Origin of the sequence: Pseudoalteromonas sp. BMB, assembly GCF_001709235.1 — a bacterium.
Lineage (GTDB): Bacteria > Pseudomonadota > Gammaproteobacteria > Enterobacterales > Alteromonadaceae > Pseudoalteromonas > Pseudoalteromonas maricaloris.
Genome location: NZ_MBQA01000187.1, coordinates 1 through 50,094, shown reverse-complemented (window position 1 = coordinate 50,094; position 50,094 = coordinate 1). Strand labels below are relative to the sequence as shown.

Annotated in this window: 46 protein-coding genes and 1 rRNA gene; 20 read left to right on the top strand and 27 right to left on the bottom strand. The window is 43.6% G+C overall.

Translation table 11 applies throughout. The features are described 5' to 3' along the window. The first annotated feature begins 412 nt into the window (after positions 1-412). On the top strand, positions 413-2,044 hold the full coding sequence (locus BB427_RS17345) for a response regulator (RefSeq protein ID WP_039491432.1): 1,632 nt from the start codon (positions 413-415) through the stop codon (positions 2,042-2,044). 22 nt (positions 2,045-2,066) lie between these two features. Here the strand turns inward: BB427_RS17345 and msrB are convergent, their stop codons facing one another. From msrB to BB427_RS17315, 6 genes are all read right to left on the bottom strand, one after another. Continuing rightward, complete coding sequence (gene msrB, locus BB427_RS17340; RefSeq protein WP_069022188.1) at positions 2,067-2,507, bottom strand: peptide-methionine (R)-S-oxide reductase MsrB; 441 nt, start codon at positions 2,505-2,507, stop codon at positions 2,067-2,069. A gap of 1 nt (position 2,508) precedes the next feature. Further along, a complete protein-coding gene (locus BB427_RS17335) occupies positions 2,509-3,021 on the bottom strand; it encodes a DUF2919 domain-containing protein (RefSeq protein ID WP_045990300.1) in 513 nt (170 codons plus the stop codon). Positions 3,022-3,025: 4 nt separating this feature from the next. Beyond that, positions 3,026-5,044 (bottom strand): NAD-dependent DNA ligase LigA, encoded by a 2,019-nt coding sequence (ligA, locus tag BB427_RS17330; protein WP_069022186.1) that lies wholly within the window; start codon positions 5,042-5,044, stop codon positions 3,026-3,028. A gap of 66 nt (positions 5,045-5,110) precedes the next feature. After that, a complete protein-coding gene (gene zipA, locus BB427_RS17325; protein ID WP_069022184.1) occupies positions 5,111-5,836 on the bottom strand; it encodes a cell division protein ZipA in 726 nt (241 codons plus the stop codon). Between the two features lie 18 nt (positions 5,837-5,854). Beyond that, entirely contained in the window at positions 5,855-9,244 is a 3,390-nt protein-coding gene (locus BB427_RS17320) for an AAA family ATPase (protein WP_069022182.1), read from the bottom strand. Between the two features lie 64 nt (positions 9,245-9,308). Beyond that, on the bottom strand, positions 9,309-10,043 hold the full coding sequence (locus BB427_RS17315) for a TrmH family RNA methyltransferase (RefSeq protein WP_069022192.1): 735 nt from the start codon (positions 10,041-10,043) through the stop codon (positions 9,309-9,311). 127 nt (positions 10,044-10,170) lie between these two features. Here BB427_RS17315 and BB427_RS17310 point away from each other — a divergent pair, with 127 nt between their 5' ends. Further along, positions 10,171-10,467, top strand: coding sequence for a hypothetical protein (locus BB427_RS17310; RefSeq protein WP_045990304.1), 297 nt, complete (start codon positions 10,171-10,173; stop codon positions 10,465-10,467). Positions 10,468-10,521: 54 nt separating this feature from the next. On the opposite strand, the gene BB427_RS17305 is transcribed toward BB427_RS17310, so the two are convergent. From BB427_RS17305 to BB427_RS17285, 5 genes are all read right to left on the bottom strand, one after another. After that, a complete protein-coding gene (locus BB427_RS17305) occupies positions 10,522-10,959 on the bottom strand; it encodes an energy transducer TonB (protein WP_045990305.1) in 438 nt (145 codons plus the stop codon). Between the two features lie 96 nt (positions 10,960-11,055). Next, on the bottom strand, positions 11,056-12,063 hold the full coding sequence (gene gpsA / locus BB427_RS17300; RefSeq protein ID WP_010607583.1) for an NAD(P)H-dependent glycerol-3-phosphate dehydrogenase: 1,008 nt from the start codon (positions 12,061-12,063) through the stop codon (positions 11,056-11,058). A gap of 3 nt (positions 12,064-12,066) precedes the next feature. Further along, positions 12,067-12,555 carry a protein-export chaperone SecB gene (secB, locus tag BB427_RS17295; protein ID WP_010607582.1) on the bottom strand — a complete coding sequence of 163 codons (489 nt, stop codon included), beginning with the start codon at positions 12,553-12,555 and terminating at the stop codon, positions 12,067-12,069. Between the two features lie 84 nt (positions 12,556-12,639). Further along, the gene (grxC, locus tag BB427_RS17290) at positions 12,640-12,897 is read right to left on the bottom strand and encodes a glutaredoxin 3 (RefSeq protein ID WP_069022190.1); all 258 of its coding nucleotides are present in this window, start codon (positions 12,895-12,897) and stop codon (positions 12,640-12,642) included. A 12-nt stretch (positions 12,898-12,909) separates the two neighbouring features. Continuing rightward, positions 12,910-13,341 (bottom strand): rhodanese-like domain-containing protein, encoded by a 432-nt coding sequence (locus BB427_RS17285; RefSeq protein WP_069022180.1) that lies wholly within the window; start codon positions 13,339-13,341, stop codon positions 12,910-12,912. A 277-nt stretch (positions 13,342-13,618) separates the two neighbouring features. Here BB427_RS17285 and gpmM point away from each other — a divergent pair, with 277 nt between their 5' ends. From gpmM to BB427_RS17260, 5 genes are all read left to right on the top strand, one after another. Then, positions 13,619-15,160: a 2,3-bisphosphoglycerate-independent phosphoglycerate mutase gene (gene gpmM, locus BB427_RS17280; RefSeq protein ID WP_010607579.1), complete on the top strand. Its 1,542-nt coding sequence runs from the start codon at positions 13,619-13,621 to the stop codon at positions 15,158-15,160. 12 nt (positions 15,161-15,172) lie between these two features. Beyond that, positions 15,173-16,318: a murein hydrolase activator EnvC family protein gene (locus tag BB427_RS17275; RefSeq protein ID WP_069022178.1), complete on the top strand. Its 1,146-nt coding sequence runs from the start codon at positions 15,173-15,175 to the stop codon at positions 16,316-16,318. A 38-nt stretch (positions 16,319-16,356) separates the two neighbouring features. Next, a complete protein-coding gene (locus BB427_RS17270; protein ID WP_069022176.1) occupies positions 16,357-17,568 on the top strand; it encodes a S41 family peptidase in 1,212 nt (403 codons plus the stop codon). Positions 17,569-17,649: 81 nt separating this feature from the next. After that, entirely contained in the window at positions 17,650-18,393 is a 744-nt protein-coding gene (locus BB427_RS17265) for a divergent polysaccharide deacetylase family protein (RefSeq protein WP_069022174.1), read from the top strand. 9 nt (positions 18,394-18,402) lie between these two features. Beyond that, positions 18,403-18,876, top strand: coding sequence for a GNAT family N-acetyltransferase (locus BB427_RS17260; protein ID WP_069022172.1), 474 nt, complete (start codon positions 18,403-18,405; stop codon positions 18,874-18,876). 21 nt (positions 18,877-18,897) lie between these two features. Here the strand turns inward: BB427_RS17260 and BB427_RS17255 are convergent, their stop codons facing one another. Continuing rightward, positions 18,898-19,551 (bottom strand): DUF2987 domain-containing protein, encoded by a 654-nt coding sequence (locus BB427_RS17255; protein ID WP_069022170.1) that lies wholly within the window; start codon positions 19,549-19,551, stop codon positions 18,898-18,900. Between the two features lie 137 nt (positions 19,552-19,688). On the opposite strand from BB427_RS17255, the gene BB427_RS17250 reads away from it, so the two are divergent. Further along, a complete protein-coding gene (locus BB427_RS17250) occupies positions 19,689-20,108 on the top strand; it encodes a CBS domain-containing protein (protein WP_010378791.1) in 420 nt (139 codons plus the stop codon). A 53-nt stretch (positions 20,109-20,161) separates the two neighbouring features. Here the strand turns inward: BB427_RS17250 and pepB are convergent, their stop codons facing one another. Continuing rightward, positions 20,162-21,457 carry an aminopeptidase PepB gene (gene pepB / locus BB427_RS17245; RefSeq protein WP_010378789.1) on the bottom strand — a complete coding sequence of 432 codons (1,296 nt, stop codon included), beginning with the start codon at positions 21,455-21,457 and terminating at the stop codon, positions 20,162-20,164. Between the two features lie 76 nt (positions 21,458-21,533). Here pepB and sfsA point away from each other — a divergent pair, with 76 nt between their 5' ends. The 10 genes from sfsA to BB427_RS17195 all read left to right on the top strand — a co-directional run bounded on the left by sfsA (position 21,534) and on the right by BB427_RS17195 (position 29,734). Further along, positions 21,534-22,253, top strand: a complete 720-nt coding sequence (sfsA, locus tag BB427_RS17240; protein ID WP_039491458.1) for a DNA/RNA nuclease SfsA — start codon at positions 21,534-21,536, stop codon at positions 22,251-22,253. A gap of 174 nt (positions 22,254-22,427) precedes the next feature. Then, a complete protein-coding gene (dksA, locus tag BB427_RS17235; protein WP_039491461.1) occupies positions 22,428-22,871 on the top strand; it encodes an RNA polymerase-binding protein DksA in 444 nt (147 codons plus the stop codon). Positions 22,872-22,881: 10 nt separating this feature from the next. After that, positions 22,882-23,829, top strand: coding sequence for a tRNA glutamyl-Q(34) synthetase GluQRS (gluQRS, locus tag BB427_RS17230; RefSeq protein WP_069022168.1), 948 nt, complete (start codon positions 22,882-22,884; stop codon positions 23,827-23,829). Positions 23,830-24,002: 173 nt separating this feature from the next. Next, positions 24,003-25,319, top strand: coding sequence for a polynucleotide adenylyltransferase PcnB (gene pcnB, locus BB427_RS17225; protein WP_069022166.1), 1,317 nt, complete (start codon positions 24,003-24,005; stop codon positions 25,317-25,319). Beyond that, positions 25,320-25,802 (top strand): 2-amino-4-hydroxy-6-hydroxymethyldihydropteridine diphosphokinase, encoded by a 483-nt coding sequence (folK, locus tag BB427_RS17220; protein WP_069022164.1) that lies wholly within the window; start codon positions 25,320-25,322, stop codon positions 25,800-25,802. Between the two features lie 20 nt (positions 25,803-25,822). Beyond that, a complete protein-coding gene (gene panB, locus BB427_RS17215; RefSeq protein ID WP_069022163.1) occupies positions 25,823-26,617 on the top strand; it encodes a 3-methyl-2-oxobutanoate hydroxymethyltransferase in 795 nt (264 codons plus the stop codon). A gap of 85 nt (positions 26,618-26,702) precedes the next feature. Further along, a complete protein-coding gene (gene panC, locus BB427_RS17210; RefSeq protein ID WP_069022161.1) occupies positions 26,703-27,551 on the top strand; it encodes a pantoate--beta-alanine ligase in 849 nt (282 codons plus the stop codon). Positions 27,552-27,560: 9 nt separating this feature from the next. Further along, the gene (locus BB427_RS17205) at positions 27,561-27,791 is read left to right on the top strand and encodes a hypothetical protein (protein ID WP_039491465.1); all 231 of its coding nucleotides are present in this window, start codon (positions 27,561-27,563) and stop codon (positions 27,789-27,791) included. A 330-nt stretch (positions 27,792-28,121) separates the two neighbouring features. After that, positions 28,122-29,315 carry a porin gene (locus tag BB427_RS17200; RefSeq protein ID WP_069022159.1) on the top strand — a complete coding sequence of 398 codons (1,194 nt, stop codon included), beginning with the start codon at positions 28,122-28,124 and terminating at the stop codon, positions 29,313-29,315. 11 nt (positions 29,316-29,326) lie between these two features. Next, positions 29,327-29,734, top strand: coding sequence for a phosphate ABC transporter substrate-binding protein (locus BB427_RS17195; protein ID WP_069022158.1), 408 nt, complete (start codon positions 29,327-29,329; stop codon positions 29,732-29,734). On the opposite strand, the gene BB427_RS24910 is transcribed toward BB427_RS17195, so the two are convergent. The 13 genes from BB427_RS24910 to BB427_RS17135 form a co-directional block, all read right to left on the bottom strand. Continuing rightward, positions 29,624-29,884 (bottom strand): hypothetical protein, encoded by a 261-nt coding sequence (locus BB427_RS24910; RefSeq protein ID WP_083229906.1) that lies wholly within the window; start codon positions 29,882-29,884, stop codon positions 29,624-29,626. The genes BB427_RS17195 and BB427_RS24910 overlap by 111 nt on opposite strands. 184 nt (positions 29,885-30,068) lie before the next feature. After that, positions 30,069-31,691: a methyl-accepting chemotaxis protein gene (locus BB427_RS17190; protein ID WP_010378764.1), complete on the bottom strand. Its 1,623-nt coding sequence runs from the start codon at positions 31,689-31,691 to the stop codon at positions 30,069-30,071. Between the two features lie 209 nt (positions 31,692-31,900). Continuing rightward, positions 31,901-32,869: a PstS family phosphate ABC transporter substrate-binding protein gene (locus BB427_RS17185; protein WP_017216573.1), complete on the bottom strand. Its 969-nt coding sequence runs from the start codon at positions 32,867-32,869 to the stop codon at positions 31,901-31,903. Positions 32,870-32,946: 77 nt separating this feature from the next. Beyond that, positions 32,947-34,275: a phosphate regulon sensor histidine kinase PhoR gene (gene phoR, locus BB427_RS17180; protein WP_069022157.1), complete on the bottom strand. Its 1,329-nt coding sequence runs from the start codon at positions 34,273-34,275 to the stop codon at positions 32,947-32,949. Between the two features lie 51 nt (positions 34,276-34,326). Continuing rightward, positions 34,327-35,016 carry a phosphate regulon transcriptional regulator PhoB gene (gene phoB, locus BB427_RS17175; protein WP_010378755.1) on the bottom strand — a complete coding sequence of 230 codons (690 nt, stop codon included), beginning with the start codon at positions 35,014-35,016 and terminating at the stop codon, positions 34,327-34,329. 301 nt (positions 35,017-35,317) lie between these two features. Beyond that, the gene (locus tag BB427_RS17170) at positions 35,318-36,271 is read right to left on the bottom strand and encodes a porin (protein ID WP_069022156.1); all 954 of its coding nucleotides are present in this window, start codon (positions 36,269-36,271) and stop codon (positions 35,318-35,320) included. A 528-nt stretch (positions 36,272-36,799) separates the two neighbouring features. Beyond that, positions 36,800-37,864, bottom strand: a complete 1,065-nt coding sequence (gene fba, locus BB427_RS17165; protein WP_010378749.1) for a class II fructose-bisphosphate aldolase — start codon at positions 37,862-37,864, stop codon at positions 36,800-36,802. A 198-nt stretch (positions 37,865-38,062) separates the two neighbouring features. Then, positions 38,063-39,241, bottom strand: a complete 1,179-nt coding sequence (locus BB427_RS17160; protein WP_069022155.1) for a phosphoglycerate kinase — start codon at positions 39,239-39,241, stop codon at positions 38,063-38,065. 127 nt (positions 39,242-39,368) lie between these two features. Beyond that, complete coding sequence (gene epd, locus BB427_RS17155) at positions 39,369-40,379, bottom strand: erythrose-4-phosphate dehydrogenase (protein ID WP_069022153.1); 1,011 nt, start codon at positions 40,377-40,379, stop codon at positions 39,369-39,371. Positions 40,380-40,488: 109 nt separating this feature from the next. Continuing rightward, positions 40,489-41,106 carry a 3'-5' exonuclease gene (locus BB427_RS17150; RefSeq protein WP_039491478.1) on the bottom strand — a complete coding sequence of 206 codons (618 nt, stop codon included), beginning with the start codon at positions 41,104-41,106 and terminating at the stop codon, positions 40,489-40,491. 3 nt (positions 41,107-41,109) lie between these two features. Beyond that, the gene (locus BB427_RS17145; protein ID WP_069022152.1) at positions 41,110-42,948 is read right to left on the bottom strand and encodes a DUF294 nucleotidyltransferase-like domain-containing protein; all 1,839 of its coding nucleotides are present in this window, start codon (positions 42,946-42,948) and stop codon (positions 41,110-41,112) included. 90 nt (positions 42,949-43,038) lie between these two features. Beyond that, entirely contained in the window at positions 43,039-44,763 is a 1,725-nt protein-coding gene (locus BB427_RS17140; protein WP_045989751.1) for a sodium:solute symporter family protein, read from the bottom strand. Positions 44,764-44,774: 11 nt separating this feature from the next. Then, complete coding sequence (locus BB427_RS17135; protein ID WP_010378736.1) at positions 44,775-45,038, bottom strand: DUF4212 domain-containing protein; 264 nt, start codon at positions 45,036-45,038, stop codon at positions 44,775-44,777. Positions 45,039-45,448: 410 nt separating this feature from the next. Between BB427_RS17135 and BB427_RS17130 the strand changes: the two genes are divergently transcribed. Together BB427_RS17130 and purU are read left to right on the top strand one after the other, a co-directional pair. Further along, positions 45,449-48,874 (top strand): PAS domain-containing hybrid sensor histidine kinase/response regulator, encoded by a 3,426-nt coding sequence (locus BB427_RS17130; RefSeq protein WP_069022151.1) that lies wholly within the window; start codon positions 45,449-45,451, stop codon positions 48,872-48,874. Between the two features lie 106 nt (positions 48,875-48,980). Continuing rightward, positions 48,981-49,811: a formyltetrahydrofolate deformylase gene (purU, locus tag BB427_RS17125; protein WP_045989754.1), complete on the top strand. Its 831-nt coding sequence runs from the start codon at positions 48,981-48,983 to the stop codon at positions 49,809-49,811. Positions 49,812-49,985: 174 nt separating this feature from the next. Here purU and rrf read toward each other — a convergent pair. Beyond that, positions 49,986-50,094, bottom strand: a 5S ribosomal RNA gene (rrf, locus tag BB427_RS17120); the annotation flags it as partial.

Below are 50,094 nucleotides of genomic sequence, written 5' to 3'. Positions count from 1 at the left end.
GTCCAGTACAACCCACCACTTTATTTTCTAGATAGAGTGGCCGATACAAAACATCACGCTAAGTCTAAGCAAGGCTAAAACCATAACTTTAAATCTAGTACAAGACACTTTTTCACTTTATTTATAGTCATTGTTACTTGTCACATACTCAAACAGCACATCAAACTGAATAAATTTAAACCTGCCATAAAGCCCATAGAAACAACCTCGTTTTTCTCATTTATTAACTAATTAGTTACTCTTCTTAGCCTCCCAAATTTTAGTTATATCCTTAACAATTTTGCCACTAACCTCAGTAAATAGTTGGGATAAGCTAAATAGACTAACCTACTAAAAATGAGTTAATTTTTGTTTTCAAAACTACACCTAAGTACTAGACTAGAAGCAAAGCCATTGTCTAAAAATTGTTTCTATGTCAGCTCCATCTATTCAAAATGCCAAAATGTTAATCGTTGAAGATCAACCATTAGCATTGAGCTATATGAAACAATCTTTAGAACAGTTAGATTTCAGAAATTTAAAATTTGCAGAAAGTGCAGACAGTGCAAAAGAGCTTTGCACTATCAATAAGTTTGATCTCATCGTATGCTCTTTTGGTTTAGCAAAAAAGCAAAATGGCTATCAATTTTATGAAGAGTTACGGTCCAAACAGTTAATTCGCTCAAGTACCGCTTTTATTTTTATTTCTTCTGAAACTAGCCCCGAGTTAGTCCATAGTATTATCGAACTACAACCCGATGACTTTTTAGTTAAGCCCTTTTCAATAAAAGAACTACAAAACCGTATAGAACGAGTTTTAAAGCGTAAACAGGCTTTAAGGCATATAAACTTGCTTGTAGACGATAAGAACTATTCAAAGGCCTTAAAAGCGCTAGATCTAGAACTAGACAACAAAGATCATAACTACACTTCCCTACTCCTAAAGCTAAAAGGAGAACTTCTACTCAGACTTAATCAACTAGAAGAAGCTAAGTCTTTTTACAAGTCGGTTTTGGCTCTGCAAAAGTTTACATGGGCAAAGCTAGGCTTGGTCGAGGCGCTCATTACCAACAATGAAGATGTTATTGCTCAAAAGATGTTAAAAACCTTAATCGAGCGACCGGAAACTCGTCTTCCTGCGCTCGATTTATTGAGCAAACTCGAAATAAAGCTCAACCAATATGAGAATGCCCAACAATTGTTAGAGCAAGCAATTGAGATGGCACCCAGAAACATAAATAGGCAACAGTCACTTGGTCGAGTTGCGCAAATTAATCACGACTATGAAGCCAGCTATAAAGCGCATAAAGATATCGCAAGTTTCGCGCGCTACTCGATCCATGACAAACCCGAAGTGTATTTGAATGCAGCACGAGCTGGAATAGACTTTGCCCTGAGTACCGATCAATCAGACCAAGTTACTCGTCTCACAAGGCAGACACAACAATACCTGAGTGATTTAAAGCACCAATTTCCAAACGCACAAACCCAAGCGCAAATCGATGTCCTCAACGCCCGCGTCCATTATCTAAAAGATGAGCATAAAAAAGCGAAACAACTGCTAGAACAGTTAGAAGATGAACCCGTTATTCGCTCGGTAGATTCCACTTTAGACAAAGCAAAAGCACTACATGAGGTGGGATTAAACCACAAAGCTCAGGAGCTATTTAGTCAAGTTATTGCACACTGTGAGCGCCACAACTCAAGCGCAGATCCCATCACAATGCACTATCTATATCAGCAGCAGCAAGAGAAAAAAGAGATCACCATGGGCCCAAGAGAGCTCAATAACCATGCGGTCACACAGTTTAACAAAGGACAATATGAAACCGCTTTGGAGGCATTCACTCAAGCATTTAGAATTATGCCTAAAAACTCGGGAATAGCGCTGAATTTACTGCAATGTATGAGTGATAGTTGCGCTAAGTCAGGAAGTACATTTAATTCCAATTTAGCAAAGCGTTGTACTACCTTGCTAAATCAGTCTGAGTTGGATAGTGAACAGCAGATCCGCTACGGTAAACTCAAAGCTAAACTAAATGAAATGAAACTCGACTTTGAGTAATCACTTGTTTATCGCAATCGAGCTATTTCTTTTCCATCGCAAGGGCATTAACACAATAACGCAGTCCACTTGGCTCAGGGCCGTCGGGGAATACGTGACCTAAGTGGCTATCACACACGTTACAAGTGATTTCGACGCGCGTCATTCCATGACTCTTATCGCCATGATACGCAACCGCTTCCACTGCTGCAGGCTGTGTAAACGAGGGCCAGCCAGAGCCACTATCAAACTTTTCTTCGGCATCGAATAACAACTCGCCACAGCATACACAGTAGTATTTACCAGATTCAAAAAGCTGACAACTTTGTGAGCTAAACGGGCGTTCAGTCCCCTTTTTCCTGGTGATCATGTAAATTTCTGGTGCAAGCTCTGATTGCCATTGCTGGTCCGATTTTTCAACTCGGCGAGGAGCAACAGGATTACCATTTCTGGCAAAGTTTAGTATATCTAACCACTTTAACATCTCAATTCTCTCTCTTGTTTACTTCTGTCTTTTGCTCTTCAACAGGAAGTGGCCAATCGCCAAAAAAGCAACTTAGATAGCGGCTTTTAATTAAATATAAAAGTACCCAACTCACCAACACAATTTGTACGGCAATATAAGGAGAAAAACTATAATGGGTTTTCCCAGCTTGCAGGATCAACCACGCTAAATCGAGTACCGCTGTTAATATAAGTGGCAAACGCATATAACGCCAGACGGCTGCCAGCTTTGGAGAGCTTGTTGGTCGCCTAAGAGAAAACACAACGGTTGGTATGAGCGCGATACAAGCGATCCCTGTCGCGACAAAAAAGTGAAACTTAGACTCAAAGAATAACGACATCAAATCCAAGTCTGGGCGTCTCGCAAGTGCAGAAAACACCCAAATAAGCAACGGGCGGAGCAACACAACCAGCGCTAAATTAAAAGCGATTGGCGTACGATAAACGCCATATTTATCCCAGTATTCAGGGCCGTATCGTGTTACTGATTTCATTTTACTACTCGTATTTGTTTAACAGTGCGATCAGCGCCTCTTCATCGAACACCTCAACACCTAGTTCTTGTGCCTTAGTGAGCTTAGAGCCTGCTTTTTCGCCGGCATAAACTGCATCCGTATTTTTCGACACACTACCCGCGACCTTAGCGCCAAGCGCTTGCAATCTCGCTTTAGCATCGTTGCGGTTCAATTGGCTCAAGGTTCCAGTCAATACATAAGTTAGCCCTGCTAAAGGTTGTGTATCCTCTGACGGTGCTGCAACATCTTGCCAAGTTACACCCACTTCGATCAATGCAGTTACCACTTCTTGATTATGCTGCTCGGCAAAAAAGCTATGAATGTGTTGTGCAACAACAACACCAACATCACTTACTTGCTGTAGAGTATCAATGGAGGCGGCCATCACTTTTTCAAGCGTCAGGAAGTGATTTGCCAAGTTTTGTGCTGTCGCTTCACCGACTTCTCTGATCCCAAGCGAATACAAAAATTTGGCTAACGTTGTTTGCTTTGCTTCTTCAAGCGCCGCAACCAAGTTTTTAGCAGACTTTGGCCCCATACGTTCAAGAGACTCAAAATGGCCCTGCTTTAAGATAAACAAATCAGCAGGCGTCTTGATAAGCTCTCGCTCAACTAACTGCTCAACTATTTTGTCGCCAAGGCCATCTATGTCGAGGGCCTTTCTCGATGCAAAGTGCTTAATTGCTTCTTTACGTTGTGCACGGCACACTAAACCGCCAGTACAACGCGCAACCGCTTCTCCTTCAACACGTTCAACATGAGAATCACACACCGGACAAGTATCTGGGAACTCAATCTCTTTGGCATCATCAGGACGCCTATCTAAAACGACCTGAGTTACCTGAGGGATCACATCCCCAGCTCGGCGTACAATAACGGTATCACCAATCTTTACACCTAACCGCGCAATTTCATCACCATTATGAAGCGTGGCATTCGATACCGTAACACCACCAACAAAAACAGGCTCTAAACGTGCAACGGGCGTGATAGCACCAGTACGGCCGACCTGAAATTCAACATCAAGCAGCTGAGTGATCTCTTCTTGTGCAGGGAACTTAAATGCAATCGCCCAGCGCGGCGCGCGAGCAACAAAACCAAGCTGCTCTTGCTGCGCTTTATCATTCACTTTGATCACAACGCCATCAATTTCATAGGGAAGCTCAGCACGGCGTGTCATGATATCTTGATAATAAGCCAAAGCTTGCTGTGCATTATCGACAAGCTTTGTCTCTGGGCTCATTGGCAAGCCCCAACCTTGTAATTGCTGTAGTTGCGCATAATGCTCGTTGGCCAGCTCACCGCCTTCAACTAAGCCCATAGAATAAGCATAAAACATCAACGGACGCTTAGCGGTGATTTTTGAGTCTAACTGACGCAGACTTCCTGCTGCCGCATTTCTTGGGTTTGCAAAGGTCTTATCACCTTTCGCTTGCGCCGTTTCATTTAGTTTAATGAAACCCGCAGTATCCATAAAAACTTCACCACGCACTTCTACTTCATGCGGAATATGTTCTCCACGCAGTTTCAGCGGAATATTGCGAATGGTTTTGACGTTCTCAGTGATGTTTTCCCCAACTTGACCGTCTCCCCTTGTCGCCGCTTGAACGAGCACACCATCACGATACAAAATAGACACCGCCAAGCCATCGAGCTTTGGTTCACAGCAAAAAGTAACATCTTTACTTGTCAGTAGGCGCTCTTTTAAACGGCGATTAAATGCCGTAAATTCACTCTCGTCGAAGGCATTATCAAGCGACAACATAGGTACTCTGTGTGTTACTTGCTCAAACTTGCTAAGCGCTTCACCACCCACTTTCTGCGATGGGGAATCAGGACTTTGTAACTCAGGATGCTGCTGCTCAAGCGCCATCAACTGGCGCATCACACGATCATATTCCGCATCAGGCACACTTGGGTTATCTAAAACATAATATTGGTAATTGTAATCTTCGAGTTGCTGCCTCAGGGCTGCAACTTGGCTTTCAATGTTGTCTGACATTTAAACCTCTAAACGTAAAAAGCCACCAGCGGATGCCAGTGGCTTAAAAATGATTCTAAGTAGCGATTAAGCGGCGAATTCACGCACTTTTTCAACATAACCGCGCACGGCTTCAACCGTTAACGGTTCGCGGTCTTTATCAAGTACGGTTGCGCCAAACTCTTCAGCTAGTTTTTTCGATGCACTGTGAAGCATATTAAATGCAGCCAAGTTATCGCCTTCACAAGGTAAGGTCATAAATAGGCTAATGCCAGCGGTGCTAAATTGCTCCATGTTATCGATATCAAACGTACCTGGGTTGTACATGTTTACCAATCTAAATAACACAGGACCGTTTCCAGACGGTTCTAAATGGCGATTGAAGAAGCCCTCATCAGAATATTTAAACCCAAGGCTTAACACGGTTGGTAACAACCTTGAACCTGCCATTTTCAGGCCTTCAGGCATATGAACGTGAAGAATAATAAAGTCTTGTGGCTCTATTGCACTCTCTTCAGACTCAGCCTCTTCAGATCCACTGCTCTCGATTTGCACCTCAGTTTCAGGCTCTTCCGTCGCTATAATGCCCTCTGTCGCAGGCTCGTCATCCACCGCACTAAAGGTCATCTCTCCAATTTCAGGTTCGTCAGGCTCTTTATCGTGATTCGACGTTTGCTCTTTGAGTTCATTGGGCTCCTTTTTAGACACTTTATCGCTGCTCTTCTTACGAACAGACCAAAGTCCATGTATGAGTAACCCGCCTATGACCAACGCACTGATCACGATTAATGCCCATCTTAACTCTGTGGCCATTGCTCACCTTTTTTGTTGTTATGCCTGTGCCATTTGCACCGCTTGTTCTATATCTACGGCAACCATGCGCGACACCCCTGGTTCTGCCATGGTTACCCCCGTCAGTCTACCCGCCATTTCCATAGCGACCTTGTTATGACTGATATAAATAAATTGCACCGTTTGCGACATCTCTTCAACCAAACGGCAGAATCGTCCTACGTTTGCGTCATCAAGCGGTGCATCTACTTCATCCAGCATACAGAATGGGGCTGGATTAAGCCTGAATATTGAAAACACCAATGATAATGCGGTCAGCGCTTTTTCTCCACCACTTAACAGATGAATTGTCGAGTTTTTCTTACCAGGCGGCCTTGCCATGATAGAAACACCACTTTCAAGCAGGTCATCGCTAGTCAATTCTAAATATGCATTCCCCCCACCAAACACTTTAGGAAACAACTCGGCTAAATCTTCATTCACTTGATTAAAGGTGGCACTAAAGCGGGTTTTGGTCTCTTTATCAATTTTTCTGATCACCGCCTCTAACGTTTCTAACGCATTTGTGAGATCATCCAGTTGTGTATCTAAATAGGTTTTGCGTGCCTTCGCTTCTTCAAACTCTTCAATTGCAGCTAAGTTCACAGCCCCTAACTTACCAAGATCATTACTAACTCTACTCAAATTAGCTTGATACTGCCCCAAATTTGCATCTTCAGGTAATTGCGCCAGCTCCGCTTTTAGCGTCCGACCAAGCTCCTGTAAGGGTTCAAGTGCCGCTTGCGCCTTTATCATCAAGCTTTGCTCTTCAAGTTTCACTTGTTGCAAAGACTCATTGAGTTTACTCACTTCGCCTTGTGCATCTTTTAATGCCGCTTGTTTTTGGGAGAGGTTTTCCTTGGCTTGGTTAAGCGTATCCAACATCGTTTGCTTTTGTGCCTTGGCTTCTAGATGTTGGGCGAGCAATAATTCAATGTCTTCATGCGCCTCCGCGAGCGGCTCTTCACAAAGCAAAATATCTTCTTGTGTTTGCTCGATGCGCTGGTTTATTTCATCGCGACGATGTTGTAAGTGTTCCAATTTAGAATTACTGAGCTGTAGTTCACTTTCTGCCTGCTGCGACGCAAGTTTAGTGGTATGAACTAATTGCTGCGCGTCTTGTAATGCGGCGCGTCGAGATTGACTATGTTGTTTGAACTCAGTCAACTTAGCCTCGGCCAGTTGTTGTGTTTGTTGTGCTTGCGCTAGCAGCTCATCACGTTGTAATTGCTGTTCAGTATAAAGTTCAAGTTGTTCGATGACCTCGCCTCGTTCTTGAACAATGACATCAAGCTGTTCCTGAATTTTATGTCCTTGCTCACGCCAAGCGCTCAGATTCTCATCCAGCATTTCAACTTTGGTTTTATGGCTGGCGATTGCTTGTGCTTTTTCGTGAACGCATTGCTGTATTTCTAATAAACCAGCTTGCGTGTCTTCAAGAGCAATACGCTTTTGTGCTACAACCTGTTCAGCCTCTTCAGCGAGTTGTTGCAAATGAGGAAGCTGAGTATGGCATGACTGCAATTGGGCATAGCGTTTTAACGCGCCACTCTCTTCATTGCTTTTCGCCTTGGCCTTAAAGTTATCCCCCACAATAACGCCACTGACCGTCACACCGAGAAGGAATTGTTCACACGATTTAAAGTCTGTAGATTCAGCGCATAATTTTATTTTCGTTAAAAAGCTGGGGAACAGTCCTGAGCTTATTTTTGTCGCGACGGAATCAATGGGAACTTCGAGTTCGATGGGCCATAGCGTATTCATTTCGCTTTGCTCAACGACTAAATGCGTCAACCCAAGCAGTGCCGCTTCCATGCATTCTTCATACCCAGACTCAACAACAAGTTGCGATAACATAGTCGCAGATGAAGCCTCCGACGCTTCATCTGCCCAGCATGATAACGCTTTTATTTCAGATTGCACTTCTTGTAGCGCCTGAAGCGCTTTTTGAGCATGAGTCTGTGCCAGTAAGATTTCTTCTTTATTGGTTTGCTCTTGGCCTTGCAACTTACCAGCTTGGCTTTGTAATTTAGCCATCGCTTGAACCAGCTGATGATGTGCATCCTGAGCTTCAGCCAAGTCACTTTCCAACATAGATGCGTGATGCGCGTCAGCCTGTTCCAGCAGCTCAGCCTGACGCTTATCTACGTGCAGTTTAGCTTGCTGTTGTTGCGCTAATTGGCTTGCCCCTTGTTGTACCTGAGCATGTATTTGTTGGTACTGCTTCTGTGCGCCACTATACTGCGCTTCTAACTGAGTTTGCTCTGTGTCACTTTGCTCATTTGCGAGTTGAATTTCTTCCAGTTGCAATAGCGCAATTTCAAGTCGTTCAGAAACTTCAGCGACTTTTTCAGCGCTGCTCGCCACATACTCGGCTTGCTCATCTTGCGCCTCAATCACTTCTTGCTGTTGTGATTTCAGTATTTGAGACTGCTCAATAAGCTGACGCTTTTTATCAGTTAGATTGACTTTCTGTTGCTCAAGCGTTGCCAACTGGGTTTCAATTCGGTGCACGCTATGTTGTGCTTGCTCATAGCCATCATTGAAATGCTTAATTTCATGTTCTAGCGTCGCTAAAATGCTGTCATGGCCACTGTGAGCTTCATTAAAAAATGCTAATTTTTCGTTGAGTTTGGCAATTTCTTTGGCTTTAATTGCCTGCTTTTGCTCAAGGCTTTGCCACTTTAAAATTGCTATCCACGACTTTAAGTCACGCTCTTGCGACTTTAAAGACTTATATTCGCTCGCCTGTTGTGCTTGAAGTGCCAGTTTATCTAGCTGACTCTGTAGCTCTTGCCTAACATCGAGCAAACGCTCCATGTTCTCGCGGGTACTCTTGATCCGAGTTTGGGTTTCTCGTCGACGCTCTTTATATTTTGAAATTCCGGCGGCTTCTTCTAAAAAAACTCTTAACTCTTGCGGCTTACTTTCGATCAAGCGAGAGATCATCCCTTGCTCGATAATTGCGTAACTGCGAGGACCTAAGCCAGTACCTAGAAAGATATCCGTGATATCGCGCTTACGGCACTTACTACCATTTAAAAAATAAAGAGATTGGCCGTCTCGCGTTACTAGGCGCTTAATGGCAATTTGATTACGATCTGCAAACGTGCCGGGCAACCGGCCTTGAGTATTATCAAAAATCAGTTCTACAGAAGCTTGCGAGATAGGTTTACGTTTGGTTGAACCGTTAAAAATAACGTCCGTCATGGCATCGCCACGGAGGTTTTTCGCAGAGCTTTCTCCCAGTACCCAGCGCACTGCATCAATAACATTAGACTTACCACAGCCGTTTGGCCCAACCACACATGTCATCTGGTCAGGAAACGGGATCTTGGTTGGCTCTACGAAAGATTTAAAGCCGGCTAGTTTGATGCTACTCAGTCGCATAGCTTATTATTGTTGTTCGCGGTTACTTTTGAGAATAAGGCAATTCATTAGTAAGATCTATGAGTTAGCAATGACAGCGTTTGATATTATCCAAAATGATCCCGGTAGCCATCGCCACATTCAATGATTCAGCACCACCGAACGCAGGAATAGTCACCTTTTTATTGATGTGAGCCGCTATGGTATCGCTAATACCATGAGATTCGCTGCCCATGACCAACACGGCATTACGACTAAATTGGCACTGATGCACACTCTCACCACCAAGGAATGCACCATAGCACTCGCCTTGATATTGCTTTAAAAAGGCCTCGAGATCGGTTCTCACCACATTAACACGCACAAATGAGCCCATGGTGGCACTGATCACTTTAGGGTTAAATTGATCCGCGCAGTTTTCGCTTACCACAAGCTGCGTTAATCCATACCAATCAGCAAGACGAATAATGGTACCGAGATTACCCGGATCTGAGACTCCATCTAATGCTAACACCAACCCAGCAGTATTGACTTCTTCTGCTGGCGGCATTGCAACGACCGCTATCGCCGCATTATTTGACACCAAAGTACTCACTTTACTCAGAACATCTTCTTCTGCTTCTACACAGGCAATATTAACGAGTTTGGATTTATACTTTGTCATGAACTCTTTGGTCGCGAACAATTGCTCAACGACCAACCCAGCATCAACTAACTCAATCACATTCTTTTCGCCTTGTACTAAATACAGACCATGTTGTTTGCGATATTTTTTTTGCCCTAAAGCACGAAGTAGTTTTTGTTGATTCTTGGAGATCATGTGCACCTCAAAAGTTGGATTCACCATTATACCTGTTCAGTATCAGATAAAAAGCGTTTCCACGAGGCATTAAGCTAAGAAATTATGTTATCTTGTGCCGAATGACACACAAGGCATAGAGGTAATCATGTCACCTGAGCTAACGCTTATTTTACTCAACTTTATTCTACTTTTTGTGGCCTACGTATTCGTTTACCCAAAGTTGAAAGAGAAAAGTCTCGCCAGTATCAGCAAACAAGATTTATTGGTTACTGCGGTTTCTTTAGCCGTGTCAGGAAGTTTGTACTATGGTAAGGATATCGAATTTTCGTTAGTGTTTTTTAAGAGTAATTGGGTGGTGTTTACGATTGTCGCATTTAGCGTGATTGAAATCCCATTTTTACTGTGGTTTAAGCGTCGCTATAACATTAAGTTTGGAGAGTAAGTATTACACTCCCCAAATTTACTTAATTTGAAGTTTAAGCTAACGGGTTTTTATTTATTCACAGTCCAATTTTGCTTGAGCTTCACAACGCATTTGCGCGTCAGCTAAATCGGCACCGCCCAGGCAAAAATCAATTCTCATCAACTTTTCTTCCCGCCCAAGGTGCTGTGTATCAGCAGGAGACCATTGCCAACTTTTAATAAGTTGTTTAGCGTGCTTAGCCAATTTTTTGGATGGAATGCTAGCAATTAGTTCTATATCGTCAGTTTTGCCATCAGCATCAATCATCACCTTGAATACGGTACATCCAGCAAGCTTGCGCTTTGCTAATGCTAGTGGATATTTAGGTGTGCTATTACCTTTCTTTTGCCAGATGGAGGTTTCTATAGATGGGCTTAACTGGGTTGACTTTATATCAGCATATACTGTCTTTGCTGCAGCTTCCCAACAGCTGCCTAAAATCAGCAAACCAATCAATAATTGAATTTTCATAAATACTCCTTTTTATACTTATCAAATAGAGGTTCCACTCTACTTCTTATACATTGGAAAACCAAAGCAATAGTTGCTTTGGTTTCCATAGGCAGCTCACTCAGCTCGCTTTTCGCGACCAAGCAACGCCATTGCGGCTTCTTTCACATCTTTTTGCTCATAAAGCACTTGATAGATCTGCTCAGTGATAGGCATTTCAATACCAGTGCGTTTAGCAAGTAGATAAACTTCTTTGGTATTGCGATAGCCTTCGACCACCTGACCTATACTCGACATCGCCTCATCGACCGACTTTCCCGAGCCAAGTGCAAGACCAAAACGGCGATTACGCGACTGGTTATCCGTACAAGTGAGAATGAGATCACCAAGCCCTGCCATACCCATAAAGGTTTCAGAGCGCGCGCCTAACGCACATCCTAAACGACAAAGTTCAGCGAGTCCTCGGGTGATAAGCGCCGTTCTGGCATTCGCACCAAAACCAAAGCCGTCAGACATGCCCGCGCCAATTGCGATAACGTTTTTGACCGCACCACCGAGCTGAATACCAATAAAGTCTTCGTTGCTATACACCCTAAACGAGCGACCGCAATGCAACAGCTCTGCGAGCTCTTCACGAAACTTTGCACAAATCGAAGACACTGAAATAGCAGTAGGTAATCCTGCGGCCATTTCTTTTGCAAAAGTAGGTCCACTTAGCACCGCCAGCGGCACATCATCACCTAACACATCCAATGCAACCTCTTGCAATAATCGCCCAGTATTTGGTTCAAGCCCCTTGGTTGCCCAAGCTACTTTTGCATTCTCAAGTAGCATAGGTTTAATCTTCTTCAAGGTGTCTGCAAACGCATGACTTGGCACAACCACCAAAATACGCTCGCTAGACTTAACAGCCGTTTCTAAATCGGCCTCAAGTTCAAGCGTGTTTGGAAACTGGATGTCAGGAAGATAACGTTGGTTTTTGCGCTCAGCTGCTAGCGCCTCAACGTGTTCGCTATTGCGGCCCCACAGTGTCACTTGGTGACCATTTCGGGCAAAACAAATAGCAAGGGCGGTGCCATAAGACCCCGCCCCCAATACAGTTACAGCTGATTTTGCTGTACTCATCAATTATGCGTCAGCAGTTTGCTCAGGCTGTGCTTGAGCCGCACGTTGCTGCATATACTGAGCGAATAATGCGTCAAAGTTAACTGGCGCAAGGTTTAACTGTGGGAAAGTACCACGGTTAACTAGGCTAGCTACCGCTTCACGCGCATATGGGAATAGGATGTTAGGGCAGAATGCGCCTAGCATGTGTGCCATTTGCATTTCTTCAAGATCTGCAATTGCAAAGATACCAGCTTGTTGGATTTCACATAGGAATGCAGTTTCTTCACCAATAGTTGCCGTTACCGTTAGCGCTAGAACAACTTCAAAAACGTTGTCATCAAGCTTTGCTGAACGTGTGTCCATGTCTAGCTTAACTTCTGGTGTCCACTCTTTTTGGAAGATACCTGGTGAGTTTGGCGTTTCAAACGATACATCTTTAGTATAGATACGTTGAATGTTGAACTGAGCGCCTTCTTGTTGTTGTTCTGCTGCTTGGTTTTGTTCTGCCATGATAATTTCCTAAATTCTGTTGTGATCCTGCTAATTCTTAGCAGTCATTATAAAAAAGTAAGCTGAGCCAAAGCTCAATCAATCTTATGCTTGTAATAGCTTATCGAGTTCGCCTGTCGCTTCAAGCGCCATCATATCGTCGCAACCACCAATATGGCGCTCAGCGATAAAGATTTGTGGCACAGTATAGCCACCGTTGGCTTTTTCGATCATCTCGTCACGAAGCTCAGGCTGTGCGCCAATATCATACTCAGTGTATGTGACACCTTTTGCATCTAATAGTGCTTTTGCACGATGACAAAAAGGACAATAGTCTTTGGTGTAAATTACGACTTGGCTCATCATAGACCTCAGTTATTTTCCGTTAGAGATTGGTAAACCCGCACTTTGCCATGCGCCAATACCACCTGATAATACGTACACTTGCTCGAATCCAGCTTTGTACATGTTATCAGCAACAGCAGATGCCGTCATACCTGTGTTACAGACCAATATAATGGGCTTAGATTTATGTTTTTCAAGACCTGCAAAATCTTTTTGCTTGAGTTTTTCCGCATTCACCTGCTCAGCACCTGCAATGTGACCTTGATTAAACTCTTTTGCTGCACGCATATCGAGTACCTGACCATCTTGGCGGTTAACAAGCATAGTCAACTGCTGGGGATTAATTTGTCTAATTTTAGAAAACTGACTCTTAAACCAACTACTCACTAACATCGCGGCTAACACAACCCAAATGATGCTAAGTACCGGATGGTTACCTAAAAACGCAACGTATTGTTCCATTAATTTATCAACCAAAAATTATTAAACGATAAAGTGGCAGCAAGTATACCTGCTTTATTCTCGACAAAACAGACTTGTTCAACATGAGCAAATATCAATCTCAAAGTTGATAATTCATCACTGTGGGGCTGAATATTCATACAAAAACAGGTATTCTACTTACCAGCAACCAGAGCAAGCTTATCGCAGCGCTGCAGCCCAAGTTAGTAAATCTAACCTTGTAGCGTTTGCTATAAGACATCAACATCGTGCCTAATTCAGGATTTCAGGAGCGCAAATGACAGCTAAGAAAAAGCCATTGGTATTAATGATTTTAGACGGTTGGGGCTATCGCGAAGAAAGCGAGAGCAATGCTATTTTAGCAGCCAATACCCCAGTATTAGATGAACTATGGCGCTCTGCTCCGCACACCTTGATTTCAGGTTCAGGCCTTGATGTTGGTCTACCGGATGGACAAATGGGGAATTCCGAAGTTGGCCACGTTAACCTCGGTGCAGGACGTGTGGTTTATCAAGACTTCACGCGGATCACTAAGGCGATTGACGATGGTGAGTTTGAGCACAACCCAGCTCTGGTTGAGAATATCGACAAAGCCGTGGCAAAGGGCAAAGCCGTTCACCTAATGGGATTATTGAGCCCAGGAGGCGTTCACAGCCATGAAGACCACATTGTTGCAGCAATTAAATTAGCAGCTGAGCGCGGTGCAACCGTTTATTTGCACGCATTTTTGGATGGCCGCGATACACCACCTCGTAGCGCACAAGCGTCAATTGAGAAAATGGAAGCCTTGATGCAGTCACTCAATTGTGGCCGCCTAGCGTCTATTATTGGCCGCTACTATGCTATGGACCGTGACAATCGTTGGGACCGTGTCGAGTCTGCTTATAACCTGATGGTAAGTGGCGACGCTGATTTTACTTATAGTAATGGTGTTGAAGCGCTACAAGCAGCTTACGCGCGTGATGAAAATGATGAGTTTGTTAAAGCATCTGTGATCACCGAAGCTGGGCAACCCGCTGCAACTATCAATGATGGTGATACAGTTATCTTTATGAACTTCCGTGCAGACCGAGCGCGCCAGATGACCCGTGCTTTTGTCGATGCTGACTTTAACGGCTTCGAAAAACGCAAAGCACCGGACCTAAGTGCGTTTGTTATGATGACTGAGTACGCTGCCGATATTAAAGCCCCTATCGCTTTCGCGCCTGAAGCACTTGTCAATGTGTTAGGTGAATGGCTAGCTAAGCACAACAAAACTCAGCTGCGTATTTCAGAAACGGAAAAATATGCCCATGTCACTTTCTTCTTTAGCGGCGGTCGCGAAGATCTCTTTGAAGGTGAAAAACGTGAGCTTATTCCTTCTCCACAAGTCGCCACTTACGACTTGCAGCCAGAGATGAACTCGGAAATGCTAACGGATAAGTTAGTTGAAGCCATTCATAGCGGTGAATTTGACGTCATTATCTGTAACTACCCGAATGGTGATATGGTTGGACACTCAGGTGTATTCGAAGCCGCAGTTAAAGCATGTGAAGCCGTTGATAAGTGTATCGGTCGTGTGGTTGCAGCGTTAGAAGAAACCGGTGGTGAAGCTCTGATCACAGCAGACCACGGCAATGCTGAGCAAATGCAAAACCCGAAAACGGGCCAAGCTCACACAGCACACACTAGTGAGCCTGTACCATTTATTTATGTAGGTCGTGATGCAGAGCCACAAGCAGGAAAAGCCCTAAGCGATGTTGCACCAACAATGCTGCATTTACTTGGTATGGAGCAGCCTAGCGAGATGACAGGCACTCCAATTATGCGTTTAAAATAACGGCCTGCCTGTATGCCGTTAAAAACGACATTTCACTATGCCGCACTTCTCGGTGCGGCGCTACTTATGGCAACAGCGGGCGCTGTTGCCAACGAATCTAGAACCAAACAAGACTTAAGCGAAGTTCAGCAACAGCTTAAAGCGAGCCAACAAGCATTAGAAAAGCAGCGCGGTGAAATTAACAGTCACGAAGCAAAGCTCAAAGCCTTCGAACTTGATATTGCCAAAAGTGCCAAAGCTATCTCACTCACAGAAATCGGGATCAAAGAAAACCAAACTGAGCAGGCCGAACTTAAAAAGCAAGAAATCACGCTGTTAAACGACAAGAAAAAATTTGAAAAGATCCTTGCGGCTCAACTAAAAAGTGCCTACATGACGGGCTCTCATGATTATTCTAGAATGTTACTTAATCAAGAGCATGCAACAAAGCTAGAGCGCACCATTGCCTATTATGATTACCTAAATAAAGCGCGCATTAAACAACTCGAACAGCTCAAATCTATCGGCCAAGAATTGGCACAGACTCAAGCTGAGTTAGCAAGAACACAAGCACGCTTAGAAGCGCTACAAAACCATCAGAATGAACGCTTAGAAGCGCTCAATAAGGCGCAGCAAGAACGTCAAAACCAGCTTGCAAACCTAAATAACAAACTCAGTGAAACACGCTCTGCTATCGCTTATTTAAAAGAAAATGAGCAAACCTTAATCCAAACGTTAGAAGAGCTTGCCAAAGCGCAAAGAGAAGCCGAAGTACGCTTGGATGGACTAACCAAACTAAAAGGCAAAATGAGTTTACCGACCAGAGGTCGAATTAAGTATAAATTCGGCCAAAGCAAGCATGCTGGCATGAACTGGAAGGGCGTCCTCATTGGCGCAAAAGAAGGGGCTGAAATTGCGAGTGTCGCTCCCGGTCAAGTCGTGTATGCAGATTGGTTAAATGGCTTTGGCTGGGTTATTGTGCTCGATCATGGTCATGGTTTTATGAGTCTATATGGCCACGCACAAACGCTGCTTCGCGATGTTGGCGATCAAGTTCGCAGTGGTGAAGTGATCGCATTGGTAGGACAAAGCGGCGGACAAAGAGATCCTGGTCTATACTTTGAAATACGGCATAAGGGAAGCGCTGTAGATCCGATAAAATGGTGCAGATCCAGTTAACTGAATAACCCGTGCTGCACCTTGATGAGGAGCAGCACATGAATAGACAAATCCGTTTTTACGCGCTTGCAGCGCGCTATGTTGCATTATTAAGCTTCCTGCTTTTGTTAAGTTTTAGCGCTTTTAGTCACGCGTCTACACAAAAGTTCTCGGCTCAAGAAATCGATGAAATCCTGTATCATATTCACACCTATTATGTTGAAGACTTACCTCTCAGTCGCTACAACGCAGGCAACTTGTCGAGCCTCTTTGACAATTTAGACCCCTACTCTAAATACCTCAACGAGGAAGACTTGGAATCCATCTTCAGTGCAGCAAATGGACGCTACACGGGGCTTGGTATTGAAGTCGAAGAGCAAGATAATTACGTGGTTATTTTGGATACCCTGCCCAATTCACCAGCAGCCCAAGCAGGCATAGAGAGCGGTGATAAACTCCACGCAATCAATGGCGCTAATGTCGCGGGTAAATCGATAGAAGAAGTGTCTGCCCTACTCAAAGCTGCAAATAAAAACCTCATCAATTTAGTAGTATTAAGACAAGACGAGCTGGTTGCACTTGAGCTTAAACGTCAAGAGATAGTTATTGAAAGTGTCGCTAGTAAACTCTTAAACGACGGTACCGGTTTTTTAAGCGTCAACAGTTTTAATCATCACACCTATCACGATGTTGCAAGACACATAAACCGACTACAAGTACAGTTAGGCAGTCCATTGAAAAAGCTGGTTATTGATTTACGTGACAACCCCGGCGGTACACTTAATAGCGCAGTGGCAATCTCAGATCTTTTTTTAGATAGTGGCACAATCGTCACGACCAAAGGCCGCTTCTATGACGCCAATCAGGCTTACATTGCAAAGCGGGGAGATATTTTAAATGGTGCGCCTATTTTGGTATTAATCAACAATAATTCCGCTTCAGCTGCCGAGATTTTAGCGGCCGCACTCAAGGATAATAAACGTGCCTTAGTCGTTGGCTTACGTTCCTATGGTAAAGGTTCAGTGCAATCCTTGATCCCGATTGGCAATGGTACTACAGCATTAAAGTTAACGACAGCGAGATACTACACACCAGCGGGTACATCAATTGAAGGTAAAGGCATAGAGCCAGATGTATATTTTACCAAACAAGCGCTTTCCCTGTTGGATAAAAGCGCTATAATCACTGGTGAAGAATCAATCAAAACAACAGGTATTGAACAGCTTGCCTCGCATTGGCCTAAGGCGCTAGCGTTAGTTCAATCACAGTAAATAAAAAACGGTCCTGTAGGGCTGTAAACTATAATAATAATTTGTGTGCTAAAAAAAATAATCGGGATAATACTGGCCTGCATGACCTTTGCAGTGCCGGCAAAACAATTTGCCATTGTTATAGACGACATTGGCAATCACCAACGTGACTTAGAGTTGCTGTCTTTACCGGGTGGGATCACCTTTTCGATCCTGCCCCATACCCCTTTTTCTCAACAATTTGCCTTTGCAGCCAGCCGCCAACAACGCGAGCTTTTATTACATGTGCCAATGCAGGCACAAGACACGGAAAAGGCCCTTGGCCCGGGCGCATTAACTATCGATATGGAAAAGTGGCAGTTGCAAATGACACTTGGCAATGCGCTATCGACGCTACCTCAGGTTAAAGGCGTAAATAATCACATGGGCTCAGCATTAACCGAACAAATAGAGCCAATGAAATGGACAATGGAAATACTAAAAAAGCGCGGATTATACTTTTTGGATAGCCGTACCACTAGCCACAGTCAAGCCCAATATGCTGCCAACCTTTACGGCGTAAAAAACGTCGCTCGACAGGTCTTTCTAGACAATGATGTATCCACTGAGGCGCTCAACAAGCAGTGGCAACATATGCTTAAGCTACTTGATAATCACGAGCATGTTATTATCATTGCACACCCATATAAGGAAACCGCCGCCTTTCTTGCAGCCAAGTTAGCAGAGCTTGAAAGTATTGACGCCAAACTTGTTCCCGTGTCTCAACTGGTTGAACAAAAATACGTACGACTTGCAGAAATTGCTGAGCAGCATGCTATTTCCGGGCAATTAAGACTCCAAGAATAAAGATTAACAATGATTATCATCAGACAGTTTCAAAGCGGCGAAGAAGCCGAGTTACGCAAGCTTATGTTTGACACTATACGCTCGGTAAATATACAGCATTACTCCAATAGCCAAGTTAATGCATGGGCACATAGCGACGTTGTCGATAAAGGCTGGCAAGACCGATTAAGGAGCAATCAACCCCTCGTCGCCGTGCTAAATGGTAAAATTGTTGGCTTTGCCGATATCCAAACCGACGGCCTTATTGATCACTTTTTTTGCCATGCAGAACATCAAGGCCAAGGCATAGGTAAAGCACTTATGCTCGCACTCTTAGAACACAGCAAAATAACCAACACAACGCGTTTATTTTCTCATGTTAGTAAAACGGCTAAACCTTTCTTTGAACATTTTGGCTTCCAAGTGATAAAGGAACAACAAGTGAAGGTTCGAGGCGAAGTGTTAACCAACTACCTGATGGAAAAGGATATGCCCGCCTACTAGCAGGCATACGGACTATCTTCCCTAGTCTATGGGCGCAAACTGCGTTGGTAAGGCACTAAATTGCAAGGATGGGTTTTGCTTCATCCACTTTTTCTTATTAGGGATTTGGATCTTAAACTCATCATCCGTCACAAACTTTTGGGTTTTACCTTTTGCATCCACAAACTGGATTGATGCAGGTTCGGTAAATGTAAACTCTAGTTCATCAAAGCTTGGAGCAAGCCAAGACAAGCTACCTGCCATCAACTCAACAAAAGCGTCCATATCCTCTAAAAGGATAAACAAATCGCGATACATAACCCGCAGCTTAGTCAGCGGCGCTATATCCGTATTGACCATAATCGCAACAGCATCTTTTTCTTGATTGATCACTAAATTAACTTTATCAGCACGTGACTGCGGGAGAATAGGTAGGTCAATATTGCCGTCTTTATCTATGATACCATCAGCAATGATCTTGCCATCTTGCTCCAGCCATAGCTTAATATCCTCTAGCGCGATATCAGGCTGCTTCACTTCCACTGTAAATTTAGACAAGATATATTGCGACTGCGCTTTGTTGGCGATTAAATCTAGAATTTGATTAATCTCACCATATTCAACACTTCGCTCAGCGGCGAAAACAGAGTTGCAAAGTAAGCTCGCAACAGCACCTAACATCAGTAACTTTTTCATTGGGTTATCCTTTCTTATTGTTATCTTCATAAGAGGAGTCCTTCGAGAAATAGTTCAAAACTTGATCTCAATTCCATACATGCCAAATAGATCAGGCTAAACTCAACATAAGCATATGGAGTGAAAAGGAGTAGCAGATGACCCAAACCGTAGCTGATTTAATGACCCCAGATCCGTTCGCAGTGATTGCTGAAAATACCTTGCAAGATGCGCACAATTTAATGAAAGAAAAAAATGTTCGTCACATTCCTGTGATTGACGAAGCTGGAGCCTTAGTTGGTATGCTCACGCAAAAAATTATGATCGCAAAGGTAATGGGAATAATGGCAACCTATGGCGCAAATGCGCTTGCCAGAAAAGAAAAGCAAACAAAAGTACAAGATATTATGGCGACCGATTTTGCGAGCGTGCGCCCAAGTCAATCACTACAAGATGTGGTGCGCTTTTTTGTCGATAATCGCCATGGCTGTATGCCTGTGGTAGACGAGCAAAACAAACTGGTTGGAATACTAACATCATCAGACTTTGTGCGGCTCGCTGCTGCACTTTTGTCTTAAACGTGGTAATAAACCGAGTGTATTCCGCGGAATACACCCGGCAATCAGCATGATTACGCTTTTTCTTGGAGCGTTCTCGCTACGGTTCTCATACCTAACGTCGTTGCACCCGCAGCCCATTGACCACTAGCGCTATTTTGGAAAGAAGCTGCAAGGTCGATATGCACCCAACCTTGACCTTCATTTGGCACAAAGCGAGATAGGAAACCCGCTGCATTTGATGCACCACCAAAGCCGCCACCTTTTTGTGCTCGGCTGTTAGCTGTATCCGCATAAGGCGATGGACAGTTATTTTGGTGCCACTTTTCTAGAGGTAATGGCCACGCGGCTTCAAATTCGTCACTCGCGAACTGCTGCACATCACCGACAAGTGTTTTGTCTAAACCAAATAACGCATTGTACTCTTGTCCTACAGCAACGAGCGCTGCGCCCGTTAATGTCGCGGCATCAATAATAAGCTCTGCGCCTGTTTCACCGGCAGCCATCAAGCCATCAGCAAGCACTAAGCGACCCTCTGCATCGGTATTTACGATTTCCACTGTGGTACCATTTTTGTAGGTAAGAATATCACCTAACTTATAGGCATGGCCTGAGATAAGGTTTTCAGCACAACATAGGAACAACTTAACACGACGGTCAAAACCACGTTGAATAGCCAGCGCTAAACCAGCCGTTACGGTTGCCGCACCACCCATATCACACTTCATCGTAAGCATGCCTTCGCTTGGCTTAATCGAGTACCCACCTGAGTCAAACGTGATCCCTTTACCCACAAGCGCAGCGCTAACTGGAGCGTCATCATTACCCGTCGGATTGTAGTCAAGCTCAAGCAATACTGGTGGACGCTCACTGCCGCGTCCCACTTCGTGGATACCAATCCATTGCTGCTCTAACAGCGCGTCGCCTTTAATGATTTGATAGCTAACATGCTCAGGTGCCAATGACTGAATAAACTCAGCCGCTTTTCCAGCAAGGCTTTCAGGATAAATGTCTTCGGCCGTGCCGTTGATCATCTGACGCATCCATGTTGCCGATGCTTTTAATGCATCAAGCTCTTTTAGATCTGACTGGTCGTTGTCAACAAACACCACACCATCTAACGCTTTTGGTGACACAAACCCTTGATAAAAAGCCCATTGAGATTCAGTACACCACAAGTCACCTTCTAGATGAACTTGTTTAATCCCTTGTTGTGCGATGCTACGAGCCGCTTTTTGAATATTCTTCAGCGTTTCGTCTTGTTGTAAATGGATAAAAGCACCGTCCTTTTCAAACGACAATGCAGCACCAGCAGATAAATACTCTGGTTTTGCGTCTTCACTCAGTCGTACAATAAATTTCTCTGACATTCTCTTTTCACTCTTGTGCTTGTAAGTGTGGTTAAGTGTACACTAGCCACTAAATACACCCAACCTAAAGCGACCAATGAAGTTTTCTAGGCAATTACAGCAAGCAACCTTGCTCAAACGATATAAACGCTTTCTTGTCGACTTACGCGCCCCAAGTGGTGACGAATTCACCGTACACTGCGCCAATACGGGTAGAATGACCAACTGTGCAGACCCGGGATTTACAGCCTATTATTCCACCAGCGATAACCCTAAACGAAAGTACATTCATTCGTTGGAGCTGACGCAAGATAATGATGGTCATTTTATTTGTGTAAATACAGCGGTGGCTAATAAAGTATCTGTTGAGGCCATAGAGCAAGGAAGAATAACGCAACTGCAAGGCTACAAAACACTTCAAACTGAGGTGAAATACGGGGCTGAAAATAGCCGAATTGATATTTTGTTGAGCAACCTCGAAAATGGACAATCCTCGCAATTCTGCTACGTTGAAGTAAAGTCGGTGACTTTGCTTGAGCAACAGCAAGGTTTTTTCCCTGATGCAGAAACCTTAAGAGGTCAAAAACATCTTAGAGAATTAATCCACATAAAACAGCAAGGTCATCGTGCGGTGTTACTGTTTGCCGCGCTCCATACAGGGATCAATTGTGTCAAACCAGCCAGTCATATCGATCAAAAATATGCAGCGTTAGTAAAAGAAGCAATTTCTCATGGAGTAGAAATCATTGCTTATCGAGCGCATATTGACGACAACCAAGTACAATTAATTGAAGAAATTCCTTTTGATTACGCTTGACTTTTTTCATGCTGCCCACATATAGCCGTGATAGTTTTCTCCCCCAAATAGTTAAACATTGAAAAAAGTGGCTGACATTTGCAGTAAAAAAGTGTTTGCTAAGGGGTAAAGATTTTGCTATTTATACCCGCCGGCGAAAGCTGGGGTTATGTATTAAGGATTTAGGAGAATGGTATGCCAGACCAGAAAAAACTAGGGTTATTGGCTCAAGCCGGTGTAGAACCTTATCAAGAAAAGCCAGGCGAAGAATACATGAATGAAGCACAACGTGCTCATTTCAAAGCGATATTAGAAGCATGGCGTGCCGATCTACGTAATGAAGTAGACCGTACTAAGACACACATGCAAGACGAAGCGGCAAACTTTCCTGATCCTGTGGACCGTGCAGCGCAAGAAGAAGAGTTTTCTCTTGAACTGCGTACTCGCGACCGCGAGCGTAAGCTAATCAAGAAAATTGAGAAAACACTTCAACTTATCGAAGATGATGATTTCGGCTATTGTGAGTCGTGCGGTATTGAAATCGGCATTCGCCGTTTAGAAGCGCGTCCAACAGCTGATCTTTGTGTTGATTGTAAATCTCTCGCAGAAATCAAAGAAAAACAACAAGGCAGAGGATAATCTCAGCCCTGTGTCCCCAAGCTTAAAGCAAACTGGGAGCTATCGCGGTCGATTTGCTCCCTCGCCTTCCGGACCGCTTCATTTCGGCTCTCTTGTGGCCGCCCTGATTAGCTATCTAGATGCAAAAGTCAATCAAGGTAAATGGCTCGTTCGCATCGAAGATATAGACACACCGCGTGTAGTTGCGGGTGCTGCCGACAATATATTAACCACTCTTGAAGCATATGGCCTTTACTGGGATGAAGACGTTGTCTATCAATCGCAGCGCCATGCCCTATACCAAGCCTATTTGACGACACTAAAATCAGACTCCCTTGTGTATGCGTGTCAATGTACTAGAAAGCAAATTAAAGCAATGGGTGGGTTTTATAACAATCATTGCCGAGCTTTAGCGCTAAGTTGGCAAGATAATGCTTTGCGCCTACAGCAGCGCTGTCCAGTTACTGAATTTAATGATGCAATACAAGGCATGGTTGTCATTCCCCCTGCAATTGCGCATGAAGATTACATCGTTAAACGCCGCGACGGCTTATTTGCTTATCAACTGGTGGTGGTCGTTGACGACATAGAGCAAAAGATTAGTCATATCGTGCGTGGTGCCGACCTGCTAGAACCCACAGCAAGACAAATTAGTTTATTTCAACAACTCAATCAGCCATCACCTGAGTACGCTCACGTACCACTGGCTGTCGCAGAGCCCGGATTTAAGTTATCTAAGCAGAATCATGCTCCAGCTATTGATAACCATAACCCGTTACCAACCCTTTATGCCGCGCTGCGTTATTTGCATGTGCCGGTTGATTCTCTCCATAATTATCAAGATGTTGACGCACTACTGACTCACGCTATTGATATTTTTAGTCTAGATAGCGTTCCTAAAGTACAGGAAATTCAACTAGACTCTCTAGAAAATGGCGATTTTGCTTTTCGCCCACTGTTTTCAAGTACTTCAATTTAGTCTCATTTGAGTATATGATAGCGAGCCTTAAATGCGACCTGTTTTAAGACAAAAGCAGTGGTTCACAACGACTAGAATAGAAAACTTGATTGCTCAGGAGACGAGTTATTATTTCCAAGCTTGTAAACTTTTGCCGCCAGTTTGTAACTGGAAAAGGCGATGAGACGGTGAAAATGGCCAGCCCGACACCTGCGATAATTCCTCGCAGCGAGCATGGTATATCTCGTAAACAATTTAGCCCTAACGCTATCAAAGTGCTCTATCGCTTAAAAGACGGTGGCTATGATGCCTACCTAGTTGGTGGTTGTATCCGCGATATCATGCTAGGAATAGAGCCTAAAGACTTTGATGTCGTTACCAATGCGACACCTGAACAAATCAAAAAGCTCTTCCGTAACTGTCGCTTAATAGGTCGTCGCTTCCGTCTTGCGCACATTGTTTTTGGGCGGGAAATTATTGAAGTTGCCACCATGCGTGGCCACCATCAAAGTGATGACTCTTGTGCCACGACAAGTCAGGCCAGCGAACACGGGCAGCTATTACGCGACAATGTCTACGGCAGTATTGAAGAAGACGCCGAGCGCCGCGACTTTACTATCAATGCACTATATTATTCGATTAATGACTTCACCTTACGCGACTTTGCCGGTGGTGTTGCTGACATTAAAGCGCGTAAAATTGAGCTGATTGGCGACCCTGAAACTCGCTATCGTGAAGATCCGGTACGTATGCTGAGAGCTATCCGCTTTGCAACCAAACTGGATATGGAGATTGCTACCCCGACCCGCACTCCGATTAAAGCACTAGCGCCGTTACTTGGGCATATTCCAGCTGCACGCTTGTTCGAAGAAACGCTAAAGCTATTTTTAAATGGTAAAGCGGAAGAAAACTTTCTTCAGATGCGTGAATACGGCTTGTTTGCACAATTATTCCCAGCGTTAGATAAAATCCTAGCACAGCCTGATAATGACTTTGAACGTCGCTTTATTCAGCAAATGTTTGCCAATACGGATAGCCGTATCAACGCGGATAAAAAAGTAACCCCTGCCTTTATCTATGCAGCACTTTTATGGTTCCCGATTTTAGCTAAAAGCGAAGCGCTCGCGGCCGAAGGTATGAATGAATATGATGCCTTTATGCAAGCCATTAATCACGTCCTTGCTGAAAATGCTAAACACGTTGCTGTGCCTAAACGCTTTACTTTAGGTGCCCGAGATATCTGGCATATTCAACAACGCCTAGATAAACGTTCAGGCCAGCGTGCATATCGCCTAAGCTTGCAGCCGAGATTCAAAGCCGCATATGATTTCCTATTATTGCGTGTTGAAAGTGGTGAGCAAGAGCAAGAAGAACTTGCAGCTTGGTGGACTGATTACCTCAAGAATGACGTCATCGGCCAAAAAGACATGGTTCGCAACTTAGGTAACCAAAGCAAACCTAAGCGTCGTTATAATAGACGTAAGCCAAAAAGAAAACCAAAAGAAGATTAAATGAATATTGCGTACATTGGATTGGGTGCAAACCTATCCGAACCGATGGCACAAATACAGCGAGCACTCGATGTGCTCGCCGCCCATCCAGACCTCTCGCTTGTCCAGCACTCTAGCCTGTATGGCTCAAAACCTATGGGCCCTCAAGATCAACCTGATTATGTGAATGCCGTAGCAAAACTGGCGACATCATTAACAGCAGAGTCTTTACTCGATGTGTTGCAACAAATAGAGCTTGAACATGGTCGTGTACGCAAAGCTGAGCGCTGGGGACCGCGCACGCTCGATTTAGATATTCTGCTTTTTAATACCGACACCATTAACAGTGATAGACTTACGGTGCCACATTACGGCTTGAAAGTAAGAGAATTTGTCGTCTATCCACTATTAGAGATAGCGCCAGAGCTCAAATTACCTGATGGCACTGAGCTTAGTTCTTTAACACAAAAGTTACCACTTAACGGATTAGCAATCCTCAAATAAACCAATCCAAGGGGTTTACCATGGCAAAAATTTCCGTCTCAACACTTGCCAAAATGAAGCGTGAAGGAACAAAAATAACAGCCCTCACCGCATACGATGCAAGTTTTGCAAAGTTATTTCACGACAATGGCGTAGATGTCATCTTAGTGGGTGATTCTCTGGGTATGGTTTTACAAGGTGGTGAAGACACTTTAGCCGTTACCACGGATGACATTGCCTATCACACCCGTTGTGTCAGAGCTGGTTGTAAAGAGCTATTCGTTATCGCCGATATGCCTTTTATGAGCTATTCAGATCCGCAGTCAGCCTGTCAGAATGCAGCTACCTTGATGCGCTCTGGTGCTAATATGGTTAAGCTTGAAGGTGGTGAATGGCTTTACGACAGCATTGCACTGCTTACTCAGCAAGGGATCCCAGTTTGTGGTCATTTAGGTTTAACCCCACAATCAGTGCACGTGTTTGGCGGCTTTAAAATTCAAGGTCGTGAAGAAGCACAAGCGCAAAAGATGATAGCCGATGCACAAGCGTTAGAACGTGCTGGTGCTCAAATGATTGTGATTGAATGTGTGCCTTCAGCACTGGCTAAACGTATTACCGACGCCGTGGCAATTCCGGTCATTGGTATTGGCGCTGGTAAAGAGACCGATGGCCAAATTTTGGTTATGCATGACTTGGTCGGTATTTCTGCAGGCTATATTCCTAAGTTCTCGAAGAACTTCCTGCTCGAAACTGGCAACATGCCAGATGCGGTGAAAAAGTTTTGTGCAGACGTGCAATCAGGTGACTTCCCGGGGCCTGATCACGAATTTAATTAAATTTGCGATGAGCGATGCTTATCGCTGAGTCTGATCCAAGCGTTTTGTTTGGGTTGGTATTGTTATTATTGAGTTAGAGTACAACATGCAATCAGTTACTGAGATTAAATCGTTACGAAGCCAGATTAAAGCTTGGCGCCAACAAGGGTTGAGCATAGCCTTCGTACCAACGATGGGTAACCTTCACCGTGGTCATTTTTCCTTAGTAGAAAAAGCGAAAACCCTAGCGGATAAAGTCGTTGTCAGTATCTTTGTAAACCCAATGCAATTTGGTGCGAACGAAGACCTCGACAGCTACCCACGTACGCTTGAACAAGACAAGCAAGGCCTTGCAGAACTAGAAACCGATATTGTGTTTACGCCTACCGTTGAGACCATATATCCTAACGGCCTAAATGCGCAAAGTTTTGTTGATGTGCCGGGAGTATCTGAAGGACACTGTGGTGGTACACGCCCTGGACACTTTCGTGGCGTTGCAACGGTTGTCACTAAACTGTTTAACTTAGTACAACCTGATTTTGCCTGCTTTGGTGAAAAAGACTTTCAACAGTTACAGGTCATCAAAACAATGGTGAAAGACTTGTCTATTCCTGTTGAAGTGATTGGTGTTGCGACTCAAAGAGAAGTTTCTGGACTGGCGATGAGCTCACGTAATGGTTACCTCTCTGAATCTGAAAAAGATACTGCTAAAGTACTTTTTCAAGCGCTAAAAGCAGCAGCTGACGCTATAGAGAATGGCGAAAAAGACTTTTCGAAGGTAACAAAAAATGCAACAGAAATGCTGCATAATGCGGGTTTAAAGTTGGATTATTTTAACATTTGTCAAAAAGATAGCTTGAAACCTGCTACACTCGAAGATAATCAACTCGTCATTCTTGCCGCAGCTTTTCTCGGCAAAGTCAGACTGATTGATAATATTCAAGTCACAGTCTAAGGAATAATAATGAAAATTGCGTTCGCCTTATTAGTATTTTCTACCACCCTATTGGGGTGCAGTAACTCTATCTCACCTGAGTTAAATCAGTGTGCACAGCAGAACTATCAATGCGAACGCAGCTGTGAGATGCAAAACACACCAGAGACAATGTCTTTACAGATATGCACTGATAAATGTATTGAGCAGTATAATGCCTGCAAAGTACAGGCTGAAAAAATTACCGAGAGCAAACGATAGTTTGCTCTTTTTGGCAAAAAATTCCCTTAATATTCTTTTAAATACAAGCACTTTCTAATTCCCGCAGTTATTTTTTATTCACCTTTTTAGAATATTTTGCGATACAATAAACTGGTCTGATGAGATGGACATACAACACCAACTTAACTTGGCTCAAGACTTGGTTTCTTAAACAATGCAAGCAGTGAGCACTAACTTTTCTTAATAACTTGTTATTTCTGGTTTTTATTCTAATCTCTAAGACAAAAGTAACACTATTGTTGAGCTCAGTATCAGCGCTTTTAATGAGTGTTACAGACACGACTCTTTGCAAAGAAAATGGGAATCAATATGAAAAAGTCAGCAATTGCATTAGCGATAGCGCTTGGGACAGTGAGTTTTCACAGCGCCGCTGAAATCAGAATTAATGGTTTTGCTTCCATTATTGGTGGTCAAACGCTAGATAGTGACGACACACTATATGGCTATGACAATGATTTTGATATGGAGAATCGTAGCTTATTCGCCCTACAACTTTCCGCCGATCTACAAGAAAGTCTAACTGCCACAGCACAGATCGTAGGCCGTGGTCAGAATGACTTTGATGCCGAGTTTGAATGGGCATACTTAACTTATGCGATTTCAGACTCGTCACAGATAAGCGCAGGTAAAATGCGCATACCATTCTATCGCTATTCTGACTTTTTAGATGTGGGCTATGCATACCGCTGGGTTAAACCACCTCAATCTGTATATAACCTAAGCTTTAGCACCTATAACGGATTGAGTTATATCCATAATTCGACATTAGGGGAATGGGAAAGCACTGTACAGCTAGCTTTAGGCAGCGTAGATGACGACATTGTTGCTATTACCTACTCAGATGAAGCTGAGTTGAACAACACAGTAGGTATTAACTGGACACTAAGCAGAGATTGGTTCAGTGCGCGTGCGGCCTACTTTGCTACCGAAGCGAGCATTAGTGCAGCTAATAGCCCTGAACTATCGGGGTTGTTGGCAGGGTTAACTGGCTATGGGCTAACTCAACAAGCGGATGATATTGCTGTCGATAAGGATGATGCTTACTTTGCCGCGATTGGTATTGCTATCGACTATAACGATATCTTGTTCGATGCAGAATACACTCAGTTTGAAGTGGATAACAGCATACTAGCTAAACAACAGCAGTATTACGCTTCCCTCGGTTACCGTATTGATGCATGGACAGTCCACCTAACCTACGAACACAATGAAGATAAGAATGAGAATGACGAGTTTAACTCTGTCCCACTCACCATCACCGCTCCAAATGGTGTAACCATTCCTGTCACGACCGATCCAACCAATCCAAATGCACCTTATTTAAGAACACTTGTTAATGGTGCGCTTGCAGGTGCTCGTGCAGAATCAGAAACGTGGAGTATTGGTGCACGTTATGACTTCCATCCGTCAGCAGCATTCAAGATTGAACTAAACCAATTCGATAACACATTGACAGATCAAAAAGTTGAACTGTTGAGCTTCGGTATCGATTTAGTATTCTAACGGAGGCTAATATGATTAAAAAAATAATGACCTTAGGGCTACTGTTAGCCAGCCAAGCAGCTTTAGCAGATGTTGCCATTATCGTGAACTCAGCAAATGCATCTACTGTGGATGACAGTACTATCAAAAAGTTATTCCTTGGCAAAAGCAAATCATTTGCCGATGGTAGTAGTGCGACCCCTGTGAATCAGGATGGTAATGCTGTATTTGACGAGTTTAACGACAAAGTGATTGGTAAATCTAGCTCTCAGCTAAATGCTCATTGGTCTAAATTAGTATTCACCGGTAAAGGAACACCTCCGAAGAAGCTAGATAACGATCAAGCGGTAATCGATTTTGTTTCGAGCAATGCAGACGCAATCGGTTATATTGATGTAAGTAAAGTAACCGGAGCCGTCAAAGTGATAGGTAAATACTAGGGCCTGTTGACCTTTGCTGTTTGATTTTTGTTCTTCTGAGTGGGTTTTGGTCGCGACGCTCGACTTGCCGCCTAGTGATCTAGGCAAAAGTTGAGCAACAATGATCAAAGCGCACTCAGGTGAACCCAAAGGGCAGCGCTTGATTGGCATTTCTACTGTGTTCTCGCCTGACTCACATAGAATGACTATGCTACGCAGGCTCTGCCTTGTATAAATACCAATCAAACTGCTGCAAAAAGCAAACTTGAAAGATAAACAGGCCCTAATATTCCTTATCAAATAAAAACAGCCACTTAATGTGGCTGTTTTTATTTATTGTTTAAAAATTAAAGCATTAGACTCTAAATTTTGAGGTTGCATCTTTCAAGTTATCGGACAATACATGGAGATTTTCAGCAACGTCTTGTACTTCATTCAACGCTTGCATTGTGTCTTGGAAAGACTGGTGCATAGATGTCACATTATTCACTACCATAGCTGCTACCGAGGTCTGCTCTTCCGTTGCCGCAGCAATTTGGCCATTCATGCTATTAATTGACAAGATTTGTGCTGCTATCTGCTCAATCGACTGCCCAGTTTGTGCTGCAGCTTCAGCGTTATTAATTGCCATACTGCTTGCACTTGTCATTGCTTTCACCGCTTGATTTGCTGCTTCTGTTAGCACATTTAAAAGCTCTCTTATCTCATTGGTCGACTTGGCTGTTCTTGAGGCTAATTCGCGGACTTCATCGGCAACCACCGCAAAACCTCGACCTTGCTCACCAGCACGAGCAGCTTCAATCGCAGCATTCAAGGCTAGTAAATTGGTTTGCTCTGCAATTGATGTGATCACATTTAAGATTTGCGTCACGTTCTGCGTATCATCAGCTAGCTTATTGATCGTCTCTGCTGCATGATTAATTTCTTCACTTAACGCTTGTGATTCGTTAACTGACACCTGAATTTGGCGCTTACTCTGCTCAACTTCTTGTTCGGCCAGCTGGGCAGCATCAGAGGCTTGTGACGCCGAGTGAGAGATATCACCCACACTTAACCGCATTTCTTCCATAGATTGACGTACCACTTCTGCGTCATGCGTTTGTTGATTCGTTGCCCCTTCTGCTTTTTCCATGCCCTGAACAAGACGACTTGAGTCTTTCATCAAAGGCTCGACGACACTCATCACCTCGACAACCGCCCCTTTTAGTAACGCAACAAATTCATTGAAGTTTATGGATACTTGACCAATTTCATCGTGAGAGCGCACATTGAGCGTAGTAGACAAAGAACCCTGCCCCTGCGCTAATAGTTTCAGATTTTGCGCCGCATCCTTAGCAGAGTTACCAATACCTCTTGCAATCACAACCGCTAAGAAAACCAGCACAAGTAAAGAAATAACGGCCACAATCAACATTATCGTGAGCGCGTTTGCTGAGCGCTCTTCGGTATTTTGAAGTAATTCAACAAAACGATCATTCGCGTTCGTTTTAGCCTTGGTAAAATCTGCGACTAAACCTTCGTAGATTTCAGTTTTCTTTTTGGCATCTTCTTGGATACGGGAAAAATCAGCTGTACCATCTATCATTCCCCCAGCAATTTGTTGCGCAATTTTGCCGTATTGTGCAAGTTCGTCGCTATTATCTGAAGGCATAAAGCCGCTTTGTACCGACTCAATTTTTTGCAGGTTAGCTTGGATTTGCTGTTGATATTCTTTTGCTTTATCTAGTAATTCAGCATCCCCGAAGGTTACAGCTTGAGTGAATAGCTCATCTAAATTCTGCAGCTTATTTGCGTTTTCTGTGGCGAGGTTAAGAATTTTGTATGTCTGCTCCTCTAATTCATTTAATGCCCTTTGATTAGAGCTAATAGCGTTGTAATTAACAAACACGATAACCACAAAAGCGACAACCGCAACGAGCGTAATTGCGTGGATCTTTTTGGTGATACTAAGATCAGCAAAAGCAGTACCTAGACTCATATATACACCTTTTGAAGTAAGACGAGTTCATTATCGACTGATTTATTATAAATTTTAACTAAATATAGAATATTTCCAGCTTTTTTGCCGCTTGAGGATGAAGATTTAAACAAATTATTCAATCTGGGAACATGGAAGTGTGAAAATAAAAAATGCCGCTCAATGAGCGGCATTAATAACAACAAGTAATTAGCGGGTTGAGTAATTGATTAAAGTAAACCTAACTTTTTCAATTCACGTGTCGCCATTTCGCTAGAAAGAGGAACATAACCGTCTTTCTCAACAATTTTTTGACCTTCTTTAGACAATACCATCTTCAAGAATTCAGCTTCGATAGGTGCTAATTCTTTATTAGGGTGCTTGTTTACATATAGGTATAGGAAGCGAGACAGTGGGTATTTACCCTGTGCCACATTTTCTAATGTTGCATCAACGTAGTTCGTGCCTTTTTTCGCTAGTGGTACGGTACGTACGCCTGACGTTTTATAACCGATACCAGAGTAACCAATCGCATTCACTGAAGACGAGATAGACTGTACTACAGACGCAGAACCTGGCTGCTCGTTAACATTATTGCGGAAGTCACCTTTACACAGTGCTTTTTTCTTGAAGTAACCATAAGTACCAGATACTGAGTTACGACCATAAAGCTGAATATCTTTTGCAGCCCAATCACCCGTTAGACCAACATCACTCCAGCGATTTGCCTGTGCTGCCGAACCACACTTGCGCGTTGAAGAGAAGATTGAATCAACCTGTTCAATTGTTAAGCCTTCAATTGGGTTATCTTTGTGTACAAATACCGCTAGCGCATCAATTGCTACGCGGATTTCTGTTGGCTTATAACCATAACGCTTTTCAAAAGCTTCGATTTCTTTTGACTTCATCTTACGGCTCATAGGGCCGAAGTTTGCCGTTGCTTCCGTTAGTGCTGGTGGCGCAGTAGAAGAACCAGCAGCTTGGATTTGGATATTTACGTTAGGGTAAATTCTTTTATATTCTTCTGCCCAAAACGTCATCATGTTGGCAAGCGTATCAGAACCTACAGAAGAGAAGTTTCCTGAGATACCGCTGGTTTTATTATACTCTGGTAACTTTTCGTCTAAAGCAGATACTTGAGTAGAAACTAATGTAGTAATAGCCACACCCATTGCGGCAACTAAGCTTTTAAATTTCATTGGGGTCACTCCAGTTGTTGGTCCCAGTTATTTTACGCAGCTCATTGTGCAGCGATAAAATGACAATAAAATTACTCTTAAATTACACTTTTATGACTTTCATCATTTGTCATAAAAATTCGCTTTTGTTTGGGGAAAGCAAACCAAAAACGAGAGCCTTCACCCACTTTGCTTTCAATATGTAAAGCTGAGTCATGGCGAGACAACACATGTTTAGTAATTGCTAAACCAAGGCCCGAGCCGCCTGTTTTTCGGCTTCGTGCTTTATCCACTCGGTAAAATCGTTCAGTTAGTCGGTTAATGTGTTCAGGCGCGATACCATCACCATTATCGACAACACTAAACGTCGGCAAGTCGTCTTCTAAATACCAACGTACATGAATGTGCCCACCGGGTTTGGTGTAATGAATAGCATTAAAAATTAAATTTGAGTAAGCACTGCGTAACTCATCCCCAGCCCCTTTGATATCCAAAGTCGGATCAATATCAAAAACGAGCTCATGGCCCTTTTCCTGATTAAGTGACTTCGCTTCGGTATGAATAAGATCAAGCATCGCTGGAATATTCACGGCTTTGTCATTGTCTTGCTTTCTCGCCCCTTCGATTCGAGACAAGGAAAGAAGCTGATTTACCAGACTGTCCATCCGTTTACACTGATCTATCATAGTGCCATGTGCTTTAGCCCACATCGCGGGGGGTGGCATATTATCGCTATCCATCATCTCTAGATAGCCAGCCATGACGGTTAGCGGCGTCCTTAGCTCATGAGATACGTTTGCGACAAAGTCTTTGCGCATCTGCTCTAATTGCTTTAGTCGGCTAACATCACGCGCCACCAGCATAAGCTGCTCGGCATAAGGCATGACTCGTATTTCCAACACTTGCTCATGTGCAAGCCCGGTCTCAAGCTCTAATGCTTCATCAAAGCGATGTTCATGCATGTATTTTACAAATTTAGGATCTCGGATAAGGTTATCCAATCTTTGACCATGATCTGTAGGCCATTGCAGACCTAACACTTTCAAGGCTAATTGGTTACACCACACAATACTGAGATCTTGTTGCAGTACAACGACCGCGTCAGGGATAGCTTCAGCCCCTTCACGAAAGCGTCGGATCAGTTCTGCGAGTTCATTGCGCTTTTTGCGATTACGTTGCTGAAGCTGATAGATCCCTTCAAACACTTGTTCCCAAGCGCCCTTACCTTCAGGTGGATTAAAACTACGTTGGTTGAGCAGCCAGTCGCTCAAACGATAGAGTTGTTTGTAATGCCAAACTAATAAGACGAAAGCACCGATGAAAAGAAACAGAAAAGGTGCACTGACTAAATAGCCAATTAAGGCTAGTGGTAGGAAATACAAAAACAGGCGTCTTGTTAACGCCTGTTTATCAATCACTCGATACATAGACTAAATCCATTTAGGAACCAAATAATTCAGTTCCTCTTGGAATACTAATTACAGTTTACTCGAAAAGCGGTAACCTGCACCACGTACGGTTTGCACTAAGCGATCGTGACCAAGCGGTGCGATAGCTTTACGTAAGCGACGAATATGAACGTCTACAGTGCGATCTTCAACGTACACATTAGTACCCCATACGTGATCTAACAGCTGTTCACGGCTATAAACACGTTCAGGGTGTGTCATGAAGAAATGTAATAAACGAAACTCTGTTGGCCCCATATCTAACTCAGTGCCTGCAGATGTCACTCGGTGAGAAATAGGGTCTAAACGTAATCCGTGAACTTCTATCGCTTCTTCTAGCGACGTCGGCGAAACTCGGCGCATTACCGCTTTGATACGAGCCATTAGCTCTTTGGGAGAGAAAGGCTTTGTCACATAATCGTCCGCACCAACCTCTAATCCTTTAACTTTGTCTTCCTCTTCACCTCTTGCCGTTAGCATGATGATTGGGATCTGACGGGTATATTCACTTTGCTTAAACTTTTTAGCAATTTGAATACCACTGCCTCCTGGCAGCATCCAGTCTAGTAGCACCATATCTGGATAAGGTTCTACCATAGCAGCAACCGCTGAATCATAGTCTTCCGCTTCAATTGCTTGAAAACCATTTTGCTCTAGTACGAACACCAACATTTCTCTGATAGGTGCTTCATCATCAACTACAAGTACTTTACGTGACATTCCCAATGTTCTCTCGTTACCGACGTTGTTGATGTCATTATTATGACTAACTGTGACATTTTTATGAAAGTGTAACGTGTAAACGCAAAACAAGCCAAAAAAATCTCTTTTTTGGCTACAAAGGGAATACCTTATTTATTTGTAATAATATGATTTTAAATATATTTCATACTAAAATATTGGTCTCAAAATAGTGTTTTCGAAATATGGACTACGATCTCCAAACCATACTACAAAAACTACGCTGCAATTCACCGCAAAATCAGCATGCTTTTTGTAAATAGCCTTACGCCTTTGTAAATTAAAAGTCATACCTCAATGTGACCGCCATCGTGTTGTGATCTTCGTTGTTATCCAAAGAAAATTTCGAATACCAAAGATACATACGAGCTTGTTTACTTAAACTTTTTTCCACACCCACAGAGGCTGCATTGCCAGAGTCCTTCAGCTTACCTGCTGCCCCATCCGAATCTTGATATTGAGCCAGTAAGGTATATGACTCAATTTGGTAGGCAGCACTCACCATAAAACTGTCTACTTCCTCATCACTATCTATCGCTTCATTTTGTTGATACATACCGCCGAGTTTAAAGTCCCCTAGTTTTCCTTGTACCGTCACGCGATTAATGTCTTGTCCCGCGACTTTATTATCATGGGCAACAGCAACATATACATTGGTTTTCTTGAGTTTGCTATCACCGTAACTTGCCGACAAAGATAAGCCATCTTCACCATTTTGTTTGCTGTTGTCTTCGGCAATATAACTCACCGTAAACTGCAAATGATTGATCGCTGGAGTCGTATATTGCACGGTGTCACCAAGGCGATTTTCACCAACAAAGAACGAATTAATATCACCAGAAAAGTCATTCATTAAGTCCACTTTGCCTTGCGACTTTTTCATCGGTGTATCATCACGGCCGATCAGGAGCTGACCATAGCTCCCTTTAACCCCAAGATACTGAGAGCGTGCTGTAAGGTTATCACCTGATTTACCATCTTTGTCTTGATCCGTGATCTCAACTTGGAATTCATATTTATAAAAAATCTCAAGTCCTTCTTGCAGCTTTGTAGCTCCCTTTAATCCCATGCGAGAGTTATAACTTTCAATTGAAGTATCGCTGTCACCATCTTTATCAGAATTCTGTACACCGACATGAGCTCTACCGTATAGAGATACAGCTTCGTTTGCATAACTACAAACACTCATAGAGCAAAGGCTTAGAGCAACAAATGGTAGGTATTTCATTTTCATCTTTGATCACCTTGGATAGTATTTGGGCGCAGTACAACAAGGTTTGAGATGCCGAAGCCAGACAGAGAGGACGTAGCGAACAGATCTCGTATTTTTAAAGTTAGACACTTTTAGCTGGAGATCAAGAAACTGACTCCGGGATCAGTATTTTATTAACTGCTGGGGATCATCCACTGTCAGGATCAGATTTTTACTAACAAGATCGTCCCCAAGATCATTTTCTTACTAACCTCTTACTACTTCACGCTCGATCAAGTTGGTATAAAAATGATCTAAGCGAAGCTAACTTATTGATCTGAGGTTTTGAAATATATCCACTTAGTCAAACAATGATCTTTGTTAGTAAAGATCTGATCCCTATTTACTTCGCTAGTAAAATGGCGATCCAAGTGTATTTTCACCTTGCAGCCCTATTGAACATTGGCTTCCAATCAAGGATCAGATACAAAAAAGCCTCTATTTCAGAGGCTTTTTGAAGTATCAAAGTGCGATGCACAATTTTACTTAGTCAAATTTTGATCCGGTAAGTTATTTCACTTTAGGATCTAACTCACCCGTTAGATATCTCAAGTGCATATCATCAAGTGAAATTGGCTTGATCTTAGCTGCTTGACCTGCTGTACCGAACGCTTCGTAGCGCGCAATACAGATCTCAGTCATCGCTTTCGTCGCTTCAGCTAAGAATTTGCGTGGATCGAAATTGCTTGGGTTTTGCGCAAGGTGGCGACGAATAGCACCTGTTGATGCTAAACGTAAATCGGTATCGATATTAACTTTACGAACACCGAATTTAATACCTTCAACAATTTGCTCAACCGGTACACCGTAAGTCTCAGGGATTTCACCACCAAACTCATTGATGATTGCTAACCAGTCCTGCGGAACTGAAGACGAACCATGCATTACTAAGTGAGTATCAGGAATACGAGCGTGGATTTCTTTGATGCGGTTAATTGCTAAGATATCGCCCGTTGGTGGACGAGTAAATTTATAAGCACCGTGTGATGTACCACATGCAATAGCAAGCGCATCTACATTGGTTTTCTTGACGAAGTCTGCAGCTTCTTCAGGATCTGTTAGTAGCTGATCTTCTGTTAATTTACCTTCAGCGCCAATACCGTCTTCTTCACCAGCTTCACCGGTTTCAAGAGAACCAAGTACACCTAGCTCGCCCTCAACAGACACGCCACACGCGTGCGCCATTTCAACGGTACGACGAGTAACGTCCACATTATACTCGTAGCTTGAAGGCGTTTTACCGTCTTCCATTAGAGAACCATCCATCATGACTGATGAGAAACCAAGTTGAATTGAGCGCTGACATACAGCAGGTGAAGTACCATGATCTTGGTGCATTACAACTGGAATATGAGGCCATTCTTCTACAGCTGCTAAAATCATGTGGCGGATAAATGGTGCACCAGCATATTTGCGTGCACCAGCAGAACCTTGCACGATAACCGGACTATTTGTCTTGTCCGCAGCTTCCATGATCGCACGCATTTGCTCTTGGTTATTCACGTTAAATGCCGGAACGCCATAACCATGCTCAGCTGCATGATCGAGAAGTTGACGCATACTGATTAAAGCCATATTGCTTTTCTCCAATTGTTGATAGCCACCGCTATCGGTTTGAACGGATAATATGTTTACACCAGCTTAAACTGATGAAGTTAACCACTTTATTTGTTGGCTAACCGGACGCTACGCGTCGTCAAGTAAACATCAAGTATGTGAGAGAGTGATGTTTACCTGATATTAAGAGGCAGCTTAACGCTACCTCAATCAATTTTAGTCTCTAGCTCGCTGCTCAAGCATGGCGACCGCAGGAAGCGTTTTACCCTCAAGGAATTCAAGGAAAGCACCACCACCTGTAGAAATATAAGAGATATCTTGCTCAACACCATACTTATCGATAGCAGCTAACGTATCACCACCACCAGCAATTGAGAATGCTGACGACTTAGCGATAGCATTGGCAATCGCTTCAGTACCATTACCAAATTGGTCAAATTCGAATACGCCCACAGGGCCATTCCAAACCACAGTGCCAGCATTTGCAATGATATCAGCAAGTTGAGTTGCTGTATCAGGACCGATGTCGAAGATCATGTCTTCGTCTGAAACTTCGCTTACATCTTTAATGGTAGCAACTGCAGATTCTGAAAACTCATTACCTACAACCACATCGGTCGGAACAGGAATATCACCGTCATTCGCTCTAGCAGCGGCCACTAGCTTGTTCGCTTCAGGGATCAAATCCGCTTCGTACAGCGACTTACCGACAGGGTTACCCGCTGCAGCAATGAAAGTATTTGCAATACCGCCACCAGTCACGAGTTGGTCAACAACCTTAGACAATGAATCAAGCACAGTTAGTTTGGTTGATACTTTAGAGCCGCCAACGATGGCCACCAAAGGACGAGCTGGGTTATCTAGTGCTTTGCCAAGTGCGTCTAGTTCAGCCGCAAGCAATGGACCTGCACAAGCCACCTCAGCGTATAAGCCAACACCATGTGTTGAAGCCTGTGCGCGGTGCGCAGTACCAAAGGCATCCATCACGTAGACATCACAAAGCGCTGCTAGTTTTTTCGCAAGTACTTCATCGTCTTTTTTCTCGCCAACGTTAAAACGCACGTTTTCGAATACGATAACTTCATTGTCTTGTACATCCACGCCGTCAAGATAGTCAGTCACTAAACGTACATCTTGAGATAACGCATCATTAAGATAATCCACAACCGGCTGCATAGAATATTGTGCATCATACTCTCCCTCGGTTGGACGACCAAGGTGAGACATCACCATCACTTTAGCACCTTTTTCTAGCGCTAATTTGATACTAGGTAGTGCAGCACGGATCCGCGCGTCCGACGCGACTTTGCCATCTTTAATTGGCACATTTAGGTCTTCGCGGATCAACACACGCTTGCCGTTTAAATCTAAATCCGCCATCTTAATGACTGACATTGGACATCTCCTTAAAGAACGATACATTTTGTTATCTACAAGGCAGCAATCGTTTGCTACCTCGGTTTGAATTATTGTTTTAATTTTGTGCAGACAATTTGATTATAACAGCGTCTGAAACAAATGATTAGCCACGCATCATCACGCAAGCGGTATCAAGCATACGATTAGCAAAACCCCACTCGTTATCACACCAAACTAGTAGCTTAACCAAGCGCTTGTGACTCACTCGAGTTTGCGTACCATCTATAATACAAGAATGTGGATCGTGATTAAAATCAACCGACACTAGCGGCTCTTCAGTGTAGCTCAGTACCCCTTCTAAACGACCACCAGCAGCCTGCTTTAGAACTGAGTTTACCGCATCAATTGTGACATTTTCATTGAGCGTCACACTCAGATCCATCGCCGTAACATTGATTGTTGGCACCCGTACCGCGATCGCCTCAAAACGACCTTGGAACTTAGGTAAAATACGTTCAATACCGCGAGCCAGCTTAGTATCAACAGGAATGATGGATTGGCTTGCCGCACGCGTACGACGCAAATCACTGTGATAAGCATCAATCACTTGTTGATCATGCATAGAGGCGTGAATAGTCGTAATAGCGCCAGACTCAACACCAAACTTATCGTCTAGCACTTTAATTACCGGAACAATACAGTTTGTTGTACATGAGCCGTTAGACACAATGGTGTGATCAGGTAACAGTATTTCTTCGTTGATACCGAAGATCACCGTCGCATCAACATCAGCATCCGCAGGATGTGAAAATAATACTTTCTTTGCCCCAGCCTGAATATGCGCAAGTGCGTGCTGACGAGAATGATAGACGCCAGTGCAATCGAGCACCACATCAACATCCAGCGCGCGCCAAGGCAGGTGACTTGGATCTGGCTCTGAAAATAACTGGATCTTATCCTCAGCTACTTCCAAAAAAGATTCTGTTAACGAAACTGGAAAAGCAAAACGCCCATGTGAGGTATCGTATTTTAGAAGATGCGCGATCCCTTTAGGATCCGCCAACTCATTGATGGCTACAATTTGTATTTCGTGGTGACGACCCGACTCATAGAGTGCTCTTACGATATTACGCCCTATTCGACCAAAGCCATTAATTGCAAGCTTGATTGTCATTAAATTGAAAATCCATGAAGTCGCAAGTACGAAAGTTCCCCTTCGTTTTGATGGCGCTATTGTAATCGACCTGAGTGAAATGTGTAAGGGGCTAGGGCAATTTTTTAACTCAAGTTAAATCCGCAATTTTACATTTACCGCCAGCACAAATGGCCTGAGATTGCGCCAACAGTAGTTCCGCTGTCGCTAAAGCATCGCTAAGCGCATCATGCAATTGGTGAGGAGGTAAACCATAACGCATTCTACAAGCATTTAGTGTTAATGCATCTTGCGCCAACGGATAGCCTTGCTTTAACACACGACGCTTATCTATCTGCATGGTATCTAACAACAAAGCAGGTCTTACGTTTAGCTCAAAGCGCTGAAATGCCGCCTTAAGAAACGCCCAATCCATCTGTACGTTATGACATACCAACACTTTACCGTGGAGCGCGCGCTGAAGCGCCAGCAACAAAGTTTGTAAGGACTCACCATCTGCCAATTGACTACTATCAATACCGTGAAAAACTGGACTTTGTGCAAGCGTTCGCACTTCACTGTTCAAATGATACTGTGCATCTTTCACTTGGATCCGCATATTTTTAATCGGCAACCAACCAGCCGACACAATTTCATGGCGCTTAGGATCAAGCCCGGTGAGCTCAAGGTCTAGCACCACCAACTCGGCTTGCGCAAACGGCTGATGTTTATAGCGCCACTTAGCAACAGAGTGAGAAAACCAGTTCATTGCTTATAAACTCCCTCGAGCAAACTTAAACGCACTCGCCTGCTGTGCTTGTTTGACTAAATAAAATGCTTCTTTGAGTTGATGGCGCTCAAGAGAAGAGAGGTTTTCTGGGTTAATACAATTTCCAGGTAATCCTTCACGGTTGATTTGGGTCTTTAACCGCAATTGTGTCAAGAATCGCCAACAGTCTTTTAGATTGTCGATATCCGACTTAGCAAGCAATGGGCTTTTAGTCAGTGCCTCTAGGCGCTCTAAGGTGTTAGCTCTTGCAACTCCAACCTTTAGCGCATACAACCTAACCACATCGTTGATAATAGCAACCCCACGCTTTTTCAGATCTAAATACTTATGTTTGCTCTTGTCTTTTTCCAGCTTAAATTGTTGAAAGATCCCGATCGGTACCGAGTTTGCGTTGATGTCTGTCGCCATTGCCGCATAAAACAACTCGTTTCGACTGATCTGCTCCAAAGATTGGCGCAGGGTCGCATAGAGATCGCTGGCGCCATCAATAAAACGCATATCAAAGTAGATCTTGCAATTAAGCATCGCTTTTGGCGTAGGAGACAAGATCCACTTGCTAAATTTGGCGGTCCACTGGGCAACTGTGCCACGGCAATCTGCATTACTAGCCATGATATTTCCCGGGCAAGATTGAATACCGCACTCGTTGAGTTGCTCACAAACAAACGCGCCTAAAGCAGCAAAGTAACGACGATCGTTTTCGCTGATATTGTCTGGTAGCAACAAACCATTGTCTTGATCTGAATGTAAGGTCTGCTCTTCTCGTGCCTGAGAGCCAAAACAGATCCACGCGAAGCGACATGGCGCGGCACCGTGCTGCTGTTGATATAAATAGATTAATCTTGATGTTAGCGCATCAGTGAGGCCACTTAGTAACTTGCCAATCAGTGAAATATCTTCGATATGATAGGAAAATTGACGCAATAGATCCGGGATCTCCTGAGCGCAATTTTTGATAGCCAGAAGATTTTGTGCTTTATAGATCCTCCCAATAAGTTGCACCGGATCACTTTTTTGCTGTCTCAGTAGATCGGTGCTGGTCAGCATGCCCAATGGTTTATATGCTTCATTTAACACAGGCAAGTGATGAATATTGTGCTTAAGCATTAAATGCAGGGCCGAAAACACACGGTTGTTTTCAAAAATATGTTTTGGCTTTTCCGTCATGATCTCAGCAAGTGGAGCACTGGGATCTTTGTCTTGCGCTAGAACTCGATTGCGCAGATCTCTATCCGTCACAACGCCAACCAAGCGCGCTTGCTCCGTGACCATAATTGATGAAACACGATGCTGGCTCATCAATTTGGCGGCCTCACGAATACTCGCTGTCGGCGCGATAGTAACCGCATCTTTAGTCATTAGTTCAGATATTTTCCGCTCTGACCAAGTTTCGCTTTGCTGTTTATAACGAGAAGAAAGTAGTCGGTTAGCGTGTGCTCTAACAAAGTATTGCTCAAAAGGTTTATATTCTCGGCGTAAAAAATCAAAGTTCTGCTCATTGAGAATATAAACCAAGCCATCTTTTTGAACTTCGATGCGATTTTGAATAGCATCACCGGTTAATAAAGAAGGATAACCAAAGTAGTCTCCCTCGCTCATACGACCAATGACTTCGTCTTTAGCTGAGATCAGATCAACTACACCTGAGCGCAGCAGATATAGATTTGGCTTGCCATCTTGAAGCCAATCTTGTTGATTCGTCTGGCTAAGATAAACAATTTCGATATGTTTTGAAAAGTAGCTGGCAGCCGCTTCGGGCAATTCAGAAAACGGGGCTTGTTTATAAACAAACTGAAAGACATCTTGAATTTCTGGCGTCATACCTAACTGTCCTTTTAATCGTCTACAATTTTGCACTATCAAAAACAAATTTGCCCAGCACACTGGCTGGGCAAATTCGATTAGCATTGCTTAGTGTGCGTGAGCAGCGCTAGACCCTTTAGGGTTACGGATCCCATCAACCATCACTTTGACTTCTTCAGGTGTATCCGCAGTCACCTTCATAACCAGTGCAGCTACAACGAAGTTCACTAGCATACCTACAATACCGATCCCTTCAGGAGAAATCCCAAACAACCAGTTTGCAGGGGCATTTAGCTCAGGGCTGACAAACTTAAAGTAAATAATATAAGCCGCAGTGAAACCTATACCCGTTACCATGCCGGCAATCGCACCTTCTTTATTCATTCGCTTAGAGAATATTCCCATGATAATTGCAGGGAAGAAACTCGCCGCAGCCAACCCGAAGGCAAATGCAACCACCGAGGCAACAAACCCTGGAGGGTTTATACCAAAGTACGCCGAGATTGCGATAGCAACCATCGCTGCTAAGCGTGCAGCCAGCAATTCTTGTTTATCGTTGATATCCGGCTTAATGGTACGCTTCAACAAATCATGTGATACTGATGTTGAAATAACCAGTAGCAAACCAGCGGTTGTCGATAGCGCCGCAGCAATACCACCTGCAGCGACCAATGCAATCACCCACGCAGGTAGATTCGCAATTTCTGGATTTGCCAATACCATAATATCGCGGTCAATCTTCACTTCGTTTGCACTTGCAGGATCATCAATCTTGCCTGCAGAGTACTGCATTTTGCCATCACCATTCTTATCATTGAATACGATAAGGCCCGTTCTTTCCCAGTTTTTCACCCACTGTGGTGCTTCTTCATATAACGTGCCACTACCATCTTTACCGTTGATAGTGTCGATCATGTTTACGCGAGCGAATGACGCAACAGCAGGTGCAGTTGTATATACGATAGCGATAAACACTAAGGTCCAAGCAGCTGAAATACGAGTGTCTTTTACTCTAGGAACGGTGAAGAAGCGAACAATTACATGTGGCAGACCTGCAGTACCAACCATAAGTGCAGCGGTAATAGCAAACACATCAACCATACTCTTAGAACCTTCAGTGTACTGCGCAAAACCGAGCTCGGTACTGAGTCCATCTAGCTTGTCGAGTAGATAGGTGCCCGAGCCATCAGCCAACGTTGCACCAAAGCCGGTTTGTGGTAGTAAATGGCCCGTCATCATCAGTGAGATGAAAATAGCAGGAACTAAATAAGCAAAGACAAGTACACAATATTGAGCGACCTGTGTATAAGTGATCCCCTTCATACCGCCAAGTACCGCGTAGAAGAATACAATCACCATACCGATGTAAACACCCGTTTCAATATCCACTTCGAGGAAACGAGAGAAAACCACACCAACACCACGCATTTGACCGGCAATATAGGTAAAACAGATGAAGATAGCACACAGGATCGCAACCACACGTGCAACCTGAGAATAGTAACGATCACCGATAAAATCTGGTACCGTGAACTTACCAAATTTACGCAAATAAGGTGCTAAACACAGGGCAAGTAATACATAACCGCCGGTCCACCCCATCAGGTAAACACCGCCGTCGTAACCAGCGAAGGAAATAATCCCCGCCATTGAAATAAAGGACGCTGCACTCATCCAATCTGCAGCAGTTGCCATACCGTTTGCAACAGGAGGCACACCGCCGCCAGCAACATAGAATTCATTCGTGGACCCAGCTCTCGCCCAGATGGCGATACCGATATAAAGCGCAAAACTAAGGCCGACGATAATAAAAGTTAAAATTTGAACATCCATCGGTTAGCTCCTCACTCATCCACGCCGTATTTTTTATCTAACGCATTCATTTTTGAAACGTAGACAAAAATTAACGCAACAAAAGTATAAATTGCGCCTTGCTGAGAAAACCAAAATCCGAGTTTAAATCCAAAAAAACGAACTTCGTTGAGCACATCAACTAACAGGATGCCGAATCCAAATGAGACGACAAACCAAATAGTGAGTAGCTTAAACATCAAGGCGAGATTTTCTGACCAATATGCTTTCGCTTGTTCTTCACTTTTAAAAGCCATTTTAAATCTCCTATCACCCGCTCCAACATGGAGCAAGTTGTGTTAATAGACCTTAATGAGAGTAGCAACGGCTTGGTAAGTTGAAATTGAGACCTTAGTCGTAACGCCAAGTTAACGTTTACGTAAACTGCAGATGCGTGATATTCATTAGAATTAAAAAGTCTTTATAAACAAAAAGATAAGTCAAAACAGGTTGGATGAAGATGTATTTTCAATGAGTGGATACGACAGTAAGACATTAGTCTAACTTGAATGGTGAATGAACGTCTTTACTCACCAAACAAAACCCTAACACTTTGATTTTAAATAAGATATAAATCTCAAATAAAATTATAGAGTAAACTAGACTATGGGTGCCATTTGTTTGCTAAAGTATGACGATATTAATACCAAAAACTATAACAAACATTATGACTGCCATTTTACTCCTTGTTGCCGCTGCTTATATTGGTGTACTTTTTTGGCTCGCCAACTGGGGAGATAAAACCACCCCCCGCGCACTCAAAATTAGTCATCATCCGTTTGTTTATGCCTTTTCCTTAGGGATTTATTGTACTTCTTGGACTTATTACGGCTCGGTAGGTACTGCGGCCACCAGTAGTTGGCATTACTTCCCTATTCTTTTGGGGCCCATTTTACTGTTTTTGTTCGGTCAGGGGTTTTTGCGCAAACTCATATTGGTCAGTAAAAAGCAGAATATCACCACCATTGCCGATTTCATTTCGGCACGATACGGTAAACGCCAAACTACGGCCGTCATGGTAACGATGATAGCCCTATTGGCAACCATTCCATATATTGCACTCCAGCTCAAAGCCTTGAGTAGTAGCTTCCTGCTATTACAGCAGGATGAGCAAGTGTCAGGCACTGCGCTCGCATTGGCTGGCACCTTGATCATGGCATTATTTGCGATTTTCTTTGGCACCAGAAAGGTAGATGTGACTGAGTATCGCTCAGGGTTGATGTTGGCCGTTGCTTTTGAATCTATCGTTAAACTACTCGCACTCGGTATTGTTGCCGTGCTTGCATGGCAATCTTTAGCTCAAGTTCCAGACTCATTTGAAGCATTGAGCGAACATTGGCAATCTTTTGACTTCTTTAACTTCAACTTCGTTGGACAAACGCTTATGGCAGCGGCTGCCATCGTCTGTTTGCCCCGACAATTTCATGTTGTAGTAGTGGATAACCACAATACTTCACACTTAAAAACCGCACGCTGGGCATTTACGCTTTACTTGTTATTGATAGCAGCCATGATCATCCCAATCGCTACCGCCGCTATCCACCCCGATATTGGCTATGGTGCGGCACCGGATAGTTTCGTACTCGCTTTACCTATCATGATGGAGCATCCGATCCTCGCTACATTTGTATTTATCGGCGGTTTATCAGCGGCAACGGCCATGATAGTCGTTGCGACTCTCACACTTAGCACCATGTTATCAAACGATGTGGTATTGCCCTTGTTGTTCAAGCGTAAATTTAAGAAGAACATTCTAAACAGCAGTTTTAAGAGCCAAATACTCTTAGTTCGACGCTTTGTTATCGCCGCAATCTTATTACTTTCATATATGTACCAGCAATGGTTTGGTCATGGTGAAGCACTCGCGAATATGGGCTTAGTCGCCTTCTCATTGGTGACTCAGCTATTACCTGCGATTGTCGGTGGACTTTACTGGCGTAAAGGCCATGCGTATGGCGTATATGCGGGGCTCATCGCGGGTTTTATCTGCTGGATGCTATTTCTTATGTTTCCAATTCTGGAAGCTGGAGGATTACTTGATTATGAAATGCGTCAGACCCTTATCACCCGAGGAACTTTACTTGCACTGCTCGCCAACATTAGTTGCTATATTAGCTTCTCTATCGGTGCACAGGAGCGCCTAATCGACCGTATTCAGGCCGCGGCATTCGTAAACCCTAAAGATCAGGCTGCACTCTCCAAACGCTTGAATAAACAAGTTCGTGCTACCGTGTATGACTTTAAAGTGCTGCTACAAACCTTCTTGGGGGTTCAGCGCAGTCAGCAACTGCTCGGGCACTATGCTCAAAATAATATTTTAGAAGATAATGATGCGTACCCAGCTCCTGAATTTATCTCATTCTGCGAGCGCGCACTCACGGGAGTGCTCGGAGCTTCATCTGCCCAAGCTCTGATCCGTACCGTGTCATCGGGTCGCCAAATGGCATTTGAAGAGGTGGTTAACTTTTTTGATGAAACCACACAAGCACTACAGTTCAACCAAAACCTACTTTATACCTCATTAGAAAACCTAAGCCATGGGATTTCGGTTGTTGATAAAGATCTAAAACTTGTTGCATGGAACAGGCGTTATCACGAGATGTTCGCCTACCCAGACGGTTTCTTAGAAGTAGGACAACCGATAGAGGAAGTGATCCGCTTTAACGCCGAGCGCGGTGAATGCGGTCCTGGTGAAATTGATAAACACGTCGATAAGCGAGTTCAACATTTGAAAAATGGCACTCCTCACCACTTTATTCGCCACCGTCGTAATGGCCAAGTATTTGAGATGACAGGGAACCCGCTGCCTGAAGGCGGGTTTGTGACGAGTTTTTCAGATATCACCACGCATATTGCGACGCAAAACGCACTGGAAGAAATCAATATGGATCTAGAGAACCGTATTGAAGCCAGAACCCAAGAGATCCGCACCATTAATATGGATCTTAAAGCGGAAATAGCCAATCGTCACGAAACAGAGCAGGCACTAATGGCCGCTAAAAAAGAAGCAGAACAAGCAAATGAGAGTAAAACCCGCTTCTTAGCGCTTGCCAGTCATGATATTTTGCAGCCACTCAATGCCGCACGCCTATACTTAGCGGCGATTGATACCCACAATTTAATAAGTAAAGATCAGGGTAACTTTGAAAAACTCACCGATAGCCTAGACTCCACCGTGCACCTGATGAGTGCGCTTTTAGATATTGCAAAACTAGAGCAAGGTGCAATGAAACCAACCCCTAGGCATTTCAACATTGACGATATCTTACTACCACTGGCAAATGAGTATGCCATCATTTCAAAAGAGAAAGGTCTCGAGCTTAAGGTGAGAAGCTCCCACAGCATTGTGCACAGTGACACCACTTACCTGCGCCGGATCATTCAAAACCTGGTTTCCAATGCCGTTAAATATACCGACAGTGGCAAAGTGCTCATCGCCTGTCGACGCCGTAAACATAGTTTAAGGCTTGAAGTGTGGGATACCGGTCCTGGTATTTCAAACCATGAGCAGAATAAGATCTTTAACGATTTTTATCGTATTCAAGCAGGCGATAATAAAGGTATTGGGCTTGGGCTTGGTGTTGTAAAACGTCTATGCGATCTCTTATCCATCACAATTTCAGTGAACTCGGTTGTCAATCAAGGCAGCCGCTTTGCCATAGACATACCCTATGGCAATGTGGATTTACTCCAAGTAAAAGAAGATATTAGCCAAAAACCGCAAAGCAAAACTCAACTTAATGTCATCGCGGTTGATGACGATCCGAAAAACCTAGAAGCCATGGCGAGCCTGCTAGATAAATGGCATTGCTACTATCAGCTGTTTTACAAAGTAGAAGACGCGCTTGCTTACGCAAAACATAATCCTGCACCAGATGTTATTTTAATGGATTACCAACTTAACGATAACTGTGATGGGATCTCATTGATCAAATCGCTACGCACCGTGTGGCAAGATACGGTTCCTGCTATTTTAATTACCGCTGTGAGGGATGAAGAAGTAAAAGTCGCCGCTAAGAATGAGCAGATCCATTATCTGTCTAAGCCAGTAAAGCCAGCAAAACTCAAGGCTCTGCTCAATCATGGGCGGTGAGCTGTTGAATACGATAGCAATCGCAAAGTTTTTTGTTGGTAAGCATTTATCTCACTGCCAATTCGCAGTATTCTGAAAGTTCGCTTAGACGAATTGGAATGAGGAAATGAGTTACATACTAACTACAGAGTGCAAAGATGACATAGGACTGATCGCGAAGATCACTAGCCTTTGTCATGAGCACGACCTAAACATCACGCGTAATAATGAGTTTGTAGATAAAGAAGGACAGCGCTTCTTTATGCGTACAGAGCTCACAGGCACACCCAGTGATAACTTTCTGGCACAACTTCGTCAGTCATTACCAACTGGCGCCAAATTAAACCTATACGGACAAGAACGAACAAAAGTGGTGCTACTTGCGACGAAGGAAGCGCACTGCTTAGGCGGCGTGTTGCTTAAACAATACGAACAAGCATTCAATATTGAAGTACAAGCAGTTATCGCAAACTATGATACGTTGGAGCCCCTTGTTAAAGGCTTTGGTATTCCTTTTCATCTGGTATCACATGAAGGGTTGAGTAGAGCTGAACACGACAGTGCAATGGCCGATTTAATCGCACAATATGATCCTGATATTGTTGGCCTGGCAAAGTATATGCGGATCTTAACACCGGAATTTGTATCACGCTTTGACGGGAAAATTATTAATATTCACCACTCATTCTTGCCTGCCTTTATCGGTGCAAAACCTTACCATCAGGCATTTGAGCGTGGCGTGAAAATTATTGGTGCTACCGCTCACTTTGTTAATGATGAATTAGATGAAGGACCTATTATTGCCCAAAATGTCACGCAAGTTAGCCATGCTCAAAATGCTGAAGAGATGGCAAAAATCGGTAGAGACATTGAAAAAACAGTATTTTGTAACGCGCTACAATTAGCCTGCGAGCATAAGCTTTTCATTAACGGCAATAAAACCGTCGTCTTTTCATAATCAAGTTCAGAAGCGCTGTTTAGCAACATAGGAAATGAATGAATGCATGCATGGATGCGTGCACTCCCACAATGCTGTGTATTCGGTGGTAGGAGCGAGTTCACCTCGCGAGATTTTCAAATCACACATAGCAAAAAACCCGTCGCATTGCTGCAACGGGTTTCTCTTATTTGGCCCTGGCGATGTTCTACTTTCACATGGGTAATCCACACTATCATCGACGCTGTTTTGTTTCACTTCTGAGTTCGGCATGGGGTCAGGTGGGTCCAAAACGCTATAGTCA

What these genes read in the sequence shown, in the direction of transcription:
- BB427_RS17345 (WP_039491432.1), top strand. Translation starts at nt 413, where the DNA reads ATGTCAGCTCCATCTATTCAAAATGCCAAAATGTTAATCGTTGAAGAT.
- msrB (WP_069022188.1), bottom strand. Translation starts at nt 2,507, where the DNA reads ATGTTAAAGTGGTTAGATATACTAAACTTTGCCAGAAATGGTAATCCT.
- BB427_RS17335 (WP_045990300.1), bottom strand. Translation starts at nt 3,021, where the DNA reads ATGAAATCAGTAACACGATACGGCCCTGAATACTGGGATAAATATGGC.
- ligA (WP_069022186.1), bottom strand. Translation starts at nt 5,044, where the DNA reads ATGTCAGACAACATTGAAAGCCAAGTTGCAGCCCTGAGGCAGCAACTC.
- zipA (WP_069022184.1), bottom strand. Translation starts at nt 5,836, where the DNA reads ATGGCCACAGAGTTAAGATGGGCATTAATCGTGATCAGTGCGTTGGTC.
- BB427_RS17320 (WP_069022182.1), bottom strand. Translation starts at nt 9,244, where the DNA reads ATGCGACTGAGTAGCATCAAACTAGCCGGCTTTAAATCTTTCGTAGAG.
- BB427_RS17315 (WP_069022192.1), bottom strand. Translation starts at nt 10,043, where the DNA reads ATGATCTCCAAGAATCAACAAAAACTACTTCGTGCTTTAGGGCAAAAA.
- BB427_RS17310 (WP_045990304.1), top strand. Translation starts at nt 10,171, where the DNA reads ATGTCACCTGAGCTAACGCTTATTTTACTCAACTTTATTCTACTTTTT.
- BB427_RS17305 (WP_045990305.1), bottom strand. Translation starts at nt 10,959, where the DNA reads ATGAAAATTCAATTATTGATTGGTTTGCTGATTTTAGGCAGCTGTTGG.
- gpsA (WP_010607583.1), bottom strand. Translation starts at nt 12,063, where the DNA reads ATGAGTACAGCAAAATCAGCTGTAACTGTATTGGGGGCGGGGTCTTAT.
- secB (WP_010607582.1), bottom strand. Translation starts at nt 12,555, where the DNA reads ATGGCAGAACAAAACCAAGCAGCAGAACAACAACAAGAAGGCGCTCAG.
- grxC (WP_069022190.1), bottom strand. Translation starts at nt 12,897, where the DNA reads ATGAGCCAAGTCGTAATTTACACCAAAGACTATTGTCCTTTTTGTCAT.
- BB427_RS17285 (WP_069022180.1), bottom strand. Translation starts at nt 13,341, where the DNA reads ATGGAACAATACGTTGCGTTTTTAGGTAACCATCCGGTACTTAGCATC.
- gpmM (WP_010607579.1), top strand. Translation starts at nt 13,619, where the DNA reads ATGACAGCTAAGAAAAAGCCATTGGTATTAATGATTTTAGACGGTTGG.
- BB427_RS17275 (WP_069022178.1), top strand. Translation starts at nt 15,173, where the DNA reads ATGCCGTTAAAAACGACATTTCACTATGCCGCACTTCTCGGTGCGGCG.
- BB427_RS17270 (WP_069022176.1), top strand. Translation starts at nt 16,357, where the DNA reads ATGAATAGACAAATCCGTTTTTACGCGCTTGCAGCGCGCTATGTTGCA.
- BB427_RS17265 (WP_069022174.1), top strand. Translation starts at nt 17,650, where the DNA reads ATGACCTTTGCAGTGCCGGCAAAACAATTTGCCATTGTTATAGACGAC.
- BB427_RS17260 (WP_069022172.1), top strand. Translation starts at nt 18,403, where the DNA reads ATGATTATCATCAGACAGTTTCAAAGCGGCGAAGAAGCCGAGTTACGC.
- BB427_RS17255 (WP_069022170.1), bottom strand. Translation starts at nt 19,551, where the DNA reads ATGAAAAAGTTACTGATGTTAGGTGCTGTTGCGAGCTTACTTTGCAAC.
- BB427_RS17250 (WP_010378791.1), top strand. Translation starts at nt 19,689, where the DNA reads ATGACCCAAACCGTAGCTGATTTAATGACCCCAGATCCGTTCGCAGTG.
- pepB (WP_010378789.1), bottom strand. Translation starts at nt 21,457, where the DNA reads ATGTCAGAGAAATTTATTGTACGACTGAGTGAAGACGCAAAACCAGAG.
- sfsA (WP_039491458.1), top strand. Translation starts at nt 21,534, where the DNA reads ATGAAGTTTTCTAGGCAATTACAGCAAGCAACCTTGCTCAAACGATAT.
- dksA (WP_039491461.1), top strand. Translation starts at nt 22,428, where the DNA reads ATGCCAGACCAGAAAAAACTAGGGTTATTGGCTCAAGCCGGTGTAGAA.
- pcnB (WP_069022166.1), top strand. Translation starts at nt 24,003, where the DNA reads ATGGCCAGCCCGACACCTGCGATAATTCCTCGCAGCGAGCATGGTATA.
- folK (WP_069022164.1), top strand. Translation starts at nt 25,320, where the DNA reads ATGAATATTGCGTACATTGGATTGGGTGCAAACCTATCCGAACCGATG.
- panB (WP_069022163.1), top strand. Translation starts at nt 25,823, where the DNA reads ATGGCAAAAATTTCCGTCTCAACACTTGCCAAAATGAAGCGTGAAGGA.
- panC (WP_069022161.1), top strand. Translation starts at nt 26,703, where the DNA reads ATGCAATCAGTTACTGAGATTAAATCGTTACGAAGCCAGATTAAAGCT.
- BB427_RS17205 (WP_039491465.1), top strand. Translation starts at nt 27,561, where the DNA reads ATGAAAATTGCGTTCGCCTTATTAGTATTTTCTACCACCCTATTGGGG.
- BB427_RS17200 (WP_069022159.1), top strand. Translation starts at nt 28,122, where the DNA reads ATGAAAAAGTCAGCAATTGCATTAGCGATAGCGCTTGGGACAGTGAGT.
- BB427_RS17195 (WP_069022158.1), top strand. Translation starts at nt 29,327, where the DNA reads ATGATTAAAAAAATAATGACCTTAGGGCTACTGTTAGCCAGCCAAGCA.
- BB427_RS24910 (WP_083229906.1), bottom strand. Translation starts at nt 29,884, where the DNA reads ATGCCAATCAAGCGCTGCCCTTTGGGTTCACCTGAGTGCGCTTTGATC.
- BB427_RS17190 (WP_010378764.1), bottom strand. Translation starts at nt 31,691, where the DNA reads ATGAGTCTAGGTACTGCTTTTGCTGATCTTAGTATCACCAAAAAGATC.
- BB427_RS17185 (WP_017216573.1), bottom strand. Translation starts at nt 32,869, where the DNA reads ATGAAATTTAAAAGCTTAGTTGCCGCAATGGGTGTGGCTATTACTACA.
- phoR (WP_069022157.1), bottom strand. Translation starts at nt 34,275, where the DNA reads ATGTATCGAGTGATTGATAAACAGGCGTTAACAAGACGCCTGTTTTTG.
- phoB (WP_010378755.1), bottom strand. Translation starts at nt 35,016, where the DNA reads ATGTCACGTAAAGTACTTGTAGTTGATGATGAAGCACCTATCAGAGAA.
- BB427_RS17170 (WP_069022156.1), bottom strand. Translation starts at nt 36,271, where the DNA reads ATGAAAATGAAATACCTACCATTTGTTGCTCTAAGCCTTTGCTCTATG.
- fba (WP_010378749.1), bottom strand. Translation starts at nt 37,864, where the DNA reads ATGGCTTTAATCAGTATGCGTCAACTTCTCGATCATGCAGCTGAGCAT.
- BB427_RS17160 (WP_069022155.1), bottom strand. Translation starts at nt 39,241, where the DNA reads ATGTCAGTCATTAAGATGGCGGATTTAGATTTAAACGGCAAGCGTGTG.
- epd (WP_069022153.1), bottom strand. Translation starts at nt 40,379, where the DNA reads ATGACAATCAAGCTTGCAATTAATGGCTTTGGTCGAATAGGGCGTAAT.
- BB427_RS17150 (WP_039491478.1), bottom strand. Translation starts at nt 41,106, where the DNA reads ATGAACTGGTTTTCTCACTCTGTTGCTAAGTGGCGCTATAAACATCAG.
- BB427_RS17145 (WP_069022152.1), bottom strand. Translation starts at nt 42,948, where the DNA reads ATGACGCCAGAAATTCAAGATGTCTTTCAGTTTGTTTATAAACAAGCC.
- BB427_RS17140 (WP_045989751.1), bottom strand. Translation starts at nt 44,763, where the DNA reads ATGGATGTTCAAATTTTAACTTTTATTATCGTCGGCCTTAGTTTTGCG.
- BB427_RS17135 (WP_010378736.1), bottom strand. Translation starts at nt 45,038, where the DNA reads ATGGCTTTTAAAAGTGAAGAACAAGCGAAAGCATATTGGTCAGAAAAT.
- BB427_RS17130 (WP_069022151.1), top strand. Translation starts at nt 45,449, where the DNA reads ATGACTGCCATTTTACTCCTTGTTGCCGCTGCTTATATTGGTGTACTT.
- purU (WP_045989754.1), top strand. Translation starts at nt 48,981, where the DNA reads ATGAGTTACATACTAACTACAGAGTGCAAAGATGACATAGGACTGATC.